Here is a 57,671-nt window from a genome sequence, read left to right as displayed (position 1 = left end):
GCTTGATGAGTTAAATAAAGACAGCGATGCCGCTTCTATTAAATCTCTTAGCAAACTATTATACGACCCCGTCATGCCTGCTGGCGTGGCGCGGCAATCAACACTGCAGTATCAGCAGCTTAAACTACAGCAGCAATGCCAGGAGTTTGCCGAGCAGCTATCCTCATTAGGGATAGAGGCACACAGCGGTGCGAACCGTGTTTTATTAACTCCATGTGCTGAAACCATGACCACGGTTGTGACCCCAGACATAAATCTACAAGGTAAATTGCAGATTAAAGGGATAGTACCTGTTAAAGTGCCTGCTGTTCATCATGACTCGGAGGATGAATTATCCTCGCCTGAGCTTTGGTTAAATCTTCTTCCCAACAGCGCACGCACCCAATATTTACTGCGTTTTTGGTTGGCGCATGTTTATTGGCAGGTTGCACGTCATACTACCGAAGCGCAAGTTATTAATGGCGATGGTAGAAGTATTTGGCGCTTTAATAAAGGCAGTGATGAGTATAAATTCTCTAGAAATGACAAAACCTTTGATCTTGCGCCTATCGCTTATGACAGCGCCCTAGCAGAGCTGCTGAAATGGGTAAGGTTTTCGCACATGGCTGGCAAGATACCGATGACGGTGCTACCAGTTCATGCGCTTACTTATCTCGATAAAGTCAATGAAGCCAAAGAAAAAGATCTGGATTATCAACCAAAGCGCAGTGATTTTGAGGGTTGGTTATGGCCAAGTTTTAACAGTGAGGTTATCTATGATACTTGCTCGCAGCATGAATTATGGCAATACATTCTTTATAAACAAGATGTTTTTGCCAAATTAAAAGACGCACTGCCAGCACTGGCAGCCCCCTTGTTTGCTGCGATGGATGAATCCTTAAAAGCACTATAATAGAGTTTATTTTTAATAGTAAATAAAAATGATGTTAATGGTACGATTTTGAACAAGTGATTTTTTATGGATCAATATAACAACGCTATCAGTACTGCGAATGGCTTACATGACGTCGGTCATACCTATAGTAGTGATTATAATAATGATGATTATAGCCATGCCAGCCTCGACAATTTAACCAATGGCATCATTGATAAAACTGCTGTTAAGCCAGAAGAACCACCTGCGATTCGTATTAAATTAAACGGTAACTATCTGATAGAAGCCTCAGCCGGTACGGGCAAAACCTGGACTTTAACCGGTATTGTATTGCGCCTACTTATCGAAGCAAAACGTGCGCCTGAGCATATTATTGCCACTACTTTTACCCGCGCCGCTGCTGCTGAAATGCGCCAACGTATCCATGATCGTTTGGTTGATTTTTATCAGTTATTACAATGGCTGAATAATGTCCAAACAAACCCAAGCTCGCATCCTATTCTTTATCCGCAGCTTTTTGTTGGTAAAAATAGTACCGATACTGGAGCGATAGATAATAGCTTTTTAAAAAATGAGCAGTCGGATAAAAAAGTCAGCGCTGAGCAAAAACAGGCTCGTAGAGAGTGGTTAGCAGAAAAAGCAAAACTTTCTGGCAATGCCGATTTGCTATCAGATCCTATCAATAGCTACTTGCTGACCTATTTATTGGATCATACCGAAGACTACCCCTTGGCAGATGCCATGAGGCGCTGTGCTTTGGTGCTAACAACGCTAGATAAGCTATTTGTTGGTACCTTAGATAGCTTGTCGCAAAAATGGCTGTCTGAATATAGTGCTGAAACTGGATATCAGCAAGGCATCCAAATCAGCGATCAGGAGCAAATAGTCATAGAAAGTATCATTCATGATACCGTACGCGCCCATCACAGCTATTTATATAATCAAAAGCCTGAGATATATCAATTATTGCAGCACACCAAGCGTTTGACAGCGCCTGCCGACCATATCAACGTTGCGCAAAAATCCATGCAATTTATATCAACGCCGATTGAAGCGGTTGAGATGGGTGAAGAAATAGATTTTGCCGCTTATCAGCAAGCGTTAGAGGCTTTTAAAAATTGCGATTTAAAGGATGTTGAGCCGTATTTCGATATAGATTTTGGTATTGAAAAAGGACTAAAAAAAGGCAGTAAATTTGGTAAAACCATATACGCTATTGTGACTATTCAACAGTTGGTTCATCAATATGATGGTGCTTTTTTCGCAAATTTAGATGCTGATTCTGAAAGTTTTTATAGTTTGGTATCAGCCCTTTTTATTAGTGAGGAAGATGGCGGTAATCTTTTTAAAAAGAAATTTGATGAACAGCGTCAAATATTGGCTAATTTTAAAGGTATTCAATTATTAGCCTCATTACGTAGCTACACTGAACAGATTGAGCTATATCTTGATGCCCTTATAGAAAACCTTAACCGTGATATCGCCCTAAAAGTTCGGCAAAAACTACCTTCGATATTAGAAACACGCCGCGAGACTACGTTTGCCTTGCAAATGGTGCGCTTAAACCAAGCACTATCAGGTAGACAAGGTGAGCGCTTAGCACGTTATATTCGCCACCATTATCCGGTAGCCTTGATTGATGAGTCACAAGATATCAATGGTGAACAGGCGCGTATGATTGAGCGCATTTATTTGTCTAGGAGTAATGATAAAACAGATGGAGTGAATCAGAGCGGAAGTCGCGGTTTTCTTTTGCTGGTTGGCGATCCAAAACAAGCGATTTATGGCTTTCGCGGCGGTGATGTTGCCAACTATAACGCCATGAAGGCGAAGTTTGCTAAAGAGAAGATCATGACTCTTAATGTTAATCGCCGCTCTAATGAGCGTTTGATTACGGCATTAAACCACTGGTTTGGAAGACCTGCTCCTGTCGCAGACTTTCAAGATTTTGTTTCTGATACAGCCTCCCAATTGGCGCAGTTGGGCAAGAGTATCTATTATCAACATATCATGGCCGCCAACACTGATTTGCGCCTGTCATGGCAAACGTCCGTAGATGGGCAAATAAAGGAGCAAGCGGAAAGTACTGATATTTTATCTAACAGCCCCGTTAGTGTGATTCATTTGCCTTATGACAAGCACGCCAAGCACAATGCTTTTGAGCTAACCGCGTTGCATATCGCCGCACTACTGGCAAGCGAGCAAACGATAGAAGGACGACCCATCAAACCAAATGATATTGGTGTGCTTGGTCGACGCAAGCATGAGCTAAAGCAGGTTGAAGATATGCTCGGCAAGCTTGGCGTTCCCACGCTAGAAACCGCTGAAAAAAATGTCTTTGATACGCCTATTGCTGCTGACTTGGCGGCTCTATTAGAAGCGATGCTACGACCACATCGCCGTGACATTATTAATCGCGTATTGACCAGTAACTTTTATCAGATGAGTCTGAACGATGTTCAAGCATTGATGCTGGATGACGAGATACTGGATGACGATCAAAGCGAAACGAGTACTGATACTAATATTAACCAAACGCCTGAAAAGATAAATTCTGAGCAAGCCGAGTTAAAACAGCGTTATCAAGATTTTCAGTTGTATTTAAAGACTGCTGCTTCGCATTGGCGGCATAACGGTATTTTGTCGGCACTGCATTATTTGTTTGGACGCAATCCCATGATTGGCGGAGCGATTAATCAAAACAGGCTATTAACTGATAGACAATCGAAAAGTCAAAGACAATCGAAAAGTCAAAATGTATGGGTCGGGCTTGCCGACTTAGAAGATGGTGCTCGCTACTTGATGGATTTACGGCATCTGCTAGACATTTTGGCGCAGCATGGTATGCATATCGGTGAGTATGAGCTGCTGGCATGGTATAAGAAAAACATGAATAGCCGCCGCACGCCAGAATGGGCCCAGCAGCAGCCTCTCCCGACAGAATCAGGGGTGCAGCTTATGACTATTCATAAATCGAAAGGGCTTGAGTTCCCAATTGTCTATGTCGTTGGTATGGATGGCGCTAGTCCTAAAGCGGGCGGCCATAGTGACCATAATCTATTTTTATATGATTATGAAGTAGAGGAAAACAAAACAGAACGCCGTCTGTCTGCCAGTAAAGGTAAGTCTCACAGTAAGTCTGCTAAAGGCGACAAACCAACAGACTATTACGCACAGTTTGAAACCACGGAAAACTATGAAGAGCTGAGACGACTGGCTTATGTTGCCTTTACTCGTGCTAGTGAGCAGTTATATATGGTACTTAAGGATGGCTATAACAAAACCGATGCTGAACGTAAGCCGAGCTTACAATGGTTAAGTTGCGCGGATCATAAGTTTGCACTGCCAGACAGACTGCAGCCTTATATCGGCTGGCTAGAATGCGCCGCTATTGAGCCTATCGCTGAAACTATTCTTAAGACCAAAAAAATGCCTCAACAGTCTGTTAATGAAGGTTCTTTTTCTGAGGCAGATTCAGTAAAGCGTATCGATTACCAAAGTGCTTATGCTCAGATACAACTTAGCACGTTTAGGGGCTGGGCTAAGACCAGCTTTACTGCGCTATCGCGTCAATTGAATGAACATAGCCAAGCGTTGGCCGTATTTGATGATGGGGTAGAGGATGATTTAGATCTGACTGATAGTATGAATTTGGCTGTTAACTCTGTAGATAACAGTGAACTGCAACAGGGCTTGCCCAGTGGTGGTAGTAGCGATACCGGTCATCTAATTACTAGCAATAACATTCGGTTCCGCTTTGTAAAAGGGGCGAATGCCGGTACATTTCTGCATGAAATTTTTGAAAAAATAGATTTTACCGATAATAGTAAATGGTCAGTTATCATTGATCAAAGCATTCGTCAGTATCAGTTACCGATTAGCTATGCCAGCGCTACGACGCAACAGCGATTGCAGCAAAATCAAGCAGTGCCTTTAGAAAAAGATGAAGGTACCAATCTAGCAGAAACCAATCAGCTAGGTGCTGCTCATGAGGAGCTGATGGCTTGGGTAGCGGATGTATTGGTCGCACCGTTATTAGCGTCTGGTCAGCCTTTGCAGGCCATACCAGCTCGGCAGCGTATTGCTGAGCTGAGCTTTAATATGGGGTTGTCAGAAGACTTTACTCCTGAGGATATAAACCGTGTCTTTAAGCAGTATTTACCAGATGAGCCTGAGAAGCATATCGAGCTTACGGCACAGTTCACTAACCACATTTATCGTTATTTGCGCGGTGAGATTGATCTCGTGTATGAGTACGCTGGCAAGTACTATGTGGTCGACTATAAAAGTAATTACTTAGGGAATAGCCTAAGTAATTATAGCCAAGAAAATCTAAGTGCCGCAATGAATAAAGCAGGTTATTGGTTACAGGCCGCTATTTACCAAGTGGCCTTGCATCGATTTTTACGTCTGCGTTTAAAAGGCTACTTAGGTAATGAAACACAATATTTGGGTGCCGTAGAGTATGTATTTTTGCGTGGTATTGACTCACAAGGTACACAGAGCTATGGACGTATTCAGTGGCAAATACCGTTTGAGCTGGTTGATGCATTGGATGAGATGTTTGGTAGCCCTAGTGTTTTTTAAATAAACAATCTAAGAATTATGATAAAGACGGATAAACGATGAGTGATGTTAACAGCATGAATGGTGTAAGCAAGCAAAAAAAAGCAACCAATACTATTCAAAACCTCATGAGTGATGGTGTAGGCAGTAGTTGGGCGACGACGATCAGTCAATATTTATTGCAGCGCCGCGCACAAACGCAGATAGCTTACCAAAATCAGTTGCTAAATAATGAGGCGACTGACACTAAAGACAGTCAAGATTGGTTGTTTGAGACGTTATTTGAAGTATTGGTACAACGCTTAGAAGAAGGGGATACCGTATTGGTGCTTGAGGCTTCTAATCATGATACCAGCAATCATCTGCTCGATGACGCTGTAGAGTTGTTTAACTGGCAACAACAGTTATTGCAACCTTTACTACAGCCACTTTTATCAGTATTGTTAAGCACTAATATGACGGAGTTACCGCCTGCTGAGGTGCTAGAAGATGAATTGATTTGGGATACAGCGCTACGCCAATCTACATTAACCATACCTGACAAGCGATTGTTAAATCAGCGTCGAAAAGCTTGCGTTAATCTTTATAATTCATTAAAAGACATAGCAAGCAGCGCTTCCTCAACAATAAATAGCCTAAGCAAATTAAATCAACTACTAGTCAGCCAACCATTATTCATAAACAACGCAAAAGAAGAAAACGACACTACAAGACCAATTATCTTTCAAGTAGACAAAAATTCAACCAATCAAATAACCAAAATCACCTTATGGTTACATCGTGCTTGGCAGGCAGAATACGCCTTAGCGCAGCATGTTGTACGTATTAAAAATCAAACCCTTGTAGAATTACCGATAGCGCCTAACCCGCTACTCAATACCGAACAACAGGATGCCATCCACATGGCAAACCGTTCTGCATTTAGCATCATCACTGGCGGCCCAGGAACAGGCAAAACCTTTACCGTTGCCCAGTTAGTCATGGCATTGCAGCAAGAACAGGTAGCAGACGAGCAAGGTAACGAGTCAAAGGCCAATTTAGCCCTAGCAGCTCCGACGGGAAAGGCTGCTCAGCGTATGCAAGAGTCGTTACAGGACGCTATTCAACAAGCAGGGGTTTGTTTACAGTTGCCAGAGGCGAAGACCATTCATCGCTTACTCGGCATCGGGCAGAGTGGACGACCGCGTTATCACAAAGATAATCCGCTCAGTGAAGACATCGTCATCGTTGATGAAGCTTCTATGCTTGGGGTAGAACTCGCCAATTATTTGGTAAGTGCAATAAAGCCCAATGCGCGGCTGATACTACTTGGTGACGCTAATCAGCTCGCAGCAGTCGATGCAGGAGCAGTATTGGCAGACTTGTGCCGTATACCAGTGCTGCAAGACGTGCACCAACGTTTAATCGCCAGTCGCCGTTTCAAAGAGGATTCGGGGATTGGTCAACTTGCTAAACTTATTAATCAACAAGGAAGTGAAAGCAAAAGTAACACTGGAAGTATGTCAGCCGTTTGGCAGGTTCTTGAAAAAGATGAGGCATTAGAGTTTTACCATTTAACAGTAGATGATAATAAAGAAACTGACAGCAATACAACAACTAATAGAATAAAAAATAGCCTAAGTAATTATAGATTCCTCAAAAAGCAATCAGAAAACTACCTCAAATACTTCAATAAAACACAAAAAACACTAAACAAATCCAAAACAGCAAAATTGATGCCAACTAAAGAATATCTTACCGATTTTGATGAACTTATGATTCTACTCAATCACTTTCGTATATTAACAGCAGGGCATCACGGCCGCTGCGGTGACCATTACATCAATAATTATCTGAGCGAGCAACATAAGACGCAATTAAAGCTGCCCCTTTCCAAATCACCTTGGTATCACGGTCGTCCAGTCATGGTATTGCAAAACAATTATGAACTAGGACTATTTAACGGTGATATTGGTATCTGCCTGCAAGTAGAGCAGGGGCGGCTACAGGTATTTTTTGAAAATAAAAAGCACGGTATCAATATTAATATACTAAGTGATGAGATGGTTGCAACTGCATATGCAATGACCATTCATAAATCACAAGGGTCGGAATTTGACCATGTGGCAATTAGCTTTGATGACAATAATGCACGATTACTAAGCCAAGAGTTGATTTATACCGCTGTGACACGAGCCAAAAAACGAGTTTCTATTTTTAGTACTGCTTCGGCCTTGAGTACTGCCTTATCGACGCCGACGCTACGTCAAACCGGACTGAGCTTACAGTTTGAGAAACTGTTAGAGTAGGAGAGTGGTATTGTTGTTTAAAGTTATGAGAAGATAGGCTGTCAGTGTAAGAAAGGGAAAACGAGTAAAAAAAAGCATCCAAATTGGATGCTTTTTTAAGTTTAAAACGTTGTAATTAGATTTTGTCTTCTTTAATGGCATAGATACCTGGTAAATGGCGCAAGTAACCATGAAAATCCATACCGCAGCCATAGACGTAACGGTCTGCGACATTAATGCCCACAAAATCAACGTCGAATTCTTCCACTTTGCGATCGTGCTCTTTATTCAACAGCACACAGCACTGGATAGATAGTGGCTCTTCTTTGCCCAATTCTTCAACAATGGCTTTTAGCGTAATGCCTTCATCAAAAATATCATCAATTAACAAAATGTGTTCGCCCTCGAGGTTCACATCAGGCTTAAACTTCCAATCAAGTTCGTTGGTGCCTGCGTTATCACGATAGCGCGATGCGTGGATATAGTGCATGCGATGGTAGAACGTCAAATGTGTCAGAAGCTGACCGGCTGGGATAAGTCCGCCGTTCATAACGACCATCACGATTGGGTTTAAACCGGCATAATGTAGGTTGAGCTGGGCGGCCAAGCGCTCATAAGCAGCAGCTACTTCGATACTGCTGATCAGGCACTCTGAATTGCGCAGGGTTTTTTCGATTTCTTGATTACTAATTTGGGTCATGAGTTGCGCCTTTGATAAAAGTGCCGCCTATTTTAGCAAATTTTAATAAAATTGCCCAACACTACAGCCTTAATAAAAACATAATAGTTGCTAATATAGCCGCTATTCAGATTTTTTTACGATAAAAGGGCGATAATAATTCGCCAAACGGTTCAATGACGCATCAGGCAAATCAGGCAGTAACTTATTCAACGCCATGTTCATTCCTTTATCGATAGCAGCCTTGGCAACTGGCACAGATTTGCGTTTGATCATGCCAAGTTTTAACGTTTCAGCATAGCGGCTAATAAAATGCGTCAACGTCTCTTCGTTCATTGTTTCAAGCGCCGTTTTAAACGTTTTCATATCTACATGTTCGGGGGTGATAGCCGCAAAACCTTTCTTAATAGTTTGAGCGTCTGCGTCGGACAATTTAAAACCGATACGCTTCTCACCTTCGTTATCTATAAAGGTCGCTTTATCCCTCAAAAAATGAAAGCTCGGCAGCACTTCTTCGTTATTTTCTTTGCCAAGTAAGATATTAAGCAAGGTATCCGTCGCTTTTTCGACCGTGCCAACCACTTTACGCATAGAAGCTTGGCGTTCTGGATTTGGAATAATCTCAACCAATCCCACCAATAAATTATCGATAAGATCACGCGCTGTTTGATGGGTAAGGGCATCACGATAAAGGTAATAATCTACTTTTTCATCGGATGCAACCACTTGCTCGGCCTCAATAATCAGCGCTTTTAATTTGTCTGAAGGGATGAATCCAAAGTAATAGGTCATTATAACTCCTGTATTTATTGTTTTTAGTGTTTCGCTAACGTTACAATTACTGTTAAATAAGTTACTATCTAAACCATGAAATAAGTAAAGACTCATTGTGCTTTATGGCTGATTAGTCGAATGTCTTAATCTTAAAATGCAATGCTTTGTTAGCCAGTGATAATATAAGGGTCTGCTATTATTTCTAATGGCTGTTTTTTGATAACTGTGTCCTGAAAAGCAATGAGCCGAGTCTCTCATTGCTCACTAATCTAGCATATTTTTTGGATTTTAATTTAAAAAGCTTGAACTTATAAGGTTATCTACTACTTGTCTAGGGAGAGATAAGATGAATAGTGCTATTGTACTGTTAGTTGGTGTCGCCGCGATGCTTTGCGGTTATCTGTTTTACTCAAAATTTATCGCCACTAAGATTTTGGCATTGGACAACAGTCGTCCCACGCCAGCCCATACGATGAAAGATGGTGTCGATTATATCCCCACCAATAAGTATGTATTATGGGGACATCATTTTACCTCGGTAGCAGGGGCGGCGCCGATTATTGGCCCTGCAATTGCGGTCATTTGGGGTTGGGTACCAGCCATCATTTGGGTGGTTTTAGGCACCATTTTTATGGCAGGCGTACATGATATGTCAGCCATTTGGGCTAGTATGCGCAATAAGGGCCAGTCTATTGGCTCGATTGCTGGTACTGTCATGGGCACACGCGTGCGTAGTTTAATGATGGTAGTGATTTTCTTATTGCTATTGATGGTAAACGCGGTATTTGGCGTTGCTATCGCCAATATGATGATAAAAACCCCGTCTTCTGTGTTACCTGTCTGGGGTGCATTAGTGGTGGCCTTTATTATCGGTCAGTGTATCTATCGCTATAAGATGAATCTGGTTTGGGTCTCCATCATTGGAGTCGTCGCATTATATGGACTTATCTATCTCGGTCCTATGTTCCCAGTCGTGTTACCAGAAACTTTTATGGGACTTCCTGATAACGCCATATGGATTATTATTTTATTTGCCTATGCCGCGATTGCCTCCTTATTACCAGTATGGATGCTATTGCAGCCGCGTGATTACATCAATGGGCTACAACTATTTGTTGGTCTGATTCTATTATACGCGGCCGTATTTATTGCGACGCCAAACATTGTCGCGCCAGCGATTAATCATGATTTGCCCGTCGGTACGCCTTCATTAATGCCATTATTGTTTGTCACTATTGCTTGCGGTGCTATCTCAGGATTCCACGGCTTGGTGGCGACCGGAACCACTTCTAAACAGATTGATAAAGAAGGTGATGTGCGTTTCGTTGGTTATTTTGGTGCTATGGGCGAAGGCATGCTCGCACTGGGTGCTATCCTTGCTGCCACCGCAGGTTTTGCTACGTTAGGTGATTGGCAAGCGGTTTATCAAAAATTTGGCGACGGTTCTATCGGTGCTTTTATCGATGGCGGCGCGACCATATTAAATGCAGGTGTTGGTATCGATATGGTCCTTTCACAAACGATGCTAACTGTCATGGCAGCCTTGTTCGCAGGCACCACGATGGATACGGGCGTACGTCTGCAACGTTATATCTTCCAAGAGTTTGGTGAATTTTATAATATTCCAGTGCTAAGCAAGAGTGTCGTAGCTACTTTCCTTGCTGTTGGAAGCTGTCTACTATTGGCGTTTGGCGCAGGCGGTATTGATGGTGCAGGCGGAATGATTATCTGGCCATTATTTGGTACCACCAACCAGCTCATGGCGGCTTTGACTCTTATGATTGTCACGGTCATTTTATTACGTAAAGGTAGACCGGTTTGGTACACCTTAGCACCCTTGTCATTCTTACTTGTTATGACTGTCTTTGCGTTATTGATTCAGCTAAAAACCTTTTATGTTGATGGTAATTGGCTGCTCATTATTATGGACATTATCATTCTGATCGCAACGATTTTAGTAACGTTTGAAAGTCTGTCGGTTCTACGCAAAGAATGGACGTCACATAAAGGAAAAAAAGACGCTTAGAGAAAAAGTTGTAATCCGTATCTGTATGAAAAAAACGCTAGCAGCAATTGCTGGCGTTTTTTATATAGGTTAGGCATGATAGATAATAAAGAAACGGAAAATACGAGCAAACTGTTCGAGTAAATTATGAAAAATGAAAACAAGAATGACAATGAGCCGATAAAAGCGACAGAAAATGCATCGCCATGGTGGCAACGTTTTGTAGCGGGACTCAATGAATTTTATCATGCGCCTTATCGCCAAACGATGGCACGGGCGGCGCGTGATGAAGAAGATTTTTTTATGCTGCTGATGTTTGCAGAGAGCCTAGGAATTGATAATCCCGCCAGCTTTTATACCTTAGAGCTGCAGCCTTTATTTTTGGAAAACTTCCACGAGTGGCATACACGCATGGGCATGGATAAATGCCCATTTGACCACGTTGGTTGTTGTTAGTTCGTTTTGTAATAATAAAAAATGAATGAATAAGAACTCTTTAATTAAAAGTCTTGTGAATTAAAATTGAGATACGAATATGGCATTACACGCTCTACACGGATTAGTAGATCAACTATCGCCGCAGCCTATCATATTTATTGGCGGCAAAGGCGGAGTCGGAAAAACCACAACCGCGGCCGCGCTTGCCAGTTATTATGCAAGCCAGCAAAAAAAGACCTTGATTGTTTCAACTGATCCGGCGCACAGCTTGGGTGATGTATTAAAGGTACGGCTCAATAACGAAAAAACCGCGATTACGCCGTATCTTGATGCGATTGAGCTAAACCCTGATGTCATCGTCGATGCGCATTTTGCTCAAGTTGAATCTACTATTAAGTCTTATGCCACTCCAGATATGATGCCTAAAATCCGAGAGCATTTACGGCTCTCAAAGTCGGCACCTGGCGCACAAGAAGCAGCGATGCTTGAGTCTATGTGTCAGCATTTAATCACGGCAGCAGATGCCAACTATCAACATATTATTTTTGATACGGCACCGACAGGCCATACTTTGCGTTTGCTTGTATTACCAGAGATGATGGGAGCATGGACAGATGGATTGCTCGCACAGCAACGGCGACAAGCAAAATTGCGCTCGGTAGCGACTCATTTGGATGCTCATAACCAAAAAGATAAAAACCAAAACCGTCCTCAAAAGAACGATATAGCCAATCCATTTGCCCCGAAAAAACCTGACCGCTGGGAGCAAGCGGTAGCAGTTCTAGAAAAACGCAAACAGCTATTTCGCCAAGCAGGAGTATTACTCCATGATCGTCAAAAGACCGCGATTGTCTTAGTCATGACGGCGGATGTATTACCGCTAGCAGAAACCAAACGTGCTATTGAACAGTTGGAAGAGAGCAAACTGACACCCGCCGCGATAGTCATCAATCAACTGATAGCACCCATGCAGTCGGATGAGTTCTGGCGACTTCGTGCTGAGAGGCAACAGCAATTGATGCAGGATATTGAAAACAGTTTCACCAACTATCCGCTGTATCCGATTTATCTACAGCAAACAGACGTGCGCGGTACTGAAGCGCTAAGTACGTTATTACATTCTTTACTGTAAAGAAAGGAATTGAGCTACCAATTTTCAGGCTTGTATGACTGTAGCTTACTTGCCAGCGACCACGCCATATCAACTCGCAGTAATTGAGCCTGTTCGGACTTACCGCTACTGAGCGCTGACCATTGTGGCTTCCCACGCGCTTTCTTAAGCTCACTGGGTAATTTATGTGTCGGCCATAACGTCACGACATTGTCTTCTTCATTATCTTCATCGTCGTTATTTAATATTTCAGTATCATTTTTTGCGCCACTGTATATCAGTTGAGTGGCATCGGTTGCCGCATGACCACGATGTCGTAGAGCGGTAAGTAAATCTATCGCTCGCGTGGCGAGTAACGTCAGGGTGGCAGGGTCAATATATAAGCGTTTTACCCCAGTGATTCTGTCAGCGATACTACTGGTATTAGATAATAACCCGCCTGCGATACCGCCTATGGCAGCGCCCAAACCTAACGTTGTACCGAGTGCTGCAGCGTCAATACCCAACCCCAATAATGCGCCAGCTGCCGCACCAGATGTGGTTCGGATGCCATAGCTTTTAAGAAGCTCAGGGTCAAACGGGTCTTGCTGATAAGCTTGTAGTTCAAGTGGCGTAGCTGCCACGGCGTTATCATAAAATTTATATAAGTTAAGCAAATCATGCTGCATTGCCCGTTCACTTTGTCTAACCGCTTCTTGCATTTGCTCAAGCACGGGCATTGGGTCGTCATCTTCACTAATTTCACGCACAAATGACGCGACATTTAATAAAAAGTCCGCAATAACAATATTGGCCTCATCATAAAGCTGTGCCCAGTCTTCTGTACGACGCGCCATCAATTGCTCGAGCATTTCTGAATGGGTAAGCATGGTGGCAAGATTTTGCCATAATCGCATCTCATCCTTAAACTCAAAAGCCACGGAATCGAAACGCGTCGAGATGTGTAAATTACGTCTTGCCAGCATCGTCTGCCATTCATCAATATTGGCATCCTGACTGTCGGTAAAATTAAATACCGGCATCACAGGTATCGCAGCCCAAGATAAAATAGCCAACTCATCTTTATATTTACCGAGGACGGGCTCACGAGCGTCAACAACGTAAATGGCCATATCACTTGCCAGCAGCTGACGGATAACTTTAGCTTCTTGGCTATAATCGTTATTTTGATAGTCATGAATTTGTGAAGCGCTATTATCCGTACCTTGAGCAATATCCGCCGCCAAAAACTGCTGTAAACGCTCAATACCATCACGGCGACTGGCGGTATTGTCCTCAAGCCAATCCATTAACCCTGAGGCATCTTCTAATCCCGGGGTATCATACAAGGTCACCAATACTTCACCCGTCTGACTGTCGGTTAATTGGGCGCGCTCAACATGGCGCGTGGTCGCCGCTTCGTTTTTGACTTCCCCAAAATACACATCACGTAATAAGGTACGTAGTAGTGAGGTCTTACCGGTATTGGTATGACCAACGACTGCTAATTTAAGCGCCTCGCCACTGGCAATGGTTTTTTTAGCGGTACTAATGGGCGCGGCAGGTTTGCTTAACGAGATCTCGTCATTATGGGTATTGGTATTAGGTTGATTTTCATTGTCATTATTCATCATAGCGTCTTATCGTTATTATTAATATTTAAATCTATATCACGGTGGTGTCACTAAACCAATTTTTCGAGTAGTAAGGGCGGTTTGCCATTGCTGATAACGAAGGTTTTGATTTTCCAAAAGCTGCTCAGATACTCGCGTTTTGGGATCTGAGTTATTTGAATGATCTAAACCATTGTTACTAACCTTATTATCAATGAGGCTAGTATCACTCAGCAGTTGTACAATCAGCCCATCCTTTGCATGATGAGCGATTTGGTCAAGTTTACGCAAGGTGCCTCGGTCAGGTAGTGCTTTACTATGAATACCAATCAAAACCTGAACCGGATGATCATCTAGGTAAGCCTTTAAACGAGCCATATCGTCACGGTCATCAAGAATACCGAAATCTTCTACTTCCTTCTGATTATTCTCCAGACCATCTTGCCACCAGTTCTTTTGTGGTGATGGATATTCAAGTAGAGCAACCAACTTCTTGCCAGCGCTGATCGTCGCTTTTGGAGCGATAGGCGCAGGTGCTTCATTAAAATCATCTTCATCGACTACCTGACGCTGCCAAAAATTCAAAATCTTTTGATAATAGGGCTGCTTGATGTCCAAACGCATTTTTTTACGGCGAAACATCAATGCGCAAAATGCCCAAGCAATCGCTCTTGGTACGATACCGTACATCAGCAAGCTACCAACCAGTAATCCTGCCCATTGCCGCGCCATTGATAACGGCATGGCATCAGTCACCAATCGGCTCTGAACGATAGCAGTACTGTCAGGAACGGTAAATCCAACCTTGCTTGGTAGCCAGCCGAGAATTTGAGTGAGGGTAATCAGCGCCTGATCCGAGAGGAGCGTCGACTCCCAGCTAAAGCTGTACTGACGCACAATCAATAAAAATATAATCGCCAGTAGCATACCGGTTAAGGTGGCTAGCCATAATTGATGGCTAAAGCGCCCCAGATACCAGCGCATACCGCTATGTTGTAATTGGCGCTCATACAAATCAACCGCCGCTTTGGTCACATCATCCTTACCGCGAATCAAATAACTGGGGCTAACGAAGCTGGCAAACCAATTTGATGACTGTTTGCCTTGATTAAATAAAGTCACTGCCAGCCAGCCCAGCAGCATGAGCGTATGAAATCCAAGCAAACACACCAGTACATAAAAGAAATTAACCACATTGGTCTGAAGCAGAGTAAATAATCCCAAAAACCCTGAGATGCACCACACCACGCTCATAACCATCATGATGCCCTTGATACGACCATCAATTTTACCGAGCACACGTGCCAGCGCACCGTTACTATCAATACGCGAAGCACGGCGATGCAACTTTTGGATGGGCTTTCCATCCTCGCCTTGTAGCTTTTCCGTGACAAGTAGCGGATCGGTGGCAAAGACATGTTGCTGCATCTCAAGCGTCCGTACCAGCTCGGTCAATTGGTCTTGGGGCGATAGCATAGGGCGATAATATCCGTATAAAGGCGTTTGTTAAATTTAAAAGGTTAAGATTAAAAGTTAATGGCATTTAGACATCTCAATTGATAGATGTCGAGTATTTACCCGTCAGTGATTATTGTAGCCTATATAGAATAGCGATAACTTCTATTATTCTTAGCGTTTTAGCATAGTAAATGTAAAGTAAATACGCCAAAATGAATGCAAGAATGCATACATATGGTAATAAGGAGTGCTTTGTGAATCAAAAAAACTACTTAATCATTGGCGGTACTGGTGGTATCGGTCAGGCTATTGTTAAACATCTCATAGAAATGGCTGCTTATAATCAAAAAAACGATAATCAAAGTGGGAAGATATTCGCCACGTATCATAAAAGTGAGCCTGACTTTATCGCTGATAATTTGTACTGGTTACCTATGGATGTCAGCAATGAGCATAGTATTGAACAAGCCATTACTGAGATTAAGCAACAAACCACTCATATTGGTTGGGTGATTAATTGTGTGGGGTTATTGCATACGCCGTATAATCAACCAGAAAAAGCACTACGACAACTGGAGACGGAGTTCTTTTTGCAGAATATGCAAATAAATGCCTTAGCAAGTTTGCTGATTGCCAAGCATATCAAACCGCTACTCGCAAAAGCTGACCGAACTGAAAACAAGCCAGCGATTTTTGCGACCATATCGGCACGGGTGGGTAGTATCAGTGACAACCAACTTGGCGGGTGGTACAGCTATCGGATGAGTAAGGCGGCGCTAAATATGGGCATGAAAAACCTAAGCATCGAATGGGCGCGCTCGCTCAAAGATGTCTGTGTGGTAGTGATGCAGCCAGGCACCGTCAACACCCAACTGTCGGCCCCATTTCAAGGCAATGTGGCTGATGGAAACTTATTCTCGCCAGCCTTTAGCGCTGAGTGCTTGCTTGAAGTATTGGGCAATATGACAGCAGAACAATCAGGCAACTTTGTAGATTGGGCAGGGGAATTCATACCTTGGTGATGGTGGAGCATTAATTATAAAAATAAGTAAAGCATAAGCATAGATAATAAAAAAGAGCGTGTCATTTATTTAACGACACGCTCTTTTTATAAGCTAAATAGGTATAACAGAGAGTCCCGTAAGTATTAATGTTTATTAGCCTGTTATAACTACACTATGGTATTAACCAGCGTTTCCTCAGCTCTGGAGTGTCTTCAACTACAGAATACAAGACAGCAACCCTATCGGTTAAGCAGTTATCACTATCTTTTGAGTCTAGTTTTGGAAGATATTTGCTATCCACAAATCCTCCTCCCAACATTAAATCTTTGTCTAAGGGAATTACCTCTCCATTTAAATAAACTTCTCTTTTCTCTGCATTAAATTTTACATCGTCTGTATTAAATACAGGTGTAGTCACACTGCCACCGTCCGCCAAAAACAAACAATTATTTTTGAAGATAAATTTTCCTGTTATTAAGGCAGTAAATTGAACATTGTTACTTTCATCGTAGTAAGAAAAAACATTACTTAATTTCGGTTTATTATTCGTATTAACGACACTACTATTCATTGGCTTACTAGAAATACAAGCTGATAGTAAGAAAGTTAATAAAATGAAGGTAAATAAATTTTTGATATTCATAACTCATTAATTCCAAAGTATTTTTTGGACTGCTGTGGAAATTTTCGATGCGTATTCTAATGGAGTAAAATATAACTAAGGCATTTAGTACGTCATAAATAAATCCATAAACTCATTAACCGGCGTTTGCTCTAAACGCTTTTGATCATCACACAAGGCAAAAATATCTGCACAGCGACTGTCAATAAAACGCGTTGCCAAACTGGCTCGGAACTTCGCTTTGAGTACGGGGATACCTTCTGCACGGCGGCGTTTATGACCAATAGGATATTCGACGGCGACTTTATCCGTGCTAGTGCCGTCTTTAAAAAATATCTGAATGGCATTGGCAATCGAGCGCTTACTTGGATCGTGATAATCTTTTGAATAACTTGGATCTTCTACCACAACCATCTTACGCCTCAGTCCATCAATCAAAATATGGTGCTGGGCGTGGTAATCGTCTTCGTAATTCTCTGCCATCAGGTCGCCGGTTAATAAAGGTACGGCAACCATATACTGCAAACAATGATCGCGATCAGCAGGATTATCAAGGGCGCCTTCTTTCGAGATGATTCGAATGGCTGAATCATGAGTGGTCAGGACAATTTTTTCAATCTCATCGATCCTATCGTCAACGCGTGGGTGCAAGATAACCGCCGCTTCACAAGCAGTCTGAGCATGAAACTCGGCAGGGAAGCTTATCTTAAATAAGATATTCTCCATCACATAGCTACCAAAATCGCGTTGGAAGGTAAAACGGCGCTCGCTTTCAGGTTTGAGTGCTAAGTCTTTATTGGTATGGCTAAACAGAACATCGTAAAAGCCCCATTGCGGCGCGGTTAGTGCCCCCGGAATTCCCATTTCACCGCGGCGAGTGATATCGACCAAACGCACAGCGCGGCTGGTCGCATCTCCTGCGGCCCAAGATTTTCGGCTGCCAGCATTGGGTGCATGGCGATAAGTTCGCAGGGCTTGACCATCGACAATCGCTTGCGAGATAGCCGCCATGATACGCTCACGTGGCAACTGATAAAGCTTAGCCACTACAGCGGTTGAGGCCAGTTTTACCAAAAATACATGGTCAAGACCCACACGATTAAATGAGTTGTCTAAAGCTAGCACCCCTTGAATCTCATGCGCCATAATCATCGCCTCTAATACCGACTTCATGGTAAGTGGCGCGCGACCTTGGCTGATGTTTTGCTGACTAATATAGTCGGCCACGGCGAGGATGCCGCCTAGATTGTCCGAGGGGTGTCCCCATTCGGCCGCAAGCCACGTATCATTATAATCAAGCCAGCGCACCATACAGCCAATATCAAATGCAGCTTTGATAGGGTCAAGTCTATGGGGCGTACCGGGCACGCGCGCGCCATTAGGGGTGATTTGATCGGCGCAATCGGGTCCGAGGTGTTTGGTACATTCAGGAAAGCGTAGCGCGAGCAAACCGCAGCCTAAGGTGTCCATCAAGCAGTAGCGGGCGGTATTCCAAGCGTCAGCGCTATTGGGTGAGTCATTATCGATAGAATAATTGAGCACGTAATCGGCAATTTTTTGAATCTCATCGTCATACTCTGGACGAATATTGCTCTCTACTGTCGCATTTTGAGTCGTAGACATAGTCATTACCTCTTCCTTGAGTCACATATTTGAGTGATTGATAAGCTAAATATTTTATCAATCAGTTATCTATTAAAAATAACATACTCAATATCGAACAACAGTGAAGTCGTGTAAGACTGTTTTATCGTTTCATGAGTTAAACCATGAGATAAACCAAACCCACGATGAATAAAAGCGCCAGTATTAATAATAAAAAACTGAGGATATTGCTAACCATTCCCGAGCTTTCTTTTTTTACCTTTACTTTTTTAAGTACAGGCAAAACCATCGTCACATGCTCGATGCCGTCTTCAAGATAGCGCTCACCTTCGGGGATAAACCCAAGCGACTCATAAAAATTTAACAAATAAGTCTGGGCAGAGATGACAATGGTTTTTTTACCATATTTTTTACGGCAGTATTTGATAGCTTGCGTCATTATTTGACGGGCAACGCCATTGCCTCGGTGCTCGGCGAGTACCAACACTCTACCAATTGCAGGTATCGGACCTGACGGATTGACTGAGGATTTTTTGTGATTAAATTGCGGCGGAATAATCCGGCAATAACCAATTAAGGCTTCATTTTGATGGGCAATTAGATGCAGACAATCAAAATCGACCTCGTCCATGTCTTGATACGGGCAGTTTTGCTCGACCACAAACACTTGCGAGCGGGCTTTTAAAATATGATAGAGATCAACTGTAGTCAGCTCATCAAAAGTTTTTATAGAAAATTCACAGGTCATAGTTGGATAGCTTCTAACAATTTAAAGGGCTGTCATAGGGTAGCAAGATAGGTTCTAAATATTCTAAATATAGAAATAATGGATAAAAACCTGAGCATTATAACGATTTTGCCCTCTATTAACTATTTAAGGTTTGACTGATTTTATCCAGATTTAAACTATCGGACATGGCATTGAATATCTCATAGTATTTACCGTGATTGGCATAAAGCTCCTCATGCGTACCAGTCTCCATCACACGGCCATTTTCAATCACTACCAAATCATCGGCGTCAATAATTTGTGAGATATTGTGCGAGACAATAATCACCGTGCGGTCTTTTTTGATTAAATCTAAGCTGTGCTTAATCTGCTGGGTGGCAATAGCATCAAGGCTGGCCGTTGGTTCATCCAAAAATACAATCGGTGGGTTTTTTAAAAACATCCTTGCCAGCGCGATACGCTGCTGCTGGCCGCCAGAGAGTAGCTTGGCTTCACTGTCATAGCCTTCAGGCATACCAACGACTTGCTCATGGATAGAGGCTTGTTTGGCGGCGTCGATAATCTCCTCTTCAGTGGCATCCATCGCCCCATAACGAATGTTGTCAGCGATGGTGCCTGAGAAAATATGATTTTTTTGCAGCACTAAGCCGATTTGCTCACGCAAGTTATGGGTGCTGTAATCCTCTAAGTTTCGTCCATCGAGACAAATGGTGCCGCTACTAGGATCATAAAATTTGACCAATAAATTAATAATGGTGCTTTTGCCTGCGCCACTGAGCCCAACCAAAGCGGTAATACGATTGGGATGAATATTAAAGCTCACATCATGCAGCGCTTGCTTACCATTGGGGTAGGAGAAATTAACATCTTTTAGCTCGATATGACCTTTTAAATCGGTACATTTGACTTTACCTTCGTTTTCAATCGCCTGGTCGTCGTCCAAGATATCAAAAAAACCTTCGGCATAGGTAAGCGCGTTATTGATTTGATCATAAATACGGTGCAGTTCACGGATAGGAGCCGCGACGTTTTGAAACAGTAGAATATGGAACATAATCGCGCCAATGGTCATCTGTCCATTCAGTACAAAGTAAGAGGTCAGAACAATAATCGCCACCACGCCGATTTGCTCGATAAAGGTTTTGCCAGCGTTATACATAAACGCAATACTGCGAATACGTAGCTGATTGGCGGTCATATCTTTTTGGATTTCCCAGTGCTTATCGGACTCAATCGGCTCACGCACAAAGGATTTAATAACTGTGATAGAGTCAATAATCGAAATCACCAAGCCGCTTTTGGTCTCACGATACTGGCGCATTTGTTTGCGAAACCCTTGCAAACGGTTGGCTTGGCGCTGACTGACAAAAAAGTAAATCGGCACAATAATCAGACCGACCATACCGACCCAAAAATTGGCATTAAACATAATGATCAATGACACGATAGCACTCGCAAACAGCGGCAGCATATCAATAAAGAAGTTTTGCACCAGTTGCGTGAGGCTGCTGACCCCCAAATCAATACGGGTTTGCAGCTTACCGCTGGCGTTCTCATCACTGGTGTAAAATGCCATTTTATAAGACAAAATCCGATCGACCACTTTTTGTGACAGATCACGCGATAGATTAATACGGATACGCTCACCAAAATAGCGCTGACCAAAGGTGATGATAACGTTGAGGACTTCTTTCACCATTAAAATCACACTAATCAGCGTCAGTAATTTAACCCCTTCTACCCATGGGTCAGGTAAACCGACAATATCGGTCAAAGTATCGATGGTATATTGCAAGACAAAGGCATTAACCTGTGCGGTAAATGACCCAAGCACTGTCAATATCAAGGTCAATATAAATAGTCCACGATATGGTCTGGCAAACTCTCCGAGTCTTTTTAGAATCGACCACAGCAAAGCCCCCCGTTCCGTTTTTTTGGTGGGCGGCTTATTATCTAAACGAACACGGCGGGGCGGAGTACTCATAGGGTTAAGGCGCTATTTAATGTCAGTTCAATCAATACAATTAATGGATATTTTTCGTATCAATTATCATGATTTCTATAAATAAATCGCTATTATAAAGACATTAATAGTCAGCCTAAAGTTTGTTTACTAAAAACTATCATTTGGCACAAAAACTTCACCAACCATAATACGGCGCGCCGAGCGACTCATCGAGACTTTTTTGGCTTGCCAGCGACCGTTCACGCGTTCTGTTTTTCCGCCGACGAGTAGCGTTCCTGATGGATGACCAAAACGCACTTCAACTAACTCGCTACCGCCAGCGGCTTCGTTGACCAATGTACCTTGCGTGGTTGCTGCTGCGGCAATCGCCACCGCTGCCGTTCCCATCATCGCATGATGCAGTTGTCCCATACTCATGGCGCGAACGACGAGATCAATATCTGCTGCATCAACAGCTTTGCCGCTGGATGCGCTGTAACTTTTCGCAGGAGCAACCCAAGCTAGTTTTGGCATATGCTGACTGGTTTGTGCTTCACTGACGTCTTTGAATAACCCCATCGCAACGCCACCTTTGGCGCGTATTTTTTCAAGCTTAGCAAGTAACTCACTATTACTGTTGATATCGCCTTGCAACTCAGTACCAGTAAAGCCTAAATCATCGCTTTTCATAAAAATGGTTGGAATGCCGGCACTAATAAAGGTAGCCTTAACCGTATCCTTGTCCAGATCACAGCCAGAAACATCAAAATCATCGATTAAATTGCCAGTGGGAAACATATCGCTTGATGAATCTACAGGGTCGATAAATTCAATTTTTACTTCGGCAGCAGGGAAGGTCACACCGTCTAATTCAAAATCGCCGGTTTCTTGAACCTGAACCTTACCGCTTTCATTTGTATAAACAGGAACATGAGCAATGATAGTTTTTCCGATATTTTCTTGCCAAATACGTACTTCACAGACGCCATTATCAGCACTGACATTAATACTATTAGCCACTTTATGAGCATCGACCAATCCCATATTAATGGCGCAAGCACCAACAGCGGCGGTTAAAATGCCGCAGTTTCCCCCCCCATCAATCATCGGTTTGGCAATATTCACTTGTCCAAACAGGTAATTCACATCGTGGTCTGCTTGGTTAGCTTTAGAGAGGATAACGGTCTTTGAGGTGCTAGAGCTGCCATTTCCCAAACCGTCGATTTGCTTGCCATAAGGGTCGGGGCTTCCGACAACACGTAATAGAAAATTATCGCGCGACTCGCCAGCAACTTGGCAACGCTCTGGTAAGTCGGACAATTTAAAGAACACCCCTTTTGAAGTACCACCGCGCATATAGGTAGCAGGGACGGAGATTTGTGGGGCGAATTTTGGTTGAGTCATTACGGCCAGTCCTTTTATATTTTTATAAATTGTTTACGATTTAATGGGTAATATAGATGAATAGAAATTAGCTAAAAATAGAGATAATTATGACAACAAATGAAGAGTACAAAGAAAACTTGGATAAAATTAATCGGATTAGGCAAGACAATCCTGATTTGTCTTGTGAGTTTGTACGTCAGTTATTAATTGCTCAAGAAGAGGTTGCTGCAGGCAAGGTTGAGCCTTTTAAGTTTGGATAGATTCCATACAATTAATAATGATATCGACAAGCAATAATAGTTAAGTAGTTATCATCAACGATATATACCAAACGATTAGCATCATCTATACGGCGCGACCAAAAACCTGCTAGATTTTCTTTTAAAGGTTCAGGTTTGCCAATACCATCAAACGGGTCACGCATGCATTCTGTAATAAGTTTATTAATACGTTTAAGCGTTTTTTTATCTTGTGTTTGCCAGTACAAATAGTCCTTCCAAGCATTATCTGTCCAAGCTAATTGTTCACTCATTTTTCGGCCTCAATTATGCGTCCTCAACAACTTCGTCTGCGTCATCCGTTACATCCATTAACTCATGTGCTGTTGCCTTTCCAGATTTGTATTGAGCAATAGACTTTGCTAAATGAGCCGTATTAGCAGGAGATTTTAGTAAATATACCGTCTCCATTAGACTATTATAATAATCAAGTGACATGACTACAGCATCATCAGCATCACGACGGGTCACTATAGTTGCATTTGCATCTTCGTTTACCGTATCTAAAACAGATTTTAAATGCTTTCTAGCTTCTGAAAAACTAATTACTCTCATAACGCACTCCAATACTTGTACAATTAATAGTACATGTTACGCTATCTATGAAGATATATCAATAAGCGCAAAAAACCGATGCCGTATAATTTATACAACATCGGCCCTTTGATTATTTAACACTCATCGCAACTACGCGATATCTAGCGTGCCATCGATAAACTCTTTGGCAAAGCGCTGAAGCATTCCGCCAGCGTTATACATTTTGACCTCATCAGCGGTATCTAATCGGCAGATAACGGGCGCTTTATCGATGCTGCCGTCTATACGATGAATCACTAGCGTCATCTCGCCACGAGCGGATACTTCGCCTTCGATATCGAATATTTCAGTACCGTCGATATTTAGGGTGTTACGATTGACCCCTTCTTTAAACTGCAAGGGGAGTGCGCCCATTCCAACCAAGTTTTGACGATGGATACGTTCAAAATCTTCCGCAACCACAACTTCAACGCCAGCCAAACGCACGCCTTTAGCAGCCCAGTCACGGCTTGAGCCTTGACCATAGCCGTCACCGGCGATGATAATCAGTGGTTGCTCACGGTTCATATAGGTTTCAATCGCTTCCCACATGCGCATGACTTGACCTTCGGGTTCAACGCGAGCCAATGAGCCTTGAATCACGTTACCTTTGTCATCGCGCACCATTTCATTGAGCAATTTAGGATTGGCAAAGGTTGCGCGCTGGGCGGTTAAATGGTCGCCGCGATGGGTGGCATACGAGTTATAGTCCTCCGCAGGCAGACCCATAGTATCAAGGTACTCGCCAGCGGCTGAATCGCCCAAAATCGCGTTAGACGGTGATAAATGGTCAGTTGTAATATTGTCACCAAGCACCGCCAGTGGACGCATACCTTTTAGCTTATTCATCGCGGCCATTTTACCTTCCCAATACGGCGGACGGCGAATATAAGTGGTCATCTCGCGCCAGTCATAGAGTGGACTTAATGCTTTTCCGGTGTCTTTTTTGGCTTCATCAAACATTGGGATATACACGGCGTTAAATTGCTCAGGCTTGACTGCTGCCGCGACGATGGCATCAACTTCGTCGTCATCAAACCAGATGTCTTTTAGATAAACATCATTGCCATCCGTGTCTTTACCCAACGAGTCTTTTTCAATATCAAAACGGATATTTCCGGCGATAGCATAAGCAATAACCAGTGGTGGCGACGCTAAAAACGCTTGCTTGGCATATGGATGGATTCGGCCATCAAAGTTACGGTTACCAGATAGCACGGCGGTAGTAAATAGGTCGCGCTCGATAATTTCTTGCTCGATATCAGGATCAAGCGCGCCACTCATACCGTTACAGGTGGTACAAGCAAAGCCAACCACGTCAAAACCAATCTCTTGTAGCTCAGGCATCAACCCCGCTTCTTCTAGGTACATTTTGACCGTTTTTGAGCCGGGTGCTAAGGATGATTTCACCCAAGGCTTTCGTAATAAGCCTTTTTTATTGGCATTACGCGCGACAAGACCCGCAGCAACCATATTGCGTGGGTTAGAGGTATTGGTACAGCTGGTAATGGCAGCGATGATCACTGCGCCATCAGGCATCAAGCCGTCTTTTGGTTCAGGCAATTTTTCGTCAGCAGCGTGAGCAATGCCTTTTTCGACCAAATCGGTGGTGGATACGCGAGCATGCGGTCGCGAAGGTCCTGCCATATTACGAACCACTGCGGACAAATCAAACTCAAGAACACGTGGATATTCGGCATTTTCCATACCATCAGCCCAAAGTCCAGTTTGCTTGGCATATTGCTCGACCAATTTGATTTGCTCTTCGCTGCGACCCGTTAGGCGTAAATAGTCGATGGTTTGCTCATCGATATAGAACATTGCCGCAGTGGCGCCATATTCTGGGGTCATATTTGAGATAGACGCGCGGTCACCGACGCTCAGTTGACGGGCACCGTCGCCAAAGAATTCAATATAAGTAGATACCACGCCGGCATCACGTAAGAACTCGGTCATAGCGAGAACTAAATCGGTTCCGGTAATGCCTTTTTGTAGTTTGCCGGTTAATTTAACACCGACATAATCAGGAAGGCGCATATAAGAGGGGTTACCTAGCATGACGCTTTCCGCTTCTAAGCCGCCAACCCCGATTGAGATAACGCCTAACGCATCAACCATCGGCGTATGGCTGTCAGTACCAACTAAGGTATCGGCAAACGCCACTTGTTCACCGGCTTTATTTTGAACTACTTGCACCACTGGTGACATCTTCTCAAGATTGATTTGATGCATAATGCCATTACCAGGCGGAACAACGTTGACGTTATCAAAGGCATACTGACACCAGTTGATAAAGTGAAAGCGGTCATCGTTGCGGCGCTCTTCGATGGCACGGTTTTTTTCAAAGGCGTTTTCTTCAAAACCTGCATGCTCAACGGCTAGCGAATGGTCAACAATCAATTGCGTCGGCACGATTGGATTCACTTTTGACGGGTCGCCGCCTTGCTCAGCGATGGCATCACGAAGGCCTGCCAAGTCAACAAACGCTGTCTGACCTAAGATGTCATGACAAACGACACGGGCAGGGTACCAAGGAAAGTCTAAATCTTGCTTGCCTTCGATATGCTGTTTTAAAGCAGCGTTTAAATCTTCTGGTGGGCAACGACGAACCAAGTTTTCACACAATACTTTTGAGCAAAATGGTAGTTTTTCATACGCGCCAGCTTCGATACTCTCAACCGCTTCGCGGGTGTCAAAGTAATACAGGTCGGTATCAGGAAGTGGCTTTTTAAATTTGTCGTTCATCGGTTGTACGAGGGCGTTGTCCATAAGTCACCTTTAGCGGTTGGCTGGTTTGAATCAGAGAAAAAAGAGATAAATTCTTTTAGCACAATCATCAAAATAAAATTCAATTTTGCTAAAAAAACTTTTAAAGAGTTAAAGGTAAGGGGTTGTAGGGTGCGCTTTACGCACAGTTTTTAGTAAAACTTGGTAAAAACAGGTGAGGACGACACACCCTACAAATATGTTATTTCAAGAAAAATTAACGCGCACTCATCTCTGGTACTGGACGCAACTCTTCGCCAGTATATTCCGCACTTGGGCGAATGATACGGTTGTTAGCGCGTTGCTCGAATACATGAGCCGCCCAACCTGTTAAGCGTGAGCAAACAAAGATTGGCGTGAACAATTTGGTTGGAATGCCCATAAAATGATAAGCAGAGGCATGGAAAAAATCAGCATTACAGAACAGTTTTTTCTCACGCCACATGACTTCTTCACAGCGGACCGATACAGGATATAGCACCTCATCACCAACATCGGCAGCCAGTTTTTCCGCCCAGCCTTTAATCACCACGTTTCGTGGGTCTGATTCGCTATAGATAGCATGACCAAAGCCCATGATCTTGTCTTTTCGTGCCAGCATCGCCATCATCTCTTTTTCAGCTTCATCTGGTGAGCTAAAGCCTTCAATCATATCCATTGCGGCCTCATTCGCGCCGCCATGCAAGTGACCGCGTAATGAGCCAATCGCGCCAGTGATACAAGAATGAATGTCTGACAAAGTAGACGCACACACACGCGCGGTAAAGGTCGAGGCGTTAAACTCGTGCTCAGCATAAAGAATAAGCGACACGTTCATCACTTTGGTATGAAGCGCGTTTGGCTTTTCGCCTTTTAGCAGATGCAAAAAGTGGCCGCCAATGGTGTCATCGTCGGTTTCAGTCTCAATACGCTCATTGTCATGACTAAAGCGATACCAGTAGTTAATGATCGATGGGAATACTGCCAGCATTCGGTCGGTTTTGTCGTTCTGTTGTGAAAAGTCGGTTTCCATCTCAAGGTTACCGAGCATTGAGCAGCCCGTACGCAGCACATCCATTGGATGTGCATCACTTGGGATACGCTCAAGCACATCTTTTAATGCTTGCGGTAGACCGCGCATTTTTTTAAGTTTGGCTTTATAAGCATCAAGCTCGCTTTGAGTTGGCAAGTTGCCATAAAGTAACAAGTAAGCCACTTCTTCAAAAATGCATTTATCGGCCAATTCTGAAACGTCATAACCGCGATACGTCAGCCCTGAGCCTGATTTGCCCACGGTAGATAGGGCAGTCTTGCCTGCGACCTGACCACGAAGCCCTGCGCCTGATAATACTTTTGCTGATTGGTTTTGTGCTGCCATGTTGAATTCCTTTTGTTGGTAGCTGGTGTTTGATGGCTTTATTAAATATAAATTTAAAGTTTTGCAAAAGTTAAAGACCACTATTTAATACTGTGCTGGCAGGCTTATCTGTATCTGGGAAAGCCTGCGCATTTAACGGTTTAGACTATTTATTATCAGCAAACAATTTATCGAGCGTTTGCTCAAACTCATGGTAGTTTAAGAAGTCATAAAGCTCCATTCGAGTCTGCATGGTGTCGACGACTTGCTCTTGTGTACCATCATCAAGCAGATGCTGATACACGTTTAATGCCGCTTTATTCATCGCACGGAAAGCAGATAGTGGATATAGCACCATGTCTACACCGACGCCGTGTAACTGCTCGGTGGTATAAAGATCGGTTTGACCGAACTCTGTCATATTGGCGAGGACTGGAATATCAAGGACGTCGGTAAATTTGCGGTACATCTCAATATCCGTCAATGCTTCAGCAAAAATCATATCGGCGCCGGCTTCTTGAAAAGCAACGGCGCGCTCGACAGCGGCATCAAGCCCTTCAACAGACAACGCGTCGGTACGCGCCATTACTACAAAGTCAGAGTCAGTTTTGGCATCAAGTGCTGCTTTTAAGCGATCGACCATCTCAGAGATACTAACAATTTCTTTATTTGGGCGGTGACCACAGCGTTTCTGTGCCACTTGGTCTTCGATATGAACGGCTGCAACGCCGGCTTTTTCCATTTTACGAATGGTTTGAGCGATATTAAACGCGCCACCAAAGCCTGTATCAACATCGACCAGTAACGGCGTATCCACAGCATCGGTAATACGGCGTGCATCTTCGAGTACATTATCAAGGCTGGTCATCCCCAAATCAGGTAGGCCAAATGAGGCATTGGCAACGCCCGCCCCAGACAGATATAACGCTTGATGACCAACCTGAGTCGCCATCATTGCTGTATAGGCGTTAATCGCGCCAGCAATCTGGAGCGGTTGATTGTTATCGTTTTTTTGTTTCAATGCACTGCGAAAGCGAGCGCCAGCGGATAGAGTCATTTCGTCGTCCTTACGTGGAGGAATGGTTTTATCGAATGAGGAGGGATAAAATTATTGTGATTGATTATACTCAATTATTCATGATTGCAAAGCAGTGTAATAGCGGGATATGTTATCTAAATTTTATTATATTATTAATAATATTAAAATTATTTAATAATTAAATAGTATTATCCATTTATTAAACATTTATAACACTTATTATTCAGATTGCTAAAATCGCAAATTTATAATCGTTAAATTTATTACATTTAGTTACAAATAGATTTGATTTAAGAGTTGAGGATGGCTAACTGAACTCAGTTATTTAGCAAAAAAGCCCTCATAGCTGGGCTAAAAGGGCTTTTATTATAAAGAGCTAGGATTGTCTTAAATGCTTTTAACCAATAAGACCTGCAAGATTTGCTAAGAACAATAAGGCAAAACCTGTTAAGAATATTAATCCTGCTATAGAGAGCGCATTCATACCCATTGATAGTTTTTTATGGTTTTTGACCAAGGTGTAGTTAAGCCAACCGAAAATAGGGGCAGAAACGAACGCCGATATCATGGCGAATTTTAGCATTGAGCCCAGCTGGCCTGTAAAGAAGGTGATAATGACCAGTCCGCCACCAATCGCATAAGTGGTCCAAAAGGCGATTTGTTTTTTATTAATATCGCTTTGACCTTTAATCAACCGCCAGCATTCGGCATTGGCACGGCCATAACCATCGGCACAGGTAATGGTCGTGCCAAACATGCACATAAAGGCGACGAAAGCGACCAGCAGCCGTGACCATTCACCGATGGTGCTGGTGTACATATTGATCAGCTGATTGATGTAAGCGGCGCCCGCAATCTCAATCTCTTGGCCTGAGCCATACTGTACGAACACGCCTAAAGCTAAGAAAAATAGCGCTAAGATAGCCGAAACGGCATAGCCGACATTGAAGTCCAATAGGCCTTGACGGTGGGTGGTGTTGTCGGTTTTTCTTTTTGCTGACGTCCACATCGAGGTAATGGCTGCAAATTCAAGCGGCGCTGGCATCCAGCCCATAAGTGCTACGATAAATCCTAAAGTCGCAAGGTTCCAAGGCGAGGCAGCCACAAAATCGGTTGCCATAACCGTTGGTTTGCCAGCAGCGATTACCACAGCGGCAACCGTTGCGGTGGTCAGGGCAATCATAATCCACTTGGTCACGCCGTCAAGCAGCTTATAGTGGCCTGCAATCAAAAAGAACCAGGATACTGCCACGATAATCATAGACAAGCTCATGGTTGAGAGCTCAAGAGAGGTGGGTAGCATAAAGCCCAAAATGACCGCCGCAATTAAAGATACTGCGCCGGTGCTAATGACCGCTGATAGGATAGATAGAATGAAATAAATCCAAAGATAGGCCTTTGAGCGTTTGGCATAGCCTGCAATTAAGCTCTCGCCAGTGTCATAGACATAATCGGTACCGAAGCGAAAAAACGGATACTTAAAGACGTTGGCTAAAATAATCATAATCGCCAACTGCCAGCCATACAGCGCGCCCGCCTGTGTCGATGAAATCAGATGCGAGCCACCAATAGCAGCGGTCGCCATTAAAATACCGGGGCCAAAGACCCGCCAGCTAAATCCTTCTTGCTGCGGGACAACAGTATCCTCAGTGGCGCTTGGGTTATTGAGTTGTTGTGTGGTCATGAATACCTCGAAATGGTTAGAACGGCAAATCCTCACTTTCCTGTGTCAGTTTGCCAATGATCATGAGAGAAAGGTTTTATATTATTTATACAGTGCTTAATATCAGTGCATCAGTGCTGAATATAAAAGTATAAAAATATAAAACGATTCATCTTGTATCGACTTTAGCATACTGCTGCTATTCAGGATAATGATTATTCTCATTATTATTACTTTTTGTTTGCACGGTCATTCTCGATAGTTAGCATAATAAGCCATGAATATCAAGAGTTAGTGCTGAGTTTTTTGCCGTTTCTTTATAACACAATACGCCACCGATATCTGCCAATTTCGCGCTGATTAACGCTGTGAGGTAAAACTCTGCTGCCGATAAGTAATACCGCGGCGCTCATATACCTGATAAATTGCGCTCAATAAATCTGGGATTTTTGGATGCACGAAGTCTTTGAGGGTATGCAAGTAGATAGGGGATGTGGCATTTTCATGCAGTAGCCGACGATAAACTATCTGCTCGGTACGCACCGTCTTTAGGCTGGCAGGCACCAAGGTAATGCCTTCACCAGCGGCAACCAAGCCGAGTGCCACTTGTAAATCACTCACCGTGGTGGTCATAAATGGCGAGATACCATATTGCGCAAACAGATGCAGTAAAGGCTCGGTCACAGGTTCAAGAGAAGGCTGCTTGTTAGATGAGGCTTTTTTTCGGTCGACTTTATGAGTAGTAGCATTAGTAGCAGCCGCAGTCGTCGCTATGGGCAGATGCGTTTGATGGTACAAAATTAAGCGATTGTTTGCCAAGTCAATCAGACGCTGTTCGTCAATATCGGCGAGCAGATGCCCTTTAGGTAGGGCCACCATGTAGCGCTCATGACGCAATAGTATTTGCTGAATCCATGGATCTTGATGAGCAAAGCGCCCAAAACCAATGTCAATCTCACCGCTTTTTAAAGCATCAATTTGTTGATAGGAACTGATGTCCTTGAGATTGACTTCAATATCGGGACTGGACTGCTTTAGCTTAGCGATAACCTCAGGTAATAACCCATACAGCACCGATGGTACAAAGCCAATGTTTAATCCGCTACTTGGCGCCGATAAGCGTTGAGTCATACTAGTAACCGTATCAATCTCTGTCAATATCGTACTGATTTTATCGTAAAAGAACGCGCCTGCTTCGGTCAGGTGTAGCGGTCTATGATAACGGTCAATTAATTCCACGTCCATATCGGTCTCGAGCTGCTTTAGCAAACGACTAAGGGTCGGTTGTGATAATCCAGTCTTGCTAGCAGCTGCGCTAAAGCTTTTGACATCAGCGATAGCAATGAAAGCATTGAGCTGTTTTAAATCCATGTTGTGATGCCCATCTGTTTATGACCCTTATTTAATCAGATATTTTAGCTGTTTTATACAAATAGCCTTTACCGCGTAAAATTATACTTGAAGAGGAAGAGACGACCTACTATATTGTGTGGCAACGATAGTGTTACAATTTAGCAAACAATTGAGGTAAAGTAGCCACACAAATACAGCGTGCAAATACGCCATTTTTACCCTAATTCTAGCAATCATCTAATTTTGGTGGCATTAACTGTTCTGGTATCACTTCATGAGCGACAAAAAAAGTAAGAAAAGTGCAGATCTAGAGGCAAACTTAGCGAGAATTGCTAATGCTAAGCCGCGAAGACGCTCGCGTAAAGATAATATTTATGAGCGCTTTATTACGCGTGTCGAAAATGTAGACAGCACTGATAATGATGCCGATTTTGAAGCAGCAGTATTAAAACCGCTAAAGAACGCAGACAAACTGTTCTCATACGAGCCGTTGAGTACAGCAGAGCTCGAACTATTTACCATTCAGCAAGAGGATTTGCAACAAGAGGCAAGTCTACAGGGAAATAATAGTAAAGGAGCTAGTAGTAAAAGCTCGGCTGTTAATTTAGATTTTGCTGATGAAGATGAGCGTCTAGATGTAAGTAATGCAGCAGTCAATAGAGAGAACTTATCAAGTATTCATTCAGAAGAGCGTTATGCGGACGCGTCTAATGACACTATCGTAAAAGAGGCAGCATCTATAAATAACACTGCTAATTATAACTCTAGAAGTTCTGATATTGATGGTGATATTGATGATTTAGCCGCACAAAGTTCAGTTGAACCAGTTCCATCAACAGATACTACGCTATCAAAAGAGAGTACGCTGGCAAGTAGCAAAAAAGCGCTCATTATTGGGATAATTGTTGGCTCATTATTGATTGCTGCCGTGGTAGTCACGCTTATCTTTACGGGTGTTTTGTCTACTACATCTGAGCCAGCGTTGTCTACCGATGCTAGCACGCCTAACGGACATAAAGACAGTGACAGTGATAAGGCAGATACAGCAAAAGATAATCTTGATACTAGTAATCAACCGACTGTAGATTCTCAAACCAACGTTCCAAACAGCGGCAATAGGAATGCTAACAACAAACCGCCTGCCGACAAAAACAAAACTGATAATGTAAAAGGTACAAGTAGAAAACCTACAGCGGAAACGACTGGCGCAACAGGTATTGAACCCGCCATTACTTACGAAGATTTTAGGCAAGAATCCCAAAGTACGTTATATCGTGAGACCAATGATTAAGTTTCATCGATCCTTACAAGATTTGTGTCAAAAAACGCTAACCAAAGACGACGACCTTCATCATTAAAGCGTCGAACTGTATTGAAATACTGTTGCCGTGCAGCTTCATCTACTAAAGGTGCAGGTAATAATGGGTCAAATATTACACTGCGAATGCCTGCATCTCCTAGCATAAATACCTCGCGTAGCGCCACATCCGTCCTCAAACCTTCCTTATGCTCCAACCAATGATTCAGTTGATAAGACATTTCTTCATAATGTTCGGCCAATTGCATATCTGACCAGAGCCATAAAGCCTTTTTTTGTCTCTGATCATCAAAATCGCAAGCTTTAAAGACGATGGCATCTTCTCCCAATCCTAAATTTAATAGACGCTTACGAACGCCATCGATACCGCCTTGTAGGTTATTGGGGCGTATATAAAGCCCTCTATCCATTTCACGAAACCCTAATAAAGATAAAGCGCGGTCACGAGCACGGAGTATCTTGCGATCGCTACGTGGTAAGCCACTCGTTGCTACTGCTATCCATGAGCCGTCTGATTCTATGGTTTTTCTATCGGATGTATGCCACAAAGCCACATCATCGCCTAGCTTTTGCGCTTTAGGACCTAATCGGTAAGTTGCAGGTGCGATTGCCTCAGCAAGCTCTGCTTGGGTTAACCGTGCCATGGTGACGCGAATGCTGTTTTCTGTTATGCCAAATACTGAGCCTGCCAAAATAGCTTCACTAATATTAAGGATATGGTTATCCGCTACCGTTAATAAGCGTAAGAGGAGTAGACGCGGACTGGGGTTATTCATATTACATTCCTTGACGAAACAAACAGTAAGATGTAATACTGACTGTTATCAAATATTATATAAGCCGAAATCAAGGAAGATAGCAGTTATGGCACTGAAAAATCAATTTAATACGCATGAAGTAAGCAATCAACCTTTTGCACTCACGAACTATAATGCTTGGCTCACGGATACCGCTCTTATGGAAGCAATCGCGCGTGAAGGGGCAGGGTGGGCAAAAGAGCATTTGAATGAGTTTGGCGCTCGTGCTGGCGGTGATATGATTGCTAGTGGATTTTTAGCCAATGAAAACCCGCCTAAATTACGCGCTTTTGATAGTTATGGTCGTCGGTTAGATGAAGTAGAGTTTCATCCAGCCTATCATGAGCTCATGACAGCTGGCGTGAAGTATGGGATGAATAATTTTGCGTGGCGTAATGAAGACCGCGAAGGTGCCCATGTTGCGCGCGCCGCTGTGATGTATCTGGGCTCTCAGCCTGAGGCAGGGTTTGGTTGCCCAATGTCTATGAGCTATGCAGCCATTCCAGCTTTACGCCATTCGCCAAAGCTTGCAGAGAAATGGCTTCCTAAATTGTTGTCGCAAGATTATGATCCGCGTAGCTTGCCCATGGAAGACAAATTGGGCTGTACCATGGGTATGGGAATGACTGAAAAGCAAGGTGGCTCAGATTTACGCCGAAACACGACGCGAGCAATGCGGCAAGCAGATGACACCTATGAGATTATTGGTCATAAGTGGTTTTTTTCAGCACCAATGTGTGATGCCCATTTAGTATTGGCACAATCTGAAAATGGTCTAAGTTGCTTTTTAGTGCCACGATTTCGTCCCGATGGCACAAAAAATGCCGTTCGTATTCAGCGTCTCAAAGACAAGCTTGGCGACTGGTCAAACGCTTCATCAGAAGTCGAGTTTCAAGGGGCGTTTGGTGAGTTAGTGGGTATAGAGGGCCGCGGTATTGCAACCATTATCGAGATGGTGGCATTGACTCGGCTGGACTGCATGATTGGCTCTTCAGCACAAATGCGCCAAGCGATTATTCAAGCCATTCATCACACCAGCCAGCGCGATGCCTTTGGTAAATTATTGATTGACCAGCCGATTATGCGAAATGTACTTGCTGACTTAGCATTAGAGTCGGAAGCAGCATTGGCACTCACTATGCGCATCGCACGCGCGGTAGGCATGATAGAAAAAGACCCTCATGAAGCCGCCCTTGCGCGCATTGCTACCGCAATTGGCAAGTATTGGATATGCAAACGTGCGCCGGTCCTTATTAATGAAGCGCAGGAATGCCTAGGCGGCAATGGCTACGTTGAAGAAAATATCATGCCGCGCCTCTATCGCCAAGCGCCGCTAAATTCTATCTGGGAGGGTAGTGGTAATGTGCAGTGTTTAGATGTGCTGCGCGCTTTAAAGAAAGAACCAAAAACCCGTGACGCTCTATTTGCAGAGCTACAAAAATCAGCTGGCAAGAATGCTTATTACGATAGCGAGCTTAAACTGTTAGCAGGACGCTTTGATGACGCTGAAACCTTAGAATTTCGCAGTCGCTACGTGATTGAGCGCTTAGCATTAATGCTTCAGGCATCAATTTTATTGTTAAGCGACAATACGGAAATTGCAGAAACATTTTGTCGTTCACGGCTTACAGGCGAGCACGGGCTTGCTTTTGGCACACTAAACCCCGATGCGCCAATTGATCTGCTGATAAAGCGTGCTGCCGGAGCAACCGAAGCATTGCAAAACTTGTAGCAAAATTTAGAACAGCCATTAGCGTGAACAGCGACTGATAACGAGAGTGTGATGGGTTAACGTTAATAGAGGTTGAGAAGGATCAGATAGTTTCCAGTATAGAGATTTTATAATTAAAACCGTGATGCGACACAACGAATAGCATAGAGTTACATCACGGCTTTTTAAATTCTTATTCCTTAATGAAAAATCCCTTAATAAGAACCTATAGTTAGCAACGCTTCTATATTGCTTATTTAACATAATATACATTATGCGAAAACAGACCAACGGCTTTAAGAGTTAAGTGCGATGTATTTTTATCCAACTTTATCTGTAATTATTGTCATTCGTTTCTAGTAAAACTTAAATATCTACCGTGTTTATATCCGCATTTAATATTAACACCAACACCGATATTAAAGTTTTGATTAAAAAATTTTTAGCTAATGACAATTCTTTAGCAAATACTCTCGTAAAGATGTGCCGTCCTCATCTAGGATGACATCTACCACTTTACAAGCTGCTTTATCATCAGTGTTATCACACGACAATTCATAATACACGTCGTTACCTTGCGCTAAGCTGACTTGCACCAATCCGTGCTCAGTCACTGAAAACTCCTTATCTTGTTCATAGTCAGGATCTTGAGAACTCCATAGTACATCATAACCAATGTGACATGATATTTGCTCTCTAGCAAAATAATCTTGCTCAAGCTGAATTGCTGCTTGCAGCTCTTTGCTGCCATATTGATGCAAAACTACTGGATAGTCTTGACCTTGGTTATTGACATCCTGCTGATACATATTGGCGATGGTAGTCACTCTTAATACAAAAGCCTTCTGTAAAGCCTCTGTTAGATTGGCAGTCGCAGGTATAACAAAAAAACCTAAGGACAGCATCATTATAGAAAAACTGGTCTTCTGCATGGCGCTCTCCATCTGTTACGATATACTATATATTATATTCATTAAAAAGAATATAAACTATCACTTTACGAGATAATTGTGGTGATTAAGTTTATGGAGCAAAAACCTTTTACACAGCACTATTATCAACTTTGCTAAGTTATCAGTATCATTGACGAAACAGCATTTATTAAAGTCAGTATGTATTTAGGTTTTAGCTCAAATTTCAATACACTACGATAAGGATGTTTTTATGATGCCATCATCTCGTTTTAACGTTTTTCAATCTGGTATTTGTAAGTTAGCAACTGCTGCATGCTTGACTTCCATACTCGTCACAACTGGCTGCTCATCTTCTGCGGAGTCCAGCGTCAATCTTCCAAAGCAGCAAAACGGTAATTCAGCGGCGCCTATTGTCTCTGATATCAGCCAGCAAACTCTTAAACAACAAGCCTTACGTATTCAGCGTGCGCTAGCAAACAAAGACTTTACTAGAATTATTAATGATATTCATCCAACCCGTGGCGTGCGCTTCTCCATGTATGCCTATGTGCGCCCTGAAACCGATAAAGTCTTTAGCCGTGAGCAATTTGCTCAATACCTACAACAATCCAAAATCCGATTTACTTGGGGTGAACGTGATGGCTCTGGTAAACCGCTAGTGATTCCGCTCCCAGAGTACCTAGAAACTTGGGTCGATGGCGATACCTACAATAATGCCAGTATCAGTGTTAATGAGTTTAAACACAGCGGTAATATGATCAATAATTTAAAGGATATTTATCCGAATTCAGAAGTTGTTGAGTTTTATTACAAAGGCTCGGAAGAATATGAAGGCCTAGACTGGCGCATTATGCGCTTGGTGTTTGAAGAGTACCAAGGCAAACGCTATTTGGTTGCTATTGTCAATGAGCAGTGGACGGTTTAAATTGATATAAGTATATGAGTTATTAGTCAATAATATCAAAAAAAGGCAATGCGTTTTATGTAATGCATTGCCCTATTTAATTACTTTATATTCAATTTTTTGCATTAATTTTTAATACTAACGCTTTTAGTTAAAGCGGCGTTTGCCGAAAGAACTCGACCATTATCTGGTAAATATCAGGATAAGCATCAATGAGCTTTTGCGGTGTTTCAAAAAACACTTCGCTTAGTACCGCAAAAAACTCCGCTGGATTGGTGGCGCCATAACGATCAAGACCTGATTTATGATGGTTTTGAAAATCCTCAAAGTCTCGAGTCATAATCTCAGTCCAGTGCCCAGGATCCATATCCGGTTGCAGCGGCGGAAAGCCATTGGCGCGCCCATTTAGCATATCAAGCTTATGCACAAACTCATGAATGACGACGTTATGACCATCGCGCTCACCTGAGTGTTTGGCATCCTTCCATGACAAAATGACAGGACCACGCTGCCATGCTTCTCCGCTACGGTGCTGACTGCCCTCATGTACAACCCCTATCTCATCGACAGTAGTGGTTTCGCTCTTGTAGGAACCCGGATAAATAATAATGGCCGACCAGCCAGCGTACCATTCAAGGCCAAGGTTTAAAATAGGCAGGCAAGCTTGTAAAGCGATAGACTGCCTAACCGCATCGGTAATCTCAAAACCCTGTGCGCCAGTAATTGATTTATCTGCCAAAAACAACGTCGCCAGCTCAAACAGACGGTTAAGCTCGTCTTCGTTTAGCCTATCAAGTATCACAATACGCTTAGTCGCTTGCAGCCAGTCAGCATGAGTAAATTCGCTGTTGTCCAGTATACGCTGCTCGCGCCAGTTTTTTATCAGACTAAACATATTAAATTTCCTTTAATTTTTGGCGTTGAATGTACTTTTTATTATTGGCGTTATGTTTTTTGAGAGGTCAAGCGATACTGGCAATAAACCTATTTATCAAGATTCTAACGACAGCATATTCATGATCAGTTTGATTAAGGTTTCTTTTTGGTTGGGATCAGATTCAGCGACTAATAAGGTTAAAGCAGCAAGCCCGGTGTTATTGATGACCATATCACCTTTATTATTGAGCAATCGATTATTACGGTGCAAAAAATCCACAAACAAAAAAGCCCCACTCCGTTTATTGCCATCGGTAAAGGGGTGGTTTTTGACCATAAAATATAGCAAGTGCGCCGCTTTGCTCTCGATGGTCGGGTATGCAGGCGCGCCAAATACCGTCTGCTCTAAATTACCCAGTACACTGTCCAAACCATCACCACGAGGCTTAGCAAATAGCTCGGTCGCCTCGCCTCTATTTATCAGCTGCGCTTTTAAATCCGTCAGTGCTGTCATTGCCTCAGTCGGACTGGGCAAGAACCCACCCTCTTGCCCTTCCGGATCGTCAAGCAAGCCTTCATCATAGCGCTGTAACCATAAGAATGTCTGTGTATAGCGACTGATAATCTCAACCAAGCCGCGTCCTTCATCGGTTTTAAGCTCAGGACTTTGCGCAGTTTTTCGAATTAAATTTAACGCTTGTTGTAGCTCGCTTGAGTTTTTATCAAAGCGCTCTTGATTAAGCGTATAGCCTTGAACTAGGTATTCGCGTAAGCGCTGAGTTGCCCAGCGTCTAAACTGCACACCTTGAGGGGATTTGATGCGATACCCTACTGAGATGACCACATCTAAGTCATAAAATGTCACGGGGCGGTCAGAATTTGCAATATGCATTTTTTGCATATTGCTTTTTTCAGCTATTTCTTCGTCGTTTATAGCGTTGGCGATATGACGCGAAATCACTGACTGGTCACGACCAAACAGCTCGGTCATTTGTGCTTGCGTCAGCCAGACCGTTTCTTGTCCAAAACGTACGTCTACCTGCGCCTTTCCATCAGCGCTTTCATATATCTCTACTTTTACTGTCTTATCATTCGTAATATTAATAATCTTAGTTTCTCCTTAACTTAATATACGCGCTTATGCTCAATTCATAAATCATGCAGCGACTGCATGACAGAGTACATAACAATACAATGACTAGCTTGGAGTATCTCGCGGCGTATAACCGAAATGCTGCTTATAAATGCGCGAAAAGTAACCTTGGTCGCTATAACCGACTCTATGCGCCACTTCATCGATAGTTACGTAGCTTTTGGTTTTTAAAATATGGTTGGCCTGCTTTAAACGCAATTCTTTTACCCATTCCGAAAAACTATAGGGCAACTGAGCAAACAGATTATGCAAGTATCTGACCGATATATGACAAGCAGCAGCGACTATTGCTGGGGTCAAAGCAGGGTTTTCTAGGTGCAGATGGACGTAATGCTCGATGCGCTTTATATGTACCGACTGTATAGACGAGCTGGTACTCATCATTACTTCTTTTGGGGCGCTCAATGTCAATACAATAAGGTTAAGTAGCTGCTGCTCTAGGATTTTAACCTCTAAAGCTTCCAATTGATGCTGCTGAATCAACTCTAATATCTGTCTGATTTGAAACACCAGCAGCCTGCCAGCCCCTTCATCAATCGATAGACTGCGGGCAAACTGCCGCTCTATCGTGCCCTTTTGCGGGCTTAATAGCGCTAACGGCACCTTAATCACATATAGCGATACTTGCTGCAGATGATAAAACTCATAAGGCAAATTGGATAACTCAATAAAAAACTGACCCCGGCTTGAGGTTAATTGGCGATTTTTTTGCGCAAAACGAACGCTACCAGTTACAGGAAAAGTGATTAAAATACTGTCATCGCTACCGTTATCACTGTTGCCGTCACAAGACTGATTGCTTGCTAAGCTGCGTTTATAATGTACGGTATTGGCATGATAATAGGATACACCGATATCTAAAAGCTTAGCGTGTTGCAAATAACCAGAAAACTGACTTGGCTGGCGAAAGCTCACATTAAGATCAAAATAGGTGTCATTGATGGTGCGCTTCCAGTCAAACGCATCTAACGTTTGAAGAGCGCTTATCGGAGGCGTTGAAGGTAACCATAAGGAAGGAGGTAGTTTTGCATTCATCCATGAATACTCTGTGTGTAAAAATAGCTATCAAAAAATTGATAGGCATTTAGGCATCATTCCAGCTAATAAAATGTCGTTCTCCTTTATATCATACCTGTATGACGACTGAATTTCTAAATATGATACCTACAAAATATGATATAAAAAACAAAATCAGGCATTAAACGAGGTTTAATGCCTGATGGGAAAGTTATAAAGCGATAATGATGAAAACAGCAAGCTAGGCGGCTTTGGTCAGCTTATAAGTGCCCGTTTCATGCAATTCTGCTTGCCAGCCTTTTTTAATGACAACTGTGGTGGTTGGTTCTTGAATAAGCGCCGGTCCTGCAATCAATGCCCCTGCCCCAAACTCTTCACCATTATAAATAGGCGTATCAATCCATTCGTATTCTTGATCCATGATCATCTCACGGCTGCCGACTTGCGCCTGACTGATATCGCCTTGTTGCTGAGCAAGCTCTGGTAGTTTGGGCTTACTGATTTTACCGATGACAGCGACTTCGATATTGACCAGCTCGACCTTATTGTCGCGCTCATCATAAGTATAGAGCTCTTTATGACGGTGATGAAAGGCTTCTAAAATCGTTTGCACACTGTCAGCAGCAAGCTTACCATTGGGTATCAACACATTGCATTCATGTACCTGTCCGACGTAGCGCATCTCCATGGTGCGCTCAATGATAATATCATCTTCTGCAAAGCCATCTTCTAACAGCTTTTGCACGCCCAAGCTTTCTAGCTCATGTAAGGTGGCATTGAGTGACTGTAACTCTGAATCTGGCGCAATAATCATCATCTGCGTGGCCAGATAGTTGTATTTAATATCAGAGATGATTTGGCCAAAGGCGCAAAGACAAGAGGCAATCTTTGGTATCAAGATAGTACCAATCCCCATCTCTTCGGCCAAATCAACAATATGCATACCACCTGCGCCGCCGGCACAGATAAGCGCAAAGTCGCGAGGGTCATAGCCTTTTTCAATGGTAATACGGCGAATACCATTTGCCATATTCTGGTTGACGATAGCACTGATACCAAAGGCGGCATGCGCCAAGTCAATCTTTAATGGATCGGCAATATGTTTTTGAACTGCCTGCTGAGCTTTGTCTTTATCCAAGGTCACGCAGCCGCCAAGCACGGCATCGGGCTCAAGGTAGCCTAAAACCAGATTGGCATCAGTCACCGTCGGCAACTCACCGCCTTTACCATAAGACGCTGGACCTGGGGTTGCGCCAGCACTTTGCGGACCGACCTCGAGCATACCAAAATTATTCACATGACCAATAGAGCCGCCGCCTGCGCCTAGCGTTTCAACATGAATCATCGGCACGCCAATGCGATTGCGTAGGAAATCAATATCACGGTTTAGACTGGTTCGACCAGATTTGGCCATCGTGATGTCAAAAGACGTCCCGCCCATATCAACGGTAATGATGTTATCGATACCAAAGGCGCTGGCAATATATAAACCGGCTTGCGGTGCTGATGCGGGTCCTGAGTTAATGGCATTAACCGCGCGTTCGCGCATGATGTTACCGACGGCAAGCCCGCCATTCGACTGAAAGTAACGAACAGGCTGCTCAGCGCCGAGTGCCTTAAAGTAATCATCAATCTTATGTACATAAGACGCCATAACAGGGCTTAAATAGGCATTAACCAGTGTCGTTGAGGTACGCGTATACTCCTTAATCTGCGGATATACTTCACTACCGCAGCAGACAAACACCCCTGGCATATGCTGCTCAATCAGCTCTTTGGCACGCTGTTCATGCTGAGTATTACGGATGGACCACACAAAAGAGATGGCAACCGCTTGCACGTCTTGCTGTTTTAAAACTTCAATCGCACCGAGGATATCTTGTTCATTTAACGGCTCTTGTTCGCTGCCGTCTGCCAAGATACGACCACGGATAGGAAAGCGGCGGTCACGCGTGGCAATCTGCGGCGCTGGCGGGTAACTGGCATCGTAGCGATGCCCTTCTTCTTTGTGCCCTAAGCGTATCTCAATACTGTCCTCATGGCCCTTGGTACATAGCAATCCTACTTTCACGCCTGTCATCTGAATCAGGGCATTCAGTGCGACGGTCGTACCATTAATACACAAATCGCAGGCTTGAATAATGTCCTCGATAGGACGGTTAAATTTATTGGCAATCTGCTGTAGACCATTGGCAATGGCTAGGGTGCCATCCTCTGGGGTTGATGGCGCTTTAAACAGATGAATATCACCGGTTTTTTCTGCCAAGACAAAATCTGTAAAAGTCCCACCAGCATCAACGCCAATACGAAAATCGTTGTTCATAAGTCATCCTTAACTCAATCATGAAAGTTCAATGTGTGTTTTATGCGATTATCCGGCGGCGCAAGCATTCAGTCTCAGCTTCATCGAGCGTCAAAGTTTCTGGATCGATCACCACGCCGTATTCAATCTTTGCCGCAGAGATTGAGACAATCCTTTCTTTTACATCCTTGATAACCGCTTGAATATCGCGATCAAATGAGCTGCCGTAGCCACCGCCACCTGGATTGGTATTACGCGCGCGTTCACCCGGCGTAATTTCCGTGACGGTGTTTTTTCTATATAAGTCCGTTTGCCCGTCTTTATGTAGTATCTCTAGACGCCCAACTTTGAGCTCGGGTGAGGTTTGTTCAGCGCCGCCTGCGCCCATAGTAGGATGCTGACGACCTTCGCCAAAGGCGATAACCGTCATGGTATGGTCTAATGGCTCAACTTCCCAAACCGTACCACAGCCGCCGCGGAACTCGCCTGCGCCCCCACTGTCTTCTGCCAAGCCATATTTATGGATTAAGATAGGATACTGGTACTCTAATAGCTCGATATCCCCTGAGCTTAATGCGCCAAAACAGCTTAACGGCCCACAAGCGTGCCAGCCATCCATTTGCTGGGTAGCACCAGCGCCTGAAATAATAGATGCCAAAATCATGGTGACATATTGCTCGCCCGTCTTTGGGTCGATACCAGCGATATTAATCCCTGATGAATGTCCCCAAGAGGCGGTAACACGCTCTGGCGCGGCCGCTTCAAATGCCATTCGTACTGCGTCAGTTAAGGTTTCCATCGGCGTGGTCGTACAGTTGACGTGCGGCGCTGGTTCCTTGGCATTACATAAAGTGCCATGCTCGCCCAAATCAACGGTCACACAGCGATATAGACCTTCGTTATAAGGCGGCTCTACTTGAGCAAACATCATTAGCCCAAGCAACACCCCTGACATCGAGTTACCGGCATAAGAGTTGATAAAGTAAGGAACTTGCGGCGGACTGGTGATTTTAATATGCACATCACTGTCTTTGATGACAATGTCGGCGCTGATGGTCATATCACCTAAGCCATGACCTGAATCTTCCAATATTGCCTCGCCATGATAATCACCATCTGGAATAGACGAGATTAATGAGCGCATATGGTGGTCAGCCATGCTCTTTAGCTCTTCAATCGCGCCGCGTACCGTTTCAATGCCATATTTGTCTAGCAGGGCAATCATATTACGCTCGCCGACAGCGCACGCTCCATACTGAGCATTGAGATCGCCTTCTTGGTTACGGCGCGAGCGCATATTGCTGTGCAGCAAATTAATGACATCATGGCGTTTAACGCCTTTTTCCCAAAGCTTAATGGGTGGAATACGCAATCCTTCAGCATATATCTCTTTGGCGTCAGGGTTATAACCGGCTGGTACAGGGCCACCGATGTCGGTGACATGACCTTTACAGACTGTCCAAAAAACCAGCTCGCCTTTATAAAATACCGGTTTATACATACAGCAATCTAAGATATGGCTGCCCATCATCACAGGGTCGTTATGATAAATCACATCGCCTTCATGAATGTCGTCACCATAATATTCGGCGACAGCTTTCATGGCTGGCATGAGTGAGCCTAAATGAATGGGAATATCTTGCCCTTGCAAAATCATCTCAGGCAAATGATCAAACAATGCATTGCTATAGTCATGGGCTAAGTTAAAAACGCTAGAACGGGCAGTTTTTTCTAAGGTGGTTGTCATCTCACGCTGCGCCGTTTCTAGGGCGCCACGTACGACGGACAAGGTAATGGGATCTATAGAGGGGTGAGCGTTGCTCATAAAAGACTCCTTGTCGAGAAATTTGGGTCAGAAAAAGCGCATTTATACAGAATAAATAAAAGAATATATCGGTCTATATGACCATTTATCCTTACCCTTTAGCGCACGCTTTCACTGGCTTATCATCTATCCTAATGATCAAGCTTTTTCACTATAGCGAGGTTTTGGTCAAATAGATTGACTGTGAGTGCAGAGTTTTTGACTGTAAGTGTACAGCTGAAGCTAAAAATTGGTTACGTTATTCAATACTAATTACGAACAGCCTTTCTCCCCAACCCTATCTTCACATTTGCTAGTATCAGTCCAGATAAGATCAAGATCATTGCCAGCATCTTCCACCATGTGACCACCTCTCCTATGAACAACACTGAAGTCGTCATACCAAATACTGGCACTAGTAAGGCAAATGGCATAACTTTAGAAGCGATATTTTGACTAAGCAAATGCGCCCACAATCCGAAGCCAATCAGGGTTGAGATATAGACGATAAATCCAAGCGATAACCAAGACTTGAGGGACGCCTGTGTGAATGTCGCGAGATGCCATGCTTCAGCCTCAAATAGTAGAGAAGTTAACGTTAAAATCACACAAGCAATCAGACCGCCCCATACGACTAATGATAGCGCTGACAGGGCCGATGCTTTATTGTTGCGATTTGCGGACAAGGCTGTGGACATACGAGAACTTTGCTGCGTTGAAGCCTGTTTCGAAGCAATATTGCCAAAGCTCCAACCTATGGCTGCAATCAAGATACAAATAAAGCCAACCAAGGGCATATCACCACCGAGGTTAAGCGCAATCACGCCCAGTCCTAGTACACCGATCAGCATACCAATAATCTGTATACGACTCACCGCTTCACCCAAAATGACATACGCTAGCAATACCGTGATGAAAATTTGAACTTGTAGCAATAGCGCCGTCAACCCTGCCGATGCTCCCAAATGTATGGCAGTAAATACAAAGGCATACTGCATGACAAAGGTGCCGATCGCATAGATAAATAACGTACGGTTGAACTTAGGCGGCTTAAGGAACAAAACCAACGGCATGGCGGTAAAGAAAAAACGTAGCGCGGTTAACATCAGTGGCGGAAAGCTTTCAAGCGCGCATGCAATAAAGGTAAAGTTTACACCCCAAATAAAGGTAATCAAAATAGCTAATGTGATGTGTAGAGGGGTCATTTTCTTATCCTAGAACGGCGATTATTAGTTGTTATTAATATTTAACTTTTAAAAACCAACTATAGTTTAAATACCCATCACAGACCCGATACAGTTTTACGAATGGTGAACAAAGTGTATAGTTGCTCTTAACGTTACAATTAATGATTACATTGAAGAGATAAGCGAATTCATTATGGCCAAAACCTATACGCTCAACCCAAACTTGACCAAAACTAACGCCGTCGTTGAATGGCTACAGCAGTGTATTGACTGGCAGATTTACCTGCCCAATCAGCGCGTGCCCTCGGTAAGAAAGTTAGCAAAACTATTAGATATATCAAGCTTTACGGTGGTTCAGGCTTACGAGCAGTTGGTTGCTACTAACGTATTAATTGCTAAGCCCAGCTCAGGATACTATGTCAACACGCCAGCAAAAGTGGTTCAGCCGAGTAATAATAAACGAGCAGTTATTAAGCACCCAGTAATAGATACGCGCTGGCTAATACAGCAAGTCTTTAGTGATATCCCGCGTAATCGCTCGCCGGGGCTGGGAACATTACCGAGAGACTGGATACGTAATGATAAAATGGAATGGGCCATAAGGCAGGTAACTCAGCACGCCGATAGCTTTGTTTATGATTATGGTAATGTTCACGGCTATCTGCCGCTACGTCAGCAACTGGTTCAACACCTACATACGCTAGGCATGCAAACCCATGCCGACCATGTGATTACGACAGCTGGGGTATCGCAAGCAGTGACCATGGTTGCGCGGCTTCTTACGCAAGCTGGGGATACGGTGGTCGTTGATGGGCCGGGCTGGTATTGGCTCTCAAGCTGCCTGCAACAACAAGGGTTAAACGTTGTCTCTGTAGAACGTGATCATCAAGGGCCTAATATTAAGCAGATGCAAAAACTGTTTGCGGCACATCGCCCTAAGCTTTATTTAACCAATAGCGTGCTGCATAATCCGACCTCTTGTAACCTACACCCTGCTCGTGCGCACCAAGTACTCAATCTTATTCATGAGTACGATGCTTATATTTTTGAGGACGATTTATACGCTGCATTTGTTCCGGGTAGTCAAGTGCTGCGTTATGCCAGCCTTGATCAGTTTGAACGGGTGTTTTATGCGACAGGGTTTTCAAAGTCAATGGCGTCAGGCTGGCGCGTCGGTATGTTGGTCTGTCCTGATAACTATATTGATCATGTATTGCGTATTAAAACCTTAAGCAATTCAAACACGCCAGAATTTGGCGAACGGGTTTGTCATCATTTATGGACGCATGGTGAGTATCGCCGACAGATTAAAAGAGTACATCAGCATTTATATAGCGCTCATGAAAGAATGCGCCAATCACTACCGAGGATAGGACTTATCTACCCTGAGCATACACAAGCAGGCCTCTTTGTTTGGGTAGAGACGGGGCAGGATACGAGCCAACTGGCACTAGATGCTTATAAAGAAGGTTGGCTGGTCGCACCGGGGCAATTATTTTATCCAGACGCTCGCGCCTCAACCCATCTGCGCTTAAATGTATCAACGACTAGCGATGAGTTTTTAAAATGGTTGGGTGAGTATTTGGATAAAACTGTCAATGCTGATAAAGATACTATCACCCCACCACCAGCCGCATCATCTGTGTACTGATATAACCGCCAAAAGTACCCACCGCATAGCCTAAAATACCTAAAAACACTCCAACTGGCGCAAGCGATGGGTGAAATGCTGTTGCGACAATCGGTGCCGATGACGCGCCGCCGGTATTGGCATTCGAGCCAACTGCTAGAAAGAAAAATGGCGCCCGAATCATTCGAGCGACGGCAAAGATAATGACAACGTGAATAGTCATCCATAATAGACCGATTAATAGCAGGCGCCACTGCGAGACAATACCAGCAAGATTGATTTGCATACCAATAGCCGCAATCAGTATAAAGATAAATACCGTCCCCATTTTGGACGCACCGATATGGTCAAGGCGACGGATTTTAGTAAAGGAAAACACCACCCCTATTAAGGTAATAATCACCACCATCCAAAAGAATGAGCTAGCAAAGCTATATTGTACCGCCCAGCTATAAGGCGAAAAAGCCTCTGCGATTTGACCCCCTAAAAAATGCGCCACCCCAACCATGGCAAAGCACAAGCCAAACATCACCATCAAATCATTTAGAGTTGCTGGGCGCGCATGATCACGCTCGTAGCTTTCAACTGCGGCGACTACTTTATCAATACTACTGGTATCCGCACGTAAAAAGCGGTCTATCTTTTCGCTGTGTTTGGCCATCACTAAGATAGCCAATAACCATAATGACGCATTGGTAGTATCAACCAAAATCATCATGCCAAATAAGTCATCACTGACGCCAAACAGCTCTTTCATCGCTGCTTGGTTTGCTGCGCCGCCAATCCAACTGCCCGCAACCGCCGAAAATCCGCGCCATAAGGTATCATCGGTAAACATCTCAGGCGAGATCCATTTAGCCACACCTAAGCTAATCGGGCCACTAATCACTATGGCAGCGCTGGCCGCAAAAAACATGGCAATAGCCTTCCAACCTAAACCTAAAATTTTTGGAACATCCATCGATAAAGTCATTAGCAGCAAACTGGCTGGTAATAAATAGGTAGCGGTAAAGCCATAAATCTGCGAGCCAATGCCGTCAGCGAAAACACCTAAGCTATTTAACGTTGCTGGGATAAAACAGCATAGGACAATTCCGGGCAATACGGCATAAAAACGGCGCCAAAACTTACCGGGCAGTCCTTGGGTATAAAAAACTAAACCGATAATGGCCATAATGCTGCCAAAGGCTAATGGCAGACTGTCAATTGCTAAATGAGAAATATCGGGCATCAAATGGCTCCGCAGCATATGAGGATGAAAAGCCTGTCAGTATAGACAAGGCGAAAAAGGCGTGCAAGCAGCGATATGATATTAACGACTCGAAGTTGTTTTGCATGGACTATCGATAAGCCTTAAAAACCATTAAGCACAAAAAAGCCAGATAACAAGTATCTGGCTTTTTAATATGACGCTATATCTTATATGACCAATAATAGCATTTTTTAAGCCATTATTAATCATTAATTATAACGTTATTACGAGTTTCTACCACGGTTACCGCCTGTTGGACGACCTTGACCACGGCTGTCAGAACGATTCGCTGGGCGACCTTGGCTGCCACTTGGACGACCGCGACCCGTTGCAGCGCGATCGCCACGTGGTGCGCTAGTGCCATCACCACGGCTAGGAGCGCCTGTGCGTTTACCTTGATAGGGTTTGCCACCTGAACGCTCACTTGGCTTGCCTTGGTAACCGCTGTCATTGCTGGCGCGTTGACCAGTTGCTGAGCTATCGCTTGAGCGACCACGGCTTTGGCCATTACCGCCGCCGTTTGAGCGACCGGCGTAGCCACCCGCTGAACGACCACGGCCTTGACCACCGCCGTTTGAGCGTCCGCGACCACGGCCACGACCATTGCCTTTGTTTTCGCTCGGTACATAAGTCTTCTTAGGCTCCATACCTTCGATGACACAGACTTCCATTTTGCGATCTAAGTAACGGTTGATAGCGTTAAGCTGTGGACGATCATCCATGCTACATAGGCTAATAGCAATACCAGTACGACCAGCACGGCCACAACGACCAATACGGTGTACGTAATCTTCTGTTTGACGCGGCAAGTCATAGTTAATCACGTGTGAAATTGCTGGTACGTCTAGACCACGAGCAGCAACGTCAGTCGCTACTAAGATTTTGCATTTACCATTACGTAAGTCTTGAACAATACGGTTACGCTTGCTTTGTGGCAAATCACCATGAAGGAAGCTGGCTTTATGACCGGCTTCTTGAAGCTGTTTTGTTAATTTTTCAGTGCTGCGTTTGGTCGCTGCAAAGATAATGACTTGTTCCATATCTTTGTCACAAACGATTTTATCCAGCAAACGATTTTTGTGATCAAAATCATCGCAGTAGTATACTTTTTCTTCGATATGAGCCGATTCAACTTTGATTGAAACGCGCTCAGGATTTTTGGTAAAGCTCGCAGCAATTTTACCAACAGGACCATCCCAAGTCGCTGAACACATAATCGTTTGACGATTATCAGGAGCGGCTTTCAAGATATCGTTGATATCATCAGCAAAACCCATGTCTAGCATACGGTCAGCTTCGTCAAGTACCAACACTTCAAGATTTGATAAGTCAACGCGACCGGCTTTGATATGGTCAAGTAAACGACCAGGCGTCGCAACAATCACTTGAACGCCTTTTTTCAAAGCTGTAATCTGACCATTGTAAGGTGCGCCGCCTACTAATGGCACACAGAACAAACCGCGCATGTCTTTTGAATAGGTGCGCACACTGTCATGTACTTGCTGAGCAAGTTCACGCGTTGGCGTTAGGATAAGGGCTTTGGTTAATTTGTCAAAGCTAGTGGCACGGCTTAAACGGTCAAGTACAGGGATAACGAATGCCGCTGTTTTACCACTACCAGTTTGCGCTGACAACAATAAGTCGCGACCTGCTAGAGCAAAAGGAATGGCTTGTTCTTGGATAGGTGTTGGGTTGGTATAGCCACTGCGATCAAGTGCGGTCAAAATTGGCTTGGCAATATTAAGTTCAGCAAAAGTGATTTTATTTTCTTCAGCAGCGTCAGTGGTAGCCGCTTGATCATTGGTATCGGTAGTTGAAGTATTGTTTGGGGTATCAGTATTTTCGATGATGCCGTTTTCAGCAGCGATAGCAGATAAGATGTCAGTCATAGTAATCCTTGGTAAGTATAAGCTGCTGTAAATTCAGCAAACTTGATGCATACCACTGATAACCGTTCACCACGCTACGCTTATAAAATAATTATCTTACCCAAAAAAGAGTTTAACAATCAAAAGCCAAGCTATAAAGCTTGTCAGTATTATATAAAGGCGTTCGTGCTGTCTGACGTATTTTGGTGGTAGTGCCGAGTGTCTCATCCTTGATTGCCAAATGCGCATTATCTGTGCTTTGTCCAAAGCAGATAAAGGCAACTAACAACCAATCTAACCAATACATGGGTTAGTAGATAAGATATGAGTCAAAAATAACGCATCTTTCATTATTGATATGAAGGGTTATTTAAGTACACAAAATCATCGGCAACAATTACTTATGGTCATCCTAGACCCAAAATCGCAGGCGATGTTATCAATCTCATAATTCACGCTAGTCTATGCTAACGTGGCGACGCAGTATATCACAATAAAACCGAAATCAGAACCTATTTTTTCTTTATATTAAAAATAAGTCATATCTCAAGTAATTTAGACTTAAGAACCGTTACAGCAGTCTTTAACACAGCAGTTTAAATATAAAAATTTCAACACAACAACCCTTAACGCGACATTTTGACTTCCGTTACATAGGTTGGCAGTTGCCAAGCGCCGCCCGCCTCTATCAATCGACACATTCCTGTGGTGCTTTCATGACTTTTTTCAAAGGCTTTGCCCGTCCAAACCCAATCAGTTTTAGCTAAGCAGTCGCCAAGTCCGCGGCCTTTTTGTACCGAAGTTAATTTACCATCCCTATAATCGGTCGCGCTTGTCGTCACCAATGTCGGCTTATAAGGCTTACTGTCATTGAGTACCCAAACACCCGTGCCCGTGTTATAAGCGCCAGCCCAACAATCATGCTGTACAAGCAGCTGCTCACCATTTAGACGGCTGACACGCCAAGGTGACTTGTCCGCCAAGTTTGGACAATCAGTTCCCCCATCTTTCATGGTGGTTTTCATCATTTCTGCCAACTGCGACGAGCGCATGGCGAATTTTTTCTTATTGTTAGAGATGGCTTTAGGATTGGGCGTGACCAGTCGCAAGGAAGGTGCCACCTGAGGTGTAAGGACACTACTGTTAGGTTTAGTGGCATTATCGGTACGGATAAAGGCGCTTGATGTCCCTACTCGGCCTTGGGCTTCATCAGCTTTGAGCATCACAGCGCTGGCACCTTTATCCGATAACTGCCAGCGAGTATTGCGGATCACCAGCTCAATCTTGCTGGATTGGGTCAATGCGTCAAGTAGCGCACTCACTTGCGCTGAGGTGAGCTCCGCATCACCTGCTGCCACTGAGTAAGGTCTAGTTTCTCCGTAATCTCTTCCGTTAATAAACAACGAGATACGATGTCGGTTACCAAGCTGCATCAGCGCTTTAGCAGAGCTTTCTTTAGCACCGCCAAGTTTCACCTTGCCATCGACTGTGGCATTCGCTCCTGCACGGCGCACCAATAATAAAGACACGGGCAAATTGCTATTGTTCTCTGCTTGATAACCTGCCAGCCGGCAAGTGCGGGTGTTGTCACACGCCACTTCCCAATCTTGATTACTAAAACTTATAGGCGTGCTCGCCATTGTCACCGAACTAAATAAAGCAGTGGAAATAGCTGCAAATAATGGCAATAAAGTTTTCTTCGGTATTAATAGATTTAACTTTTTTATTTTTATAAGCGTTATTTTAAAATGAGTAGCATCACTTAAGTGACTAGATGTTTCAGGGTGCGGATTATTGCAATTATTATTTGTAGGGCCAATAGCCCTTATATGACCAAAACTCATCTTCCCCATACTTGGTAAGGATAACAAGCTACGCGTATTTTTATTATTATTTTTCATAATCATTACTCATCAATAAAATAAATATCAACAACTGCCCGTTAAAGCAGTGACTGCTATCTTAACGCATTATTGTTTCTATCTGTTATACTAATGTGTCATTATGTAATGAATAAATCATACGCTAACTTAATATGCAGATAAATATATTCTAAATATAGGATATATTTATCTAAAGCATAGCAAGCAAAAGGTTAATAAGCAAATTGCCTACTAACCTTTTTTATTAAACTTTTGATTTATTAATACTAACTACTTAGCTTGAGTAGTAGTATTTATTATCTCGATTTAAATACAAGCATTTAGGTAATAGGCTTCAGTGATAAATCCACGGCACGCTTAACTGCGGGACGTTCAGCGATTTTTTGCGCCCAACGTTTCAGGTATTTATAATCGTCCACTTGTAAAAATTCCGCCGCATCATAAAGCTTGCCAAGGACCAGCTGACCATACCACGCCCAGATAATCATATCGGCGATATTATAGTCCGCCTCATCATTACCGCACATATACTCACGGTCTTTGAGATGCTTATCTAGCACATCAAGCTGGCGTTTGGTTTCCATCGTATAGCGATTGATAGGATATTCCATCGGTTCAGGCGCATAGGCATAAAAATGTCCGAATCCGCCCCCTAAAAAAGGCGCACTGCCCATCTGCCACATAAGCCATGACAAACACTCTGCCCGCGCTTTGTTTTGCGAGCCATCCGCAGGCGGCACAAAATTACCAAACTTTTCTGCTAGGTATAATAAAATAGCGCCCGACTCAAAAAGCGCAACAGACTCGCCATTTTCAGCACCGGCAGCATGGTCAACTAACGCAGGAATCTTGGAGTTAGGGTTCATAGCGACAAATCCTGAGCCAAACTGGTCGCCCTCAGAGATATCGATTTTATAGGCGTCATATTCAGCTCCTTTAACATTCAGCTCGGCAAGTTCTTCTAACAAAATATTTACTTTCACGCCATTGGGTGTATTGAGTGAATATAGCTGTAAAGGCGCTGTGCCGACGGGCAGTTCTTGCTCATGGCGAGCGCCAGCCGTCGGTCGATTGATGCTGGCGAACTTACCGCCGTTTTCGGCGTCATTTTCCCATACTTTAGGTGGCGTATAAGCATTGGTATGGTTGTTTTGAATGTCGTTTTGGATATTGCTTGATTGGTTATTATTACTACTCATAATACTTCCTATTTTTTATTATTTTATAAAAGAGAGATGGCAAAAGAGAGCCAGCAGAATTGTATGATTTTTTGCAGCATCTATCGGCGTAGGTATAGCCAGCCAAGAAAATTTGTATCAGTCCCGCCTCATCATATATGACAATTCTACTATAGCGAATCTTCAGTTAAAGCCCTGTCTTGTAACCTATTTTTAAAAGTAACGAGCAGGAATAGCAAAGCGTTTGAGGGCAAACTTCTAATAACTAAGTGCATACCGTTACTTTGCTACTCTTTAACTCATAGTCGGTTGTTTTTATACTACCCCAACTTAACGGCTTTTTAGAGACCCGCTTAACAAGCGTGGTCAAAAGATATGGTGATGTCAATATGGTAACTCTCACTCCAACGCAAGATAAATACCTACCCTATGTGCTAGCGGTGGCGTTATTTATGCAAATTTTAGATGCCACCATCTTAAATACCTCCCTGCCGCAAATGGCTCATGCCCTTGGAGAATCACCGCTAAAAATGCAGTGGGCGGTCATCAGCTACGCGCTCACTTTGGCGATATTTATTCCTATTAGCGGATTTTTGGCTGATAAATATGGCACGCGGCGGGTATTTTTATACGCTGTTATTATCTTTTGTATTGGCTCGCTGTTATGCGCTGCTTCCCCAACGTTGAATTTATTGATTGGTTCGCGCATCGTGCAAGGTATTGGCGGCGCGATGATGACCCCGGTTGCGCGTTTAATATTGGTCAAGTCTTATCCCCGCAATAAGCTGTTAACCGTGATGAACTTTGCGGTGATACCGGCGTTAATCGCGCCGTTGGTTGGTCCGGTATTGGGCGGTTATATCGTGCAATATACCAGCTGGCATTGGATATTTCTCATCAATATCCCGATGGGTATATTTGGTTTTATCATGGGTAAAAAACTGGTGCCCGCTTTGTTCGAGGATACCAAGCGTTTAGACTGGACGGGTTTTGCTTTATTTGCCGCCGCTGCTTGCGGTTTTACCCTTGCTGTCGAGTTTGGCTCGCAGACAGGGCGCGGGTTTTACGGTTTGCTGCTTGCACTGGGCGCCAGTATCCTGATAGGCGCTTATGTGTGGCATGCCAAACGCCGTGCAGCGCCCCTTTTTCCGCTGAGTTTATTTAATATTCGCACCTTTCGTATTGGTATTACTGGTAACTTATTCACGCGTTTAGGCATCAGTGCCGTGCCTTTTTTATTGCCGCTGTTGCTACAGGTGGTGTTTGAGTACTCGCCGTCGCAAGCCGGCTGGCTGCTTGCGCCCATCGCTGTTGGTGCAATCGGTATCAAGCCCTTAGTCAGCAAGATCATTCAGCGTTTTAGCTACCGCAAAGTCTTGGTAGTCAATACTTTGTTGATAGGATTGCTGATCATTGTCTTGACGCAGTTCGACGATGCGGCAAATTGGATTTGGTTTATCCCTATTTTGACCGTTATGGGCGCCTGTAACTCAATGCAATTTAGTGCAATGAATACCATTACTATCGGAGATTTAGAAGGTGCGCAAACCAGTAGTGGCAATAGTTTAATGGCCGTCAATCAACAATTGGCCATCAGCTTTGGTATCGCCTTTGGGGCGGCAGTACTAAACTTGCTACGTGAGCGCCTACAGCTTGATACCTTGGCTGCATTTCAAGCCACTTATTGGGTGCTTGGTATCTTGACTATTCTTTCAGGATTATATTTCTTACGCCTTAAACCTGAAGATGGGCGCGGTTTATATTAAGCCTTGATATTAAAAAAGCCTTAAATATAAAAATGCCAGCACATCCTACAACGTCAATTAAGACCTATCTTAGGATATGCTGGCAGGTATGAGCGCTTTTCTACTTTTTTGTTCTTTACTCTAAGGCGTGTGGTCATCATCCATTTGTGACTGAATATAATTTTCAATGCCGACGTCTTCAATCAAGCCCTCTTGGGTTTCAAGCCAATCTTGATACTCTTCATTGCCATCTTTTAAGGTGACCAGTAAATGACGCGAGACATAGTCGCGCTTGCTCTCACATAGCGTAATCGCATCGGTAATAATACCGAACTTCTGCTTTTCTAATCGCAAGTTACAGTCAATCATTTCAGGCACATCTTCTGCGATGAACATTTTGCCGTAATCTTGCAGGTTTGGCAGACCGCCTAACAATAAAATACGCGCAATAAGATCATCCGACCATTTCATCTCTGCAATAGATTGCTTATAGAAATTTTCGTTTAATGCCTCGAGACCCCAGTGGCGTGCGATACGCGCATGCAGAAAGTACTGATTGATGGCTATTAACGACTGACCGAGCACTTGATTGAGTGCGCGAATGACTTCTTTATCCCCTTTCATGGTTTTCTCCCTGTCCTGACTGCTTATTTTATTAATGATTAGTTTTAATATTGTTAAAGGTGCTTAGCTAATAAAATACTGTTAACAAAACACTAAACAATATCAGGGGACACTTCCGCCATCTGACTTTGCAAATAGTTCGGTAAACCAATCATGTCAATGAGGCGCAGTTGCTGCTCTAACCAATGGGCGTGATCTTCTTCGGTATCTTTTAGCTGCTCAACCAACATCTCGCGCGTCACATAATCATGCTCTTCTTCACAAAGCGCAATGCCGTCTTTTAGATGCTGCTGTACTTGATATTCTAAATCAAGATCAAACTGCAGCATTTCAGGAACCGTCGAGCCAATGTTAATCTCGTTCACGCTCATTTTAGGCGTGCCGCTTAACATTAAAATACGACGGATAATCGCTTGAGCATGCAACGTTTCATCTTGCATTTCATGGTGGATACGGTCGTATAATTTACCGTAATGCCATTCTGCATACATCTCAGAATGAATGAAGTACTGGTCACGAGCCGCAAGCTCACCACCTAATAAAAAATTCAAATAATCGATGACCTTTGGGCTGCCTATCATGACTCATACTCCTATGTTTTTATTTGCCTAACAATACATTCACAATAATAGATATAGTTAAAGTACCATTCGTAAACTAATCAGTAAAGATTAAAACCAACCAAACATCTTACAAAGTTAGGCAGATATAGTAGCATAGAGACGCCATAACGCTTGTAACGATATGAACTAAGAATAAGATGCTAATTGAGAATTATAATTAACTCGCTCAAGCCAAGGGTTTTAGCGAGCGTTTTTATAAATTTAAGGAGTGTTGCGGCAAAATGTGACCGTGTAGACAAGGTAGTTAAATGCAGATATGAATGCTAGCCGCTCTGCCCTTTTAAGCTATGTATCATCTTTATAGTGATGGCTTTTAACTATCAAGATGAGATAAAGACCACGATAAAGGCAAAATAGCGGCTAAAGCACTAGAGATAAACGAAAGGCAGAAAAGTGATTTGAGCGGATTGATCATAGAAACGAAAATAAGCAAACGGTTAAACTGTCTCTTAAACTGCATAGGCCAACGCATCAAGCTTGGCATGATGTTCGTCAAGGAAGTCATTGACCATAGGTTCGCAGCAGCCACAGCATGTTGCTACATCAAGAGTTTCTTTTAACCCTTCTAATGTATCAATACCTGAGGCAATGGCAGCTTTGATTTGTTTATCTTTAACGTCGTTACAGATACATACGTACATGTGCGGCTCCTACTGAGAATGTCTAGCTTGTTATCCTTTATAATAACGATAATTATTACCATTTACAATAGTATTTGCTATATTTATCAGTCATATTAGGCCGTGCTATAGAGATACATAGTGAGTTCTAAATAAAATCGCTACGTTAATAATCGTGTGCTACTGGGATGAATTTTT

The 57,671-nt window shown here is 43.5% G+C and carries 45 protein-coding genes (1 of these 45 running past the window's edge); 13 read left to right on the top strand and 32 right to left on the bottom strand.

The annotated features are described in order from the left end of the window. From B4K26_RS11245 to recD, 3 genes are all read left to right on the top strand, one after another. A protein-coding gene (locus B4K26_RS11245) for an exodeoxyribonuclease V subunit gamma (protein ID WP_296245585.1) crosses the window boundary here: on the top strand, nt 1-892 show its final stretch. 3,377 nt of this gene lie to the left of the window's left edge; 892 of the gene's 4,269 nt are visible here — the last part of the coding sequence; the start codon falls outside the window, past its left edge; its stop codon occupies nt 890-892. 66 nt (nt 893-958) lie between these two features. Further along, a complete protein-coding gene (locus B4K26_RS11240; protein WP_296245584.1) occupies nt 959-5,461 on the top strand; it encodes a UvrD-helicase domain-containing protein in 4,503 nt (1,500 codons plus the stop codon). A 38-nt stretch (nt 5,462-5,499) separates the two neighbouring features. Continuing rightward, a complete protein-coding gene (gene recD / locus B4K26_RS11235) occupies nt 5,500-7,728 on the top strand; it encodes an exodeoxyribonuclease V subunit alpha (protein WP_296245583.1) in 2,229 nt (742 codons plus the stop codon). 115 nt (nt 7,729-7,843) lie between these two features. Here recD and B4K26_RS11230 read toward each other — a convergent pair whose 3' ends face one another. Further along, complete coding sequence (locus B4K26_RS11230; protein WP_296245582.1) at nt 7,844-8,407, bottom strand: hypoxanthine-guanine phosphoribosyltransferase; 564 nt, start codon at nt 8,405-8,407, stop codon at nt 7,844-7,846. A 102-nt stretch (nt 8,408-8,509) separates the two neighbouring features. Then, nucleotides 8,510-9,178 (bottom strand): hypothetical protein, encoded by a 669-nt coding sequence (locus B4K26_RS11225; protein ID WP_296245581.1) that lies wholly within the window; start codon nt 9,176-9,178, stop codon nt 8,510-8,512. A 328-nt stretch (nt 9,179-9,506) separates the two neighbouring features. Between B4K26_RS11225 and B4K26_RS11220 the strand changes: the two genes are divergently transcribed. The 3 genes from B4K26_RS11220 (at nt 9,507) to B4K26_RS11210 (ending at nt 12,735) form a co-directional block, all read left to right on the top strand. Beyond that, on the top strand, nt 9,507-11,186 hold the full coding sequence (locus tag B4K26_RS11220) for a carbon starvation CstA family protein (RefSeq protein WP_296245580.1): 1,680 nt from the start codon (nt 9,507-9,509) through the stop codon (nt 11,184-11,186). A 126-nt stretch (nt 11,187-11,312) separates the two neighbouring features. Further along, a complete protein-coding gene (locus B4K26_RS11215) occupies nt 11,313-11,621 on the top strand; it encodes a cory-CC-star protein (RefSeq protein WP_296245579.1) in 309 nt (102 codons plus the stop codon). A gap of 79 nt (nt 11,622-11,700) precedes the next feature. Next, complete coding sequence (locus tag B4K26_RS11210; RefSeq protein ID WP_296245578.1) at nt 11,701-12,735, top strand: ArsA family ATPase; 1,035 nt, start codon at nt 11,701-11,703, stop codon at nt 12,733-12,735. 14 nt (nt 12,736-12,749) lie between these two features. Here B4K26_RS11210 and B4K26_RS11205 read toward each other — a convergent pair whose 3' ends face one another. Both B4K26_RS11205 and B4K26_RS11200 read right to left on the bottom strand, forming a co-directional pair. Next, nucleotides 12,750-14,324 carry a DUF3482 domain-containing protein gene (locus tag B4K26_RS11205; protein WP_296245605.1) on the bottom strand — a complete coding sequence of 525 codons (1,575 nt, stop codon included), beginning with the start codon at nt 14,322-14,324 and terminating at the stop codon, nt 12,750-12,752. Nucleotides 14,325-14,363: 39 nt separating this feature from the next. Then, entirely contained in the window at nt 14,364-15,782 is a 1,419-nt protein-coding gene (locus B4K26_RS11200) for a DUF2868 domain-containing protein (RefSeq protein WP_296245577.1), read from the bottom strand. Nucleotides 15,783-16,018: 236 nt separating this feature from the next. On the opposite strand from B4K26_RS11200, the gene B4K26_RS11195 reads away from it, so the two are divergent. Next, nucleotides 16,019-16,786, top strand: a complete 768-nt coding sequence (locus B4K26_RS11195; protein ID WP_296245576.1) for an SDR family oxidoreductase — start codon at nt 16,019-16,021, stop codon at nt 16,784-16,786. 154 nt (nt 16,787-16,940) lie between these two features. On the opposite strand, the gene B4K26_RS11190 is transcribed toward B4K26_RS11195, so the two are convergent. The 5 genes from B4K26_RS11190 to prpF all read right to left on the bottom strand — a co-directional run bounded on the left by B4K26_RS11190 (nt 16,941) and on the right by prpF (nt 23,074). Then, nucleotides 16,941-17,411 carry a hypothetical protein gene (locus tag B4K26_RS11190; RefSeq protein ID WP_296245575.1) on the bottom strand — a complete coding sequence of 157 codons (471 nt, stop codon included), beginning with the start codon at nt 17,409-17,411 and terminating at the stop codon, nt 16,941-16,943. Between the two features lie 84 nt (nt 17,412-17,495). After that, the gene (locus B4K26_RS11185) at nt 17,496-19,013 is read right to left on the bottom strand and encodes a bifunctional 2-methylcitrate dehydratase/aconitate hydratase (protein ID WP_296245574.1); all 1,518 of its coding nucleotides are present in this window, start codon (nt 19,011-19,013) and stop codon (nt 17,496-17,498) included. Nucleotides 19,014-19,152: 139 nt separating this feature from the next. Beyond that, entirely contained in the window at nt 19,153-19,743 is a 591-nt protein-coding gene (locus B4K26_RS11180) for a GNAT family N-acetyltransferase (RefSeq protein ID WP_296245573.1), read from the bottom strand. A gap of 118 nt (nt 19,744-19,861) precedes the next feature. After that, on the bottom strand, nt 19,862-21,709 hold the full coding sequence (locus B4K26_RS11175) for an ABC transporter ATP-binding protein (protein ID WP_296245572.1): 1,848 nt from the start codon (nt 21,707-21,709) through the stop codon (nt 19,862-19,864). A gap of 129 nt (nt 21,710-21,838) precedes the next feature. After that, nucleotides 21,839-23,074 (bottom strand): 2-methylaconitate cis-trans isomerase PrpF, encoded by a 1,236-nt coding sequence (gene prpF / locus B4K26_RS11170; RefSeq protein WP_296245571.1) that lies wholly within the window; start codon nt 23,072-23,074, stop codon nt 21,839-21,841. A gap of 89 nt (nt 23,075-23,163) precedes the next feature. On the opposite strand from prpF, the gene B4K26_RS11165 reads away from it, so the two are divergent. Beyond that, on the top strand, nt 23,164-23,316 hold the full coding sequence (locus tag B4K26_RS11165) for a hypothetical protein (protein ID WP_296245570.1): 153 nt from the start codon (nt 23,164-23,166) through the stop codon (nt 23,314-23,316). A gap of 11 nt (nt 23,317-23,327) precedes the next feature. Here the strand turns inward: B4K26_RS11165 and B4K26_RS11160 are convergent, their stop codons facing one another. From B4K26_RS11160 to B4K26_RS11130, 7 genes are all read right to left on the bottom strand, one after another. Further along, nucleotides 23,328-23,588 (bottom strand): Txe/YoeB family addiction module toxin, encoded by a 261-nt coding sequence (locus B4K26_RS11160; protein WP_296245569.1) that lies wholly within the window; start codon nt 23,586-23,588, stop codon nt 23,328-23,330. A 13-nt stretch (nt 23,589-23,601) separates the two neighbouring features. After that, nucleotides 23,602-23,889 (bottom strand): type II toxin-antitoxin system Phd/YefM family antitoxin, encoded by a 288-nt coding sequence (locus B4K26_RS11155; protein WP_296245567.1) that lies wholly within the window; start codon nt 23,887-23,889, stop codon nt 23,602-23,604. A gap of 132 nt (nt 23,890-24,021) precedes the next feature. Continuing rightward, nucleotides 24,022-26,655 carry a Fe/S-dependent 2-methylisocitrate dehydratase AcnD gene (gene acnD / locus B4K26_RS11150; RefSeq protein WP_296245604.1) on the bottom strand — a complete coding sequence of 878 codons (2,634 nt, stop codon included), beginning with the start codon at nt 26,653-26,655 and terminating at the stop codon, nt 24,022-24,024. 238 nt (nt 26,656-26,893) lie between these two features. Further along, nucleotides 26,894-28,033: a bifunctional 2-methylcitrate synthase/citrate synthase gene (gene prpC / locus B4K26_RS11145; RefSeq protein WP_296245566.1), complete on the bottom strand. Its 1,140-nt coding sequence runs from the start codon at nt 28,031-28,033 to the stop codon at nt 26,894-26,896. A 145-nt stretch (nt 28,034-28,178) separates the two neighbouring features. Continuing rightward, on the bottom strand, nt 28,179-29,069 hold the full coding sequence (prpB, locus tag B4K26_RS11140) for a methylisocitrate lyase (RefSeq protein WP_296245565.1): 891 nt from the start codon (nt 29,067-29,069) through the stop codon (nt 28,179-28,181). 379 nt (nt 29,070-29,448) lie between these two features. Continuing rightward, on the bottom strand, nt 29,449-30,735 hold the full coding sequence (locus B4K26_RS11135) for an NRAMP family divalent metal transporter (RefSeq protein ID WP_409521346.1): 1,287 nt from the start codon (nt 30,733-30,735) through the stop codon (nt 29,449-29,451). A 339-nt stretch (nt 30,736-31,074) separates the two neighbouring features. Continuing rightward, nucleotides 31,075-32,085 carry a LysR family transcriptional regulator gene (locus B4K26_RS11130; protein ID WP_296245564.1) on the bottom strand — a complete coding sequence of 337 codons (1,011 nt, stop codon included), beginning with the start codon at nt 32,083-32,085 and terminating at the stop codon, nt 31,075-31,077. A 256-nt stretch (nt 32,086-32,341) separates the two neighbouring features. Here B4K26_RS11130 and B4K26_RS11125 point away from each other — a divergent pair, with 256 nt between their 5' ends. Beyond that, nucleotides 32,342-33,358 carry a hypothetical protein gene (locus B4K26_RS11125; RefSeq protein ID WP_296245562.1) on the top strand — a complete coding sequence of 339 codons (1,017 nt, stop codon included), beginning with the start codon at nt 32,342-32,344 and terminating at the stop codon, nt 33,356-33,358. Here the strand turns inward: B4K26_RS11125 and B4K26_RS11120 are convergent. Continuing rightward, entirely contained in the window at nt 33,355-34,161 is an 807-nt protein-coding gene (locus B4K26_RS11120; protein ID WP_296245561.1) for a PaaX family transcriptional regulator, read from the bottom strand. The two genes, B4K26_RS11125 and B4K26_RS11120, sit on opposite strands and share 4 nt — an antisense overlap. A gap of 88 nt (nt 34,162-34,249) precedes the next feature. Between B4K26_RS11120 and B4K26_RS11115 the strand changes: the two genes are divergently transcribed. Beyond that, nucleotides 34,250-35,914 (top strand): isovaleryl-CoA dehydrogenase, encoded by a 1,665-nt coding sequence (locus B4K26_RS11115; RefSeq protein WP_296245560.1) that lies wholly within the window; start codon nt 34,250-34,252, stop codon nt 35,912-35,914. Between the two features lie 425 nt (nt 35,915-36,339). On the opposite strand, the gene B4K26_RS11110 is transcribed toward B4K26_RS11115, so the two are convergent. After that, nucleotides 36,340-36,825: a hypothetical protein gene (locus B4K26_RS11110; RefSeq protein WP_296245558.1), complete on the bottom strand. Its 486-nt coding sequence runs from the start codon at nt 36,823-36,825 to the stop codon at nt 36,340-36,342. 232 nt (nt 36,826-37,057) lie between these two features. Between B4K26_RS11110 and B4K26_RS11105 the strand changes: the two genes are divergently transcribed. Continuing rightward, complete coding sequence (locus B4K26_RS11105) at nt 37,058-37,732, top strand: hypothetical protein (protein WP_296245556.1); 675 nt, start codon at nt 37,058-37,060, stop codon at nt 37,730-37,732. Nucleotides 37,733-37,862: 130 nt separating this feature from the next. Here B4K26_RS11105 and B4K26_RS11100 read toward each other — a convergent pair whose 3' ends face one another. The 6 genes from B4K26_RS11100 to B4K26_RS11075 all read right to left on the bottom strand — a co-directional run bounded on the left by B4K26_RS11100 (nt 37,863) and on the right by B4K26_RS11075 (nt 46,068). Continuing rightward, nucleotides 37,863-38,606, bottom strand: coding sequence for a zinc-dependent peptidase (locus tag B4K26_RS11100; protein ID WP_296245555.1), 744 nt, complete (start codon nt 38,604-38,606; stop codon nt 37,863-37,865). 96 nt (nt 38,607-38,702) lie between these two features. Then, complete coding sequence (gene rhuM / locus B4K26_RS11095; RefSeq protein ID WP_296245553.1) at nt 38,703-39,578, bottom strand: virulence protein RhuM/Fic/DOC family protein; 876 nt, start codon at nt 39,576-39,578, stop codon at nt 38,703-38,705. Between the two features lie 207 nt (nt 39,579-39,785). Then, nucleotides 39,786-40,775: an AraC family transcriptional regulator gene (locus B4K26_RS11090; RefSeq protein WP_296245552.1), complete on the bottom strand. Its 990-nt coding sequence runs from the start codon at nt 40,773-40,775 to the stop codon at nt 39,786-39,788. A 223-nt stretch (nt 40,776-40,998) separates the two neighbouring features. Further along, nucleotides 40,999-43,080, bottom strand: a complete 2,082-nt coding sequence (locus B4K26_RS11085; RefSeq protein WP_296245550.1) for a hydantoinase/oxoprolinase family protein — start codon at nt 43,078-43,080, stop codon at nt 40,999-41,001. A gap of 40 nt (nt 43,081-43,120) precedes the next feature. Further along, nucleotides 43,121-44,884 (bottom strand): hydantoinase B/oxoprolinase family protein, encoded by a 1,764-nt coding sequence (locus B4K26_RS11080; RefSeq protein ID WP_296245549.1) that lies wholly within the window; start codon nt 44,882-44,884, stop codon nt 43,121-43,123. Nucleotides 44,885-45,132: 248 nt separating this feature from the next. Further along, a complete protein-coding gene (locus B4K26_RS11075) occupies nt 45,133-46,068 on the bottom strand; it encodes an EamA family transporter (RefSeq protein WP_296245548.1) in 936 nt (311 codons plus the stop codon). Between the two features lie 175 nt (nt 46,069-46,243). Here B4K26_RS11075 and B4K26_RS11070 point away from each other — a divergent pair, with 175 nt between their 5' ends. Next, the gene (locus tag B4K26_RS11070) at nt 46,244-47,701 is read left to right on the top strand and encodes a PLP-dependent aminotransferase family protein (protein WP_296245547.1); all 1,458 of its coding nucleotides are present in this window, start codon (nt 46,244-46,246) and stop codon (nt 47,699-47,701) included. Here B4K26_RS11070 and B4K26_RS11065 read toward each other — a convergent pair. From B4K26_RS11065 to yghU, 5 genes are all read right to left on the bottom strand, one after another. Further along, nucleotides 47,667-48,911 (bottom strand): DUF819 domain-containing protein, encoded by a 1,245-nt coding sequence (locus B4K26_RS11065; RefSeq protein ID WP_296245546.1) that lies wholly within the window; start codon nt 48,909-48,911, stop codon nt 47,667-47,669. The two genes, B4K26_RS11070 and B4K26_RS11065, sit on opposite strands and share 35 nt — an antisense overlap. A gap of 245 nt (nt 48,912-49,156) precedes the next feature. Then, nucleotides 49,157-50,821: a DEAD/DEAH box helicase gene (locus tag B4K26_RS11060; RefSeq protein WP_296245545.1), complete on the bottom strand. Its 1,665-nt coding sequence runs from the start codon at nt 50,819-50,821 to the stop codon at nt 49,157-49,159. A 112-nt stretch (nt 50,822-50,933) separates the two neighbouring features. Beyond that, complete coding sequence (locus B4K26_RS11055; RefSeq protein ID WP_296245543.1) at nt 50,934-51,107, bottom strand: hypothetical protein; 174 nt, start codon at nt 51,105-51,107, stop codon at nt 50,934-50,936. Nucleotides 51,108-51,426: 319 nt separating this feature from the next. Beyond that, nucleotides 51,427-52,440 (bottom strand): DUF1176 domain-containing protein, encoded by a 1,014-nt coding sequence (locus B4K26_RS11050; protein ID WP_296245541.1) that lies wholly within the window; start codon nt 52,438-52,440, stop codon nt 51,427-51,429. Between the two features lie 563 nt (nt 52,441-53,003). Then, nucleotides 53,004-53,882 carry a glutathione-dependent disulfide-bond oxidoreductase gene (gene yghU, locus B4K26_RS11045; protein WP_296245539.1) on the bottom strand — a complete coding sequence of 293 codons (879 nt, stop codon included), beginning with the start codon at nt 53,880-53,882 and terminating at the stop codon, nt 53,004-53,006. A gap of 368 nt (nt 53,883-54,250) precedes the next feature. On the opposite strand from yghU, the gene B4K26_RS11040 reads away from it, so the two are divergent. Next, on the top strand, nt 54,251-55,627 hold the full coding sequence (locus B4K26_RS11040) for a DHA2 family efflux MFS transporter permease subunit (RefSeq protein ID WP_296245538.1): 1,377 nt from the start codon (nt 54,251-54,253) through the stop codon (nt 55,625-55,627). A 120-nt stretch (nt 55,628-55,747) separates the two neighbouring features. Here the strand turns inward: B4K26_RS11040 and bfr (B4K26_RS11035) are convergent, their stop codons facing one another. From bfr (B4K26_RS11035) to B4K26_RS11025, 3 genes are all read right to left on the bottom strand, one after another. Then, complete coding sequence (gene bfr / locus B4K26_RS11035; RefSeq protein ID WP_296245537.1) at nt 55,748-56,230, bottom strand: bacterioferritin; 483 nt, start codon at nt 56,228-56,230, stop codon at nt 55,748-55,750. Between the two features lie 92 nt (nt 56,231-56,322). Then, nucleotides 56,323-56,811: a bacterioferritin gene (gene bfr / locus B4K26_RS11030; protein ID WP_296245535.1), complete on the bottom strand. Its 489-nt coding sequence runs from the start codon at nt 56,809-56,811 to the stop codon at nt 56,323-56,325. A 491-nt stretch (nt 56,812-57,302) separates the two neighbouring features. Next, entirely contained in the window at nt 57,303-57,494 is a 192-nt protein-coding gene (locus tag B4K26_RS11025) for a (2Fe-2S)-binding protein (RefSeq protein ID WP_296245534.1), read from the bottom strand. Between the last annotated feature and the right edge of the window lie 177 nt (nt 57,495-57,671).

The organism is Psychrobacter sp. UBA6766 (assembly GCF_002453355.1).
Taxonomy (GTDB): domain Bacteria; phylum Pseudomonadota; class Gammaproteobacteria; order Pseudomonadales; family Moraxellaceae; genus Psychrobacter.
The sequence above is the reverse complement of the archived record's forward strand: the minus strand, read 5'-3'. Positions and strand labels throughout refer to the sequence as shown.

Excerpts from the sequence above, each read along its gene's own strand:
- B4K26_RS11100 (WP_296245555.1), bottom strand. The coding sequence starts at position 38,606 with ATGTTTAGTCTGATAAAAAACTGGCGCGAGCAGCGTATACTGGACAAC.
- B4K26_RS11125 (WP_296245562.1), top strand. The coding sequence starts at position 32,342 with ATGAGCGACAAAAAAAGTAAGAAAAGTGCAGATCTAGAGGCAAACTTA.
- B4K26_RS11135 (WP_409521346.1), bottom strand. The coding sequence starts at position 30,735 with ATGACCACACAACAACTCAATAACCCAAGCGCCACTGAGGATACTGTT.
- B4K26_RS11230 (WP_296245582.1), bottom strand. The coding sequence starts at position 8,407 with ATGACCCAAATTAGTAATCAAGAAATCGAAAAAACCCTGCGCAATTCA.
- prpC (WP_296245566.1), bottom strand. The coding sequence starts at position 28,033 with ATGGCAGCACAAAACCAATCAGCAAAAGTATTATCAGGCGCAGGGCTT.
- B4K26_RS11115 (WP_296245560.1), top strand. The coding sequence starts at position 34,250 with ATGGCACTGAAAAATCAATTTAATACGCATGAAGTAAGCAATCAACCT.
- B4K26_RS11155 (WP_296245567.1), bottom strand. The coding sequence starts at position 23,889 with ATGAGAGTAATTAGTTTTTCAGAAGCTAGAAAGCATTTAAAATCTGTT.
- B4K26_RS11105 (WP_296245556.1), top strand. The coding sequence starts at position 37,058 with ATGATGCCATCATCTCGTTTTAACGTTTTTCAATCTGGTATTTGTAAG.
- B4K26_RS11080 (WP_296245549.1), bottom strand. The coding sequence starts at position 44,884 with ATGAGCAACGCTCACCCCTCTATAGATCCCATTACCTTGTCCGTCGTA.
- B4K26_RS11220 (WP_296245580.1), top strand. The coding sequence starts at position 9,507 with ATGAATAGTGCTATTGTACTGTTAGTTGGTGTCGCCGCGATGCTTTGC.
- rhuM (WP_296245553.1), bottom strand. The coding sequence starts at position 39,578 with ATGACCGAGCTGTTTGGTCGTGACCAGTCAGTGATTTCGCGTCATATC.
- bfr (WP_296245535.1), bottom strand. The coding sequence starts at position 56,811 with ATGATAGGCAGCCCAAAGGTCATCGATTATTTGAATTTTTTATTAGGT.
- recD (WP_296245583.1), top strand. The coding sequence starts at position 5,500 with ATGAGTGATGTTAACAGCATGAATGGTGTAAGCAAGCAAAAAAAAGCA.
- B4K26_RS11175 (WP_296245572.1), bottom strand. The coding sequence starts at position 21,709 with ATGAGTACTCCGCCCCGCCGTGTTCGTTTAGATAATAAGCCGCCCACC.
- B4K26_RS11060 (WP_296245545.1), bottom strand. The coding sequence starts at position 50,821 with ATGACTGACATCTTATCTGCTATCGCTGCTGAAAACGGCATCATCGAA.
- B4K26_RS11075 (WP_296245548.1), bottom strand. The coding sequence starts at position 46,068 with ATGACCCCTCTACACATCACATTAGCTATTTTGATTACCTTTATTTGG.
- B4K26_RS11240 (WP_296245584.1), top strand. The coding sequence starts at position 959 with ATGGATCAATATAACAACGCTATCAGTACTGCGAATGGCTTACATGAC.
- B4K26_RS11110 (WP_296245558.1), bottom strand. The coding sequence starts at position 36,825 with ATGCAGAAGACCAGTTTTTCTATAATGATGCTGTCCTTAGGTTTTTTT.
- B4K26_RS11040 (WP_296245538.1), top strand. The coding sequence starts at position 54,251 with ATGGTAACTCTCACTCCAACGCAAGATAAATACCTACCCTATGTGCTA.
- B4K26_RS11065 (WP_296245546.1), bottom strand. The coding sequence starts at position 48,911 with ATGCCCGATATTTCTCATTTAGCAATTGACAGTCTGCCATTAGCCTTT.
- B4K26_RS11200 (WP_296245577.1), bottom strand. The coding sequence starts at position 15,782 with ATGCTATCGCCCCAAGACCAATTGACCGAGCTGGTACGGACGCTTGAG.
- bfr (WP_296245537.1), bottom strand. The coding sequence starts at position 56,230 with ATGAAAGGGGATAAAGAAGTCATTCGCGCACTCAATCAAGTGCTCGGT.
- B4K26_RS11160 (WP_296245569.1), bottom strand. The coding sequence starts at position 23,588 with ATGAGTGAACAATTAGCTTGGACAGATAATGCTTGGAAGGACTATTTG.
- B4K26_RS11180 (WP_296245573.1), bottom strand. The coding sequence starts at position 19,743 with ATGACCTGTGAATTTTCTATAAAAACTTTTGATGAGCTGACTACAGTT.
- prpB (WP_296245565.1), bottom strand. The coding sequence starts at position 29,069 with ATGACTCTATCCGCTGGCGCTCGCTTTCGCAGTGCATTGAAACAAAAA.
- acnD (WP_296245604.1), bottom strand. The coding sequence starts at position 26,655 with ATGAACGACAAATTTAAAAAGCCACTTCCTGATACCGACCTGTATTAC.
- B4K26_RS11085 (WP_296245550.1), bottom strand. The coding sequence starts at position 43,080 with ATGAACAACGATTTTCGTATTGGCGTTGATGCTGGTGGGACTTTTACA.
- B4K26_RS11025 (WP_296245534.1), bottom strand. The coding sequence starts at position 57,494 with ATGTACGTATGTATCTGTAACGACGTTAAAGATAAACAAATCAAAGCT.
- B4K26_RS11185 (WP_296245574.1), bottom strand. The coding sequence starts at position 19,013 with ATGTCTACGACTCAAAATGCGACAGTAGAGAGCAATATTCGTCCAGAG.
- B4K26_RS11210 (WP_296245578.1), top strand. The coding sequence starts at position 11,701 with ATGGCATTACACGCTCTACACGGATTAGTAGATCAACTATCGCCGCAG.
- B4K26_RS11225 (WP_296245581.1), bottom strand. The coding sequence starts at position 9,178 with ATGACCTATTACTTTGGATTCATCCCTTCAGACAAATTAAAAGCGCTG.
- B4K26_RS11055 (WP_296245543.1), bottom strand. The coding sequence starts at position 51,107 with ATGTATTGGTTAGATTGGTTGTTAGTTGCCTTTATCTGCTTTGGACAA.
- B4K26_RS11190 (WP_296245575.1), bottom strand. The coding sequence starts at position 17,411 with ATGAATATCAAAAATTTATTTACCTTCATTTTATTAACTTTCTTACTA.
- prpF (WP_296245571.1), bottom strand. The coding sequence starts at position 23,074 with ATGACTCAACCAAAATTCGCCCCACAAATCTCCGTCCCTGCTACCTAT.
- B4K26_RS11050 (WP_296245541.1), bottom strand. The coding sequence starts at position 52,440 with ATGGCGAGCACGCCTATAAGTTTTAGTAATCAAGATTGGGAAGTGGCG.
- B4K26_RS11215 (WP_296245579.1), top strand. The coding sequence starts at position 11,313 with ATGAAAAATGAAAACAAGAATGACAATGAGCCGATAAAAGCGACAGAA.
- B4K26_RS11090 (WP_296245552.1), bottom strand. The coding sequence starts at position 40,775 with ATGAATGCAAAACTACCTCCTTCCTTATGGTTACCTTCAACGCCTCCG.
- B4K26_RS11130 (WP_296245564.1), bottom strand. The coding sequence starts at position 32,085 with ATGGATTTAAAACAGCTCAATGCTTTCATTGCTATCGCTGATGTCAAA.
- B4K26_RS11205 (WP_296245605.1), bottom strand. The coding sequence starts at position 14,324 with ATGAATAATGACAATGAAAATCAACCTAATACCAATACCCATAATGAC.
- B4K26_RS11120 (WP_296245561.1), bottom strand. The coding sequence starts at position 34,161 with ATGAATAACCCCAGTCCGCGTCTACTCCTCTTACGCTTATTAACGGTA.
- B4K26_RS11165 (WP_296245570.1), top strand. The coding sequence starts at position 23,164 with ATGACAACAAATGAAGAGTACAAAGAAAACTTGGATAAAATTAATCGG.
- B4K26_RS11070 (WP_296245547.1), top strand. The coding sequence starts at position 46,244 with ATGGCCAAAACCTATACGCTCAACCCAAACTTGACCAAAACTAACGCC.
- yghU (WP_296245539.1), bottom strand. The coding sequence starts at position 53,882 with ATGAGTAGTAATAATAACCAATCAAGCAATATCCAAAACGACATTCAA.